This window comes from Microcoleus sp. B6-A1 (assembly GCF_036705085.1).
Classification (GTDB): Bacteria; Cyanobacteriota; Cyanobacteriia; order Cyanobacteriales; family Microcoleaceae; genus Microcoleus.
The window spans coordinates 1-52,436 of record NZ_JAUBTU010000047.1 but is presented as its reverse complement, the minus strand read 5'-3'; the positions used below and the strand labels follow the sequence as shown (position 1 = coordinate 52,436).

38 protein-coding genes are annotated in these 52,436 nt (G+C 46.9%); 19 read left to right on the top strand and 19 right to left on the bottom strand.

The window, feature by feature from the left end:
• Nucleotides 1-198 precede the first annotated feature (198 nt).
• The 4 genes from QUB11_RS18315 to QUB11_RS18300 form a co-directional block, all read right to left on the bottom strand.
• Entirely contained in the window at nucleotides 199-1,839 is a 1,641-nt protein-coding gene (locus tag QUB11_RS18315; protein ID WP_333203809.1) for a 2-isopropylmalate synthase, read from the bottom strand.
• Nucleotides 1,840-2,160: 321 nt separating this feature from the next.
• On the bottom strand, nucleotides 2,161-2,682 hold the full coding sequence (locus tag QUB11_RS18310) for a LabA-like NYN domain-containing protein (protein ID WP_006633075.1): 522 nt from the start codon (nucleotides 2,680-2,682) through the stop codon (nucleotides 2,161-2,163).
• A gap of 338 nt (nucleotides 2,683-3,020) precedes the next feature.
• Nucleotides 3,021-3,671, bottom strand: coding sequence for a response regulator transcription factor (locus QUB11_RS18305; RefSeq protein WP_333203807.1), 651 nt, complete (start codon nucleotides 3,669-3,671; stop codon nucleotides 3,021-3,023).
• Between the two features lie 649 nt (nucleotides 3,672-4,320).
• The gene (locus QUB11_RS18300) at nucleotides 4,321-4,746 is read right to left on the bottom strand and encodes a ferredoxin (protein ID WP_333068660.1); all 426 of its coding nucleotides are present in this window, start codon (nucleotides 4,744-4,746) and stop codon (nucleotides 4,321-4,323) included.
• Between the two features lie 413 nt (nucleotides 4,747-5,159).
• Between QUB11_RS18300 and groES the strand changes: the two genes are divergently transcribed.
• The 7 genes from groES to QUB11_RS18270 all read left to right on the top strand — a co-directional run bounded on the left by groES (nucleotide 5,160) and on the right by QUB11_RS18270 (nucleotide 9,401).
• Nucleotides 5,160-5,471: a co-chaperone GroES gene (gene groES / locus QUB11_RS18295; RefSeq protein WP_332945088.1), complete on the top strand. Its 312-nt coding sequence runs from the start codon at nucleotides 5,160-5,162 to the stop codon at nucleotides 5,469-5,471.
• Nucleotides 5,472-5,609: 138 nt separating this feature from the next.
• Complete coding sequence (gene groL, locus QUB11_RS18290) at nucleotides 5,610-7,250, top strand: chaperonin GroEL (protein ID WP_333203805.1); 1,641 nt, start codon at nucleotides 5,610-5,612, stop codon at nucleotides 7,248-7,250.
• 172 nt (nucleotides 7,251-7,422) lie between these two features.
• Complete coding sequence (locus QUB11_RS31320; protein WP_445251906.1) at nucleotides 7,423-7,626, top strand: DUF6888 family protein; 204 nt, start codon at nucleotides 7,423-7,425, stop codon at nucleotides 7,624-7,626.
• A gap of 113 nt (nucleotides 7,627-7,739) precedes the next feature.
• Nucleotides 7,740-8,099: a hypothetical protein gene (locus QUB11_RS18285; RefSeq protein ID WP_333203803.1), complete on the top strand. Its 360-nt coding sequence runs from the start codon at nucleotides 7,740-7,742 to the stop codon at nucleotides 8,097-8,099.
• Between the two features lie 27 nt (nucleotides 8,100-8,126).
• Entirely contained in the window at nucleotides 8,127-8,495 is a 369-nt protein-coding gene (locus tag QUB11_RS18280) for a hypothetical protein (RefSeq protein WP_333203801.1), read from the top strand.
• Nucleotides 8,496-8,556: 61 nt separating this feature from the next.
• On the top strand, nucleotides 8,557-9,219 hold the full coding sequence (locus QUB11_RS18275; RefSeq protein WP_333203799.1) for a glutathione S-transferase family protein: 663 nt from the start codon (nucleotides 8,557-8,559) through the stop codon (nucleotides 9,217-9,219).
• An 11-nt stretch (nucleotides 9,220-9,230) separates the two neighbouring features.
• The gene (locus tag QUB11_RS18270; protein ID WP_333257007.1) at nucleotides 9,231-9,401 is read left to right on the top strand and encodes a hypothetical protein; all 171 of its coding nucleotides are present in this window, start codon (nucleotides 9,231-9,233) and stop codon (nucleotides 9,399-9,401) included.
• A gap of 142 nt (nucleotides 9,402-9,543) precedes the next feature.
• On the opposite strand, the gene QUB11_RS18265 is transcribed toward QUB11_RS18270, so the two are convergent.
• Nucleotides 9,544-10,455, bottom strand: coding sequence for an SH3 domain-containing protein (locus QUB11_RS18265; protein ID WP_333203797.1), 912 nt, complete (start codon nucleotides 10,453-10,455; stop codon nucleotides 9,544-9,546).
• A 640-nt stretch (nucleotides 10,456-11,095) separates the two neighbouring features.
• The gene (locus tag QUB11_RS18260; RefSeq protein ID WP_333156640.1) at nucleotides 11,096-11,281 is read right to left on the bottom strand and encodes a hypothetical protein; all 186 of its coding nucleotides are present in this window, start codon (nucleotides 11,279-11,281) and stop codon (nucleotides 11,096-11,098) included.
• Between the two features lie 319 nt (nucleotides 11,282-11,600).
• Here QUB11_RS18260 and QUB11_RS18255 point away from each other — a divergent pair, with 319 nt between their 5' ends.
• Nucleotides 11,601-12,482: a lysophospholipid acyltransferase family protein gene (locus tag QUB11_RS18255; RefSeq protein WP_333203795.1), complete on the top strand. Its 882-nt coding sequence runs from the start codon at nucleotides 11,601-11,603 to the stop codon at nucleotides 12,480-12,482.
• A 493-nt stretch (nucleotides 12,483-12,975) separates the two neighbouring features.
• Here QUB11_RS18255 and QUB11_RS18250 read toward each other — a convergent pair whose 3' ends face one another.
• A complete protein-coding gene (locus QUB11_RS18250) occupies nucleotides 12,976-14,385 on the bottom strand; it encodes a 2-polyprenyl-6-methoxyphenol hydroxylase-like oxidoreductase (RefSeq protein ID WP_333203793.1) in 1,410 nt (469 codons plus the stop codon).
• A 317-nt stretch (nucleotides 14,386-14,702) separates the two neighbouring features.
• Between QUB11_RS18250 and QUB11_RS18245 the strand changes: the two genes are divergently transcribed.
• The 3 genes from QUB11_RS18245 (at nucleotide 14,703) to QUB11_RS18235 (ending at nucleotide 24,449) form a co-directional block, all read left to right on the top strand.
• Entirely contained in the window at nucleotides 14,703-17,801 is a 3,099-nt protein-coding gene (locus QUB11_RS18245; protein ID WP_333391324.1) for an MFS transporter, read from the top strand.
• 335 nt (nucleotides 17,802-18,136) lie between these two features.
• A complete protein-coding gene (locus QUB11_RS18240; RefSeq protein WP_333391322.1) occupies nucleotides 18,137-19,537 on the top strand; it encodes a transposase in 1,401 nt (466 codons plus the stop codon).
• Between the two features lie 373 nt (nucleotides 19,538-19,910).
• A complete protein-coding gene (locus tag QUB11_RS18235) occupies nucleotides 19,911-24,449 on the top strand; it encodes a response regulator (RefSeq protein ID WP_333203786.1) in 4,539 nt (1,512 codons plus the stop codon).
• Nucleotides 24,450-24,948: 499 nt separating this feature from the next.
• On the opposite strand, the gene QUB11_RS31315 is transcribed toward QUB11_RS18235, so the two are convergent.
• The 8 genes from QUB11_RS31315 to QUB11_RS18200 all read right to left on the bottom strand — a co-directional run bounded on the left by QUB11_RS31315 (nucleotide 24,949) and on the right by QUB11_RS18200 (nucleotide 33,668).
• A complete protein-coding gene (locus tag QUB11_RS31315) occupies nucleotides 24,949-25,095 on the bottom strand; it encodes a cation-transporting P-type ATPase (RefSeq protein ID WP_445299396.1) in 147 nt (48 codons plus the stop codon).
• A gap of 92 nt (nucleotides 25,096-25,187) precedes the next feature.
• A complete protein-coding gene (locus tag QUB11_RS18230; RefSeq protein ID WP_333203782.1) occupies nucleotides 25,188-25,718 on the bottom strand; it encodes a DUF3122 domain-containing protein in 531 nt (176 codons plus the stop codon).
• A gap of 92 nt (nucleotides 25,719-25,810) precedes the next feature.
• Complete coding sequence (locus QUB11_RS18225) at nucleotides 25,811-28,750, bottom strand: cation-transporting P-type ATPase (RefSeq protein WP_333203780.1); 2,940 nt, start codon at nucleotides 28,748-28,750, stop codon at nucleotides 25,811-25,813.
• 102 nt (nucleotides 28,751-28,852) lie between these two features.
• A complete protein-coding gene (locus QUB11_RS18220; protein WP_333203778.1) occupies nucleotides 28,853-29,851 on the bottom strand; it encodes a permease in 999 nt (332 codons plus the stop codon).
• Nucleotides 29,852-29,863: 12 nt separating this feature from the next.
• Nucleotides 29,864-30,106, bottom strand: a complete 243-nt coding sequence (locus QUB11_RS18215) for a thioredoxin family protein (RefSeq protein WP_333203776.1) — start codon at nucleotides 30,104-30,106, stop codon at nucleotides 29,864-29,866.
• A gap of 61 nt (nucleotides 30,107-30,167) precedes the next feature.
• Nucleotides 30,168-30,830 carry a GIN domain-containing protein gene (locus QUB11_RS18210; RefSeq protein ID WP_333203774.1) on the bottom strand — a complete coding sequence of 221 codons (663 nt, stop codon included), beginning with the start codon at nucleotides 30,828-30,830 and terminating at the stop codon, nucleotides 30,168-30,170.
• A 422-nt stretch (nucleotides 30,831-31,252) separates the two neighbouring features.
• Entirely contained in the window at nucleotides 31,253-31,834 is a 582-nt protein-coding gene (locus QUB11_RS18205; protein WP_333203772.1) for a DsbA family protein, read from the bottom strand.
• Between the two features lie 172 nt (nucleotides 31,835-32,006).
• The gene (locus tag QUB11_RS18200; RefSeq protein WP_333203770.1) at nucleotides 32,007-33,668 is read right to left on the bottom strand and encodes a glycosyltransferase family 39 protein; all 1,662 of its coding nucleotides are present in this window, start codon (nucleotides 33,666-33,668) and stop codon (nucleotides 32,007-32,009) included.
• Between the two features lie 74 nt (nucleotides 33,669-33,742).
• Between QUB11_RS18200 and QUB11_RS18195 the strand changes: the two genes are divergently transcribed.
• The 5 genes from QUB11_RS18195 (at nucleotide 33,743) to QUB11_RS18175 (ending at nucleotide 44,237) form a co-directional block, all read left to right on the top strand.
• Entirely contained in the window at nucleotides 33,743-35,233 is a 1,491-nt protein-coding gene (locus tag QUB11_RS18195; RefSeq protein ID WP_333203769.1) for a hypothetical protein, read from the top strand.
• A gap of 68 nt (nucleotides 35,234-35,301) precedes the next feature.
• On the top strand, nucleotides 35,302-35,475 hold the full coding sequence (locus QUB11_RS18190) for a hypothetical protein (protein WP_333203767.1): 174 nt from the start codon (nucleotides 35,302-35,304) through the stop codon (nucleotides 35,473-35,475).
• A gap of 118 nt (nucleotides 35,476-35,593) precedes the next feature.
• The gene (locus QUB11_RS18185) at nucleotides 35,594-35,998 is read left to right on the top strand and encodes a DUF4347 domain-containing protein (RefSeq protein WP_333203765.1); all 405 of its coding nucleotides are present in this window, start codon (nucleotides 35,594-35,596) and stop codon (nucleotides 35,996-35,998) included.
• A gap of 772 nt (nucleotides 35,999-36,770) precedes the next feature.
• Entirely contained in the window at nucleotides 36,771-40,190 is a 3,420-nt protein-coding gene (locus tag QUB11_RS18180) for a DUF4347 domain-containing protein (RefSeq protein ID WP_333203763.1), read from the top strand.
• Nucleotides 40,191-40,973: 783 nt separating this feature from the next.
• The gene (locus tag QUB11_RS18175) at nucleotides 40,974-44,237 is read left to right on the top strand and encodes a DUF4347 domain-containing protein (RefSeq protein WP_333203761.1); all 3,264 of its coding nucleotides are present in this window, start codon (nucleotides 40,974-40,976) and stop codon (nucleotides 44,235-44,237) included.
• 125 nt (nucleotides 44,238-44,362) lie between these two features.
• Here QUB11_RS18175 and QUB11_RS18170 read toward each other — a convergent pair whose 3' ends face one another.
• Nucleotides 44,363-48,100, bottom strand: coding sequence for a WD40 domain-containing protein (locus QUB11_RS18170; RefSeq protein WP_333203759.1), 3,738 nt, complete (start codon nucleotides 48,098-48,100; stop codon nucleotides 44,363-44,365).
• Between the two features lie 210 nt (nucleotides 48,101-48,310).
• On the opposite strand from QUB11_RS18170, the gene QUB11_RS18165 reads away from it, so the two are divergent.
• Entirely contained in the window at nucleotides 48,311-48,937 is a 627-nt protein-coding gene (locus tag QUB11_RS18165; RefSeq protein WP_333391320.1) for a HEAT repeat domain-containing protein, read from the top strand.
• Here QUB11_RS18165 and QUB11_RS18160 read toward each other — a convergent pair.
• Nucleotides 48,926-49,219 (bottom strand): DUF2103 domain-containing protein, encoded by a 294-nt coding sequence (locus QUB11_RS18160; protein ID WP_333055302.1) that lies wholly within the window; start codon nucleotides 49,217-49,219, stop codon nucleotides 48,926-48,928. The two genes, QUB11_RS18165 and QUB11_RS18160, sit on opposite strands and share 12 nt — an antisense overlap.
• Before the next feature lie 100 nt (nucleotides 49,220-49,319).
• A complete protein-coding gene (locus QUB11_RS18155) occupies nucleotides 49,320-49,787 on the bottom strand; it encodes a response regulator (protein WP_333391318.1) in 468 nt (155 codons plus the stop codon).
• Nucleotides 49,788-49,957: 170 nt separating this feature from the next.
• On the opposite strand from QUB11_RS18155, the gene QUB11_RS18150 reads away from it, so the two are divergent.
• Nucleotides 49,958-50,965 carry an Rpn family recombination-promoting nuclease/putative transposase gene (locus QUB11_RS18150; RefSeq protein ID WP_333391316.1) on the top strand — a complete coding sequence of 336 codons (1,008 nt, stop codon included), beginning with the start codon at nucleotides 49,958-49,960 and terminating at the stop codon, nucleotides 50,963-50,965.
• A gap of 123 nt (nucleotides 50,966-51,088) precedes the next feature.
• Nucleotides 51,089-51,415, top strand: coding sequence for an antibiotic biosynthesis monooxygenase (locus tag QUB11_RS18145; RefSeq protein WP_333153332.1), 327 nt, complete (start codon nucleotides 51,089-51,091; stop codon nucleotides 51,413-51,415).
• On the opposite strand, the gene cas6 is transcribed toward QUB11_RS18145, so the two are convergent.
• Nucleotides 51,416-52,297 carry a CRISPR-associated endoribonuclease Cas6 gene (cas6, locus tag QUB11_RS18140; protein WP_333207471.1) on the bottom strand — a complete coding sequence of 294 codons (882 nt, stop codon included), beginning with the start codon at nucleotides 52,295-52,297 and terminating at the stop codon, nucleotides 51,416-51,418. It lies immediately after the preceding gene.
• Nucleotides 52,298-52,436: the final 139 nt, after the last annotated feature.

Genomic DNA, 52,436 nt, shown 5'->3' with positions numbered 1-52,436 from the left:
CCGTCCTTTTTGGACGGGCGAGACGCCCATCCCACAATAACAATTAAAATTGTAAGTTATTTAATTCGCGATCCTAAAAAAGATTTTAATTTTTAACCGCAGATGAACGCGGATTAACGCAGATTTATTTAGATATATCTGCTGTTATGTGCGTTCGTCTGCGGTTGGTTTCAAGAAAAAGGGCTGACAAGAAATTTATCAGCGCTGTGCTTCTGCAACAACTTCATTTCTGATCGGAGTTGGCTGTTCGGAGGATTTTTCAGCACTATGCTGCAATGCCTGATACAGGCGATTTAAAGCGCTGATGTATGCTTCTGCGGACGCTACGATAATGTCGGTATTTGCCGAGTGACCGGAAAATACTTTGCCTTCGTGGCGCAAGCGAATTGTTACTTCCCCGATCGCATCTATGCCCGCTGTTACCGATTGTACAGAAAACTCGATCAACTCGTTCGGTACGTTTACCACCCGGTTAATTGCCCTGTAAATCGCATCCACAGGCCCAGTGCCGATCGCAGCATCGGTCAATTCTTCACCCGCCGGATTCCGCACAGTGACAGTTGCTGTCGGGCGAGATTTGTCGCCGCAAGAAACTTGCACCAATTCTAAGCGGAAAAGTTCCGGTGCTTGGTGCACTTCGTTATTGGCGATCGCCTCTAAATCCCAATCCGTAATCTCTTTTTTCTTGTCTGCCAAATCTTTAAACTTGACAAAAGCCTTATTTAGCTCATCGTCGGCCATTTCAAAACCCAACTCTTTCAAGCGAGTGTGGAAAGCGTGGCGCCCCGACAATTTACCCAGCACGATTTGATTTTCAGTCAAGCCGATCGACTCAGCGTCCATAATCTCGTATGTCCGCTTATTTTTCAGCACCCCGTCTTGGTGAATTCCCGACTCGTGAGCGAAAGCATTTGCCCCGACAATCGCCTTATTTGGCTGCACCAACATCCCCGTCAAATTGGAAACCAAGCGGGAAGTTTTATAAATTTGGCGCGAGTCAATATTTGTCAGCGGTTCCTCAGAATCGGCAGGCCGGCCCAAGAACGGATTATAATATTGACGCCGCACGTAAAGCGCCATTACCAACTCTTCCAGAGCCGCATTTCCCGCCCGTTCGCCAATCCCGTTAATCGTGCATTCTAACTGTCTGGCGCCATTTTTCACAGCTTCCAAAAAGTTAGCAACTGCCAATCCTAAGTCATTGTGACCGTGAACAGAAATAATTGCGCGATCGATATTCGGCACATTTTCCTTAATTCCGCGAATCAAAGCCCCAAATTCGCTCGGAGTCGTGTAGCCGACAGTATCGGGAATATTAACAGTAGTCGCACCCGCTGCGATCGCCCGTTCTAGAACCTGATACAAAAACTCCGGTTCCGATCGACAAGCATCTTCCGGCGAAAACTCCACATCATCCACAAAAGACTTAGCGTAAGCCACCATTTCCGGCACAATTTCCAGAACCTCAGCCCGCGTCTTTTTCAGCTTATACTCCAAGTGAATATCGGACGTAGCCAGAAACGTATGAATTCGCGAATTTACGGCGGGTTTGAGAGCCTCGGCTGCTGTTTTAATATCCGGCTTTCTCGCCCGTGCTAAACCGCAAATTGTCGGCCCATCTTCCGTGCCAACCGATCGGGCTATTTTTTGGACTGCCTCGAAATCTCCCGTGCTGGTGAAAGGGAAACCCGCTTCAATCACATCCACGCCCAATCTCGCTAACTGGCGGGCAATAGTCAGCTTTTCATCCACATTCAGAGAAGCACCCGGAGATTGTTCTCCGTCCCGCAAAGTCGTATCGAAAATAATAATCCGGTCTTGACTTGGTTGAGTTTTCATAGCTCTAAAAAGTGTTTTCCTGATTTTTACTTGTCCGTTTTTCTGGATTTTTAGCCTCCAGCCAGTCGATTTTAGATTTTAGATTTTAGATTTTAGATTTACTCCACAGATGAATCTGGGAACTTGAACCTTAGTCTAAAATTTTGGGCTACTGGCGGCTCCTATCGGAAAGCAAGTATGCGTTTTTGGGCGGGGGCACCAGTCCCGTGTTTCGCGCCAATAACGAATAATTAATAACCCATAACCCATAACCCATAACTGCTGACTAATAACTACTAACTAATGACTAATGACTAATGACTAATAACTACTGACTAATGACTAATAATCCATCTTCTCGATATGTTCCCTAATTTCATTTAGGTCTATATACCTATCTGTAGCATTTCGTAACTCTCTAGCAATCATTCCTTCGGTTGATACCACAGTAATATGAGTATTTTTCGAGCGGAGCAGTTCGATCGCCCGCTCAAAATCCCCATCCCCGCTAAACAGCACAACTTGGTCGTATTGATCCACGGTATTAAACATATCAACCACAATCTCTATGTCTAAATTAGCCTTTTGAGAATATCTGCCCGAAGCATCGTCGTAATATTCCTTAAGAATTTTAGTGCGAACCGTGTAACCCAGACTGATCAAAGCATCTCGAAATCCCCTTTGATCTTGGGGGTCTTTCAGACCCGTATACCAGAAAGCATTGATCAAGATGACATTCGGCTGCGAAGTTTTGAAATATTCGAGCACCCTGCGAGGATCAAAAAACCAACCGTTCTTTTGTTGAGCGTAGAACATATTGTTCCCGTCCACAAAAATAGAAAGGCGGTTCATTAAGTTTGTCATAGAAACTTAGACCTAATAATTGTAGAAAGAAGTTAATCTAAATATCACATTTTAGCAACATGGAGCTAACTGAGGCAATAGATTAGACTTCAGAAAACTCCATCTCCCCAGTATTTCATATTTTCGGCTCTACCGCCAGAGGGTTCTTTTAACCCTGCTTGCATTTGAGCGAGGGGCCCTCACAAACTATACGCCTAGTAACTCAATACCGGCTGCCGTGTCAAGGTTAATGGCGCCTTCAAACTACCGCGCCCACCGCCCTACCGCCAAGCAGGCATACGCCCAGCGCATAGCAGTAGATTTTGCTCCCCTGATTTCATAGCGCAGACTACCTCCGCTCAAGCCTTTTTGCTTTCAAGAGCCCAGCGAGCTAACTCTGTCCGGTTGTGCAGACCTGTTTTGCCCAGCATATTGCTGACGTGGCTTTCGATAGTCCGCTGGCTGACATTCATCACGTCTGCGATCTGGCGGTTTGCCATACCCTGCGCTAGCAACTGTACCACCTTTAACTCAGTGGGAGTCAATTCGACATTGCGGCGCGCCTTAATTTTTGTGCCACTCTCTATACCTGGATTTGAGTGGCCAATCAAGCGGGAGGCTGCTTTCAGAGAAGATTCTACTTGGGCTACCAGTTCTTCTGGTTCAAAAGGCTTGACTATATAAACGTCCGCCCCAGTGCTCAAGCCTTTTACTCGGTCTGAACTTTGACCTTTTGCGGACAAGAAAAGAACCGGAATCCAGTTAGTGCGAGGGTCTTCTCTGATGTGTTTGACTAAAGTGTAGCCGTCCATTTCCGGCATCATCACATCGCAGATAATCAAGTCGGGAACTTCTTGTTCTAGTTTTTCCAGAGCGTCTCTGCCGTTTTCTGCTGTAATGACGTTGTAACCCCGAAACTCCAAGTAGTCCTTGACCAGCAAGATCAAGTTGGGGTCGTCGTCAACCAGCATCAGCCGTTTTTGCTCTCCTGAATTATTGTCCTTTGTCATGTTTATTCCCGCTAAAGTATCCCGCACGCTTCCTTGTTTTCACTTCTGTTTTTTCCGTCAGTCCCCCGCCACCCGGCTGGGGGTGGAGGACGGCGATCGACTGAAGGGATGGCGGTGAGGGAAAGCGGGGCGGGTATTACCGCTTCCCAACCTGTAATCGACGGCTGTTTGTGAGTGTCTTACGACCTGGAACGCAGCCAAAACCAGTAATGGACGATCGCCCTGTCAAGATCGGCCTTGATTGATTGGAGATTCCGTAACAGAGCCCAAGTTAAATATTTAATCTCGATCGGTTCAATTTCAGGTTAATGCCCCGGTTTTAAATGATACTTCTGATATAGAGAAATTTAAGCAGACTCCCTACTTACGTATTTAACTGTTTCTAGTGTAGTTTGGCAACCTGCTTAGTGTCGGCCACTGAGAAATTTTTGCACAAAATTTCACAGTTACTCCGATCGATTTTTTTTACTGTACCTTTTGAGAAACACAAGGAACACGGGAAGGCGCACAAGGAAGACAAGAACCTAACTACAGTTTTATTGAGCTGTAGCAGGTGCGATCGCCCGGACGCCCAACCGTCTAAATTTCTCACCCTTAACCTTAAATTTAACACTTTACCTATAACCCTGTACTTTAAACAGCGCTACACTTAAATGTTTGGCTGGGCCTCAGAAGGCACAGGCAAAGGATGAGTCAAGAAAGCGTATTCTTGAACGACCTTTGAGTTTAGGAGATGTTCCTGAATAATTCTCTCAATGACGGGTGGAGTAACGTCGCGATACCACACTCCGTCTGGATAGACTACCATAATCGGGCCAGACGCGCACACTCGCAGGCAATTAGCTTTCGTGCGAAAAACGCAGGTTGGTCGAGTGGCACTTGGCTTGTCGAGCCCCAATTCTTGCAAGCGTTTTTTTAAGTAATTCCACGCCTCCAGACTGGTTTGCCGATCGCAGCACTTGGGCACGGTTTGGTCGGCACAGATAAAAATATGCCGCTCGATTTGAGCGATTCCCAGGCTTTGGACGCAAGCGCTCAAGCCTTGGCTGCAAGATTCCTCGTTATTTTCTGTCATTGTCTTCATCAATCAAAAGTAATTGGTTAGCGATCGAAAGTCATCATCACAGCCCCCACTCCCTCCCGTCTCAAGGGTAGGTTTTTTACTATTCAGAAATTGAGGGCAAGCAAGAGGCAAGTTTTAAAGGCATAACCAGTCGAAATCCGGGCTTTTTCGCTTCTAGCTCTCTCCCCCTCTCCCTCTCTCCCTCTCCCTCTCTCCCCCTCTCCCCCTCTCCCTCTCTTTGCCTCCTACTCATTCTCGGTTCGGGAACCCGTACTGACAAGTAAGTTGCGATCGCCCCTGACTAAAGCTAAATTAGCACTCAGGAGCCGAGAGTGCTAATATGTCAGTTGTAAGTAGTCCGCTGTTGCTTTCATCGTGACCCCTGACGACTGACTCACGACAATCTGTAATCTGGAGATTTATTTATGGCAGCAGTATCACTGAGTGTTTCTACCGTTAAACCGTTAGGCGAGCGCGTGTTCGTGAAAGTAAGCGCTAGCGAAGAAAAAACCGCCGGCGGCATCCTTCTGCCCGACACAGCTAAGGAAAAGCCCCAAGTAGGCGAAGTCGCGGCCGTGGGCCCCGGCAAGCGCAATGACGACGGCACCCGCATTGAAATGGAAGTCAAAGTCGGCGACAAAGTTCTCTACTCGAAGTACGCCGGCACCGACATCAAACTCGGCACAGACGAATACGTCTTGCTTGCAGAAAAAGACATTCTGGCGATCGTTAACTAATTAATCATTAGTCATCAGTCCTTAGTCATCAGTCATTAGTTTAAAGCGAACGCCGCCAAACAACTAATGACACGGGGCAAATGACTAAAATCCATCATCCCCAATCCAAAATCTCAAACCCTCTCATCCCCAAAAACTATGGCTAAGCGTATCATCTACAACGAAAATGCACGTCGCGCCCTCGAACGCGGTATGGACATTTTGGCCGAAGCAGTGGCCGTAACCCTCGGCCCCAAAGGCCGTAACGTGGTTCTCGAAAAGAAATTCGGAGCTCCTCAGATCGTCAATGACGGTGTTACCATCGCCAAAGAAATCGAACTAGAAGACCACGTAGAAAATACAGGCGTTGCCTTGATCCGTCAAGCAGCTTCCAAAACCAACGACGCAGCAGGCGACGGTACAACAACTGCTACCGTTTTGGCTCACGCAATGGTCAAAGAAGGTCTGCGTAACGTAGCAGCCGGCGCAAATGCGATCGCCCTCAAGCGCGGTGTTGACAAAGCAACCACGTTTTTGGTAGAAAAAATTGCCGAACACGCCAAACAAGTAGAAGATTCCAAAGCCATCGCTCAAGTCGGCTCCATCTCTGCTGGTAACGACGATGAAGTCGGCCAAATGATTGCTAACGCAATGGACAAGGTGGGCAAAGAAGGCGTGATTTCCCTGGAAGAAGGGAAGTCTATGACCACCGAATTGGAAATCACCGAAGGGATGCGCTTCGACAAAGGCTACATTTCTCCCTACTTTGTCACCGACACCGAACGGATGGAAGCGATTCTCGAAGAACCCTTCATCTTGCTGACAGACAAGAAAATCGGCTTGGTACAAGACTTAGTACCAGTGCTCGAACAAGTAGCCCGTTCTGGCCGCCCGCTGTTGATCATTGCAGAAGACATTGAGAAAGAAGCTTTAGCTACCCTCGTTGTCAACAAACTGCGCGGTGTGTTGAACGTGACTGCTGTTAAAGCACCTGGTTTTGGCGATCGACGCAAAGCCATGTTAGAAGATATCGCCGTATTGACCGGCGGTCAACTGATCACCGAAGATGCCGGTTTGAAACTGGAAAACACCAAGCTGGAAGTAATCGGCAAAGCTCGCCGCGTCACCATCACCAAAGACAGCACCACAATTGTTGCCGAAGGTAACGAAGTCGCAGTCAAATCTCGCTGCGAACAAATTCGCCGTCAAATGGACGAAACCGAGTCTTCCTACGACAAAGAAAAGCTGCAAGAACGTTTGGCCAAATTGGCTGGTGGCGTCGCAGTCATCAAAGTCGGCGCGGCTACCGAAACAGAAATGAAGGATCGCAAACTGCGTCTTGAAGATGCGATCAACGCAACCAAAGCTGCTGTAGAAGAAGGCATTGTCCCCGGTGGCGGTACAACTTTGGCTCACCTGACTCCTCAATTGGAAGAGTGGGCTAATAGCAATCTCAAGGGCGAAGAATTGACCGGTGCATTGATTGTGGCACGGGCTCTGGCTGCTCCTCTGAAGCGGATTGCTGAAAATGCTGGTTTGAATGGCGCTGTCATTGCTGAGCGCGTCAAAGAAAAGCCGTTCAACGTTGGTTTCAACGCAGCGACAAATGAGTTTGTCGATATGTTTGAAGCTGGTATCGTTGACCCTGCGAAGGTGACTCGTTCTGCTCTGCAAAATGCAGCATCTATTGCTGGCATGGTGCTGACAACCGAGTGCATCGTCGTTGACAAGCCTGAACCGAAGGATGGCGCTGCTGCAGGCGCTGGCGGCGGCATGGGCGGCGGCGACTTCGATTACTAAGTCGATAGTTTGATGGGGCGGGCTTTAGGGCCCGCCCTGTTATATTGGTAACGGTTTTTAGCATAGGCATAACAACTCTAAAGCGACATTAACTAAACGCACAATCTCTAAGGCCCCGTGCCTCTGTACTCAGCTAGGTTATACCCAAAAACCTAACCCCGCGTAACCGTTAATGAAAACTTTTGGAGTTAAAATGAACCTGCCAACTGCTGAACAAAGCATCAAGTGTGTCATACTATGTCAATCCTTAACCAATAAATTCACCATCCCTGTTTTCATCTGCCTAGACGAGCGAACAGGTAATCTATTTATACTGGCAGGAGATAATATAGAGATAGAAATCGATCGCGATGGTTCTTTGTTAGACAAAAATTAGAGCAACTGAAGACGAGTTAGCTCTAAAAAAGCGATCGCCCCTTGCCTGAAATGGTGAGGGATTTTTTTTTCTGCGATACAATCAAGACAGCACTTAAAAAGCGTGATTTAAACATGGTAACAAGCTTAAATGTATTGCAATCCCAACCATCTAGCCAATGGAAAGTGACACTCCTGTTAGAAACTCTCTCATCAGGACAGGTTTCTGCTTCTGTTTTCGAGTTTCCGCACTGTCGAGTTGAAGCAGCAACTCGGGAAGAAGCCATTACCCAACTTCAAACCACTTTGTTAGAAAGACTTAAGCATATTGAAGCTATTTCCTGGGAAGTACCGATTCAGGCTTCAGAACCCACCTGGATGCAATTTTCGGGTGTGTTTAAAGACGATCCAGATTTTCAGGAAATTATGGACGAGATTCGTGCCGAACGTACCTCTGACGATGACTCTGAAATCGAGCCCTCATACTACCTGTAGAGGTGATTTATAGGATAGTAAGCTAACATGAATCTATCATTTAAAGATTTAAGGTTTATTATAGAAGCCATTGAACATCAAATCAATGCCTATCAAGAACGTTTGCAAGTAATTGAAGATGTAGATGAGGATGAGGCTGCCGATCTAGGGAACGATATTAAATTTTTAGAGCTTCTCCACGCAGACATGACGACAACTTTAGATCAGAATACCAAACCTTTAAGTTCTGATGATAGTTTTTCGCCCTATCGAAATGATAATTATTCGGAAAACTCACAAGATTTATCTTTTCAAGAATTAGTAAAATTAACGCTTAACTTGTCAGTTAGCGAGCGGTTATTTCTAGTAGAGGCTATTACCTCGTCTGTGCGTCAGGAAGTCACTATCAGCCAATAATCAGCCAATTATAGCATCTTTAGAAGTTTGTTATGATGATATTTTGATTATAGCAACCGCCATGAAACTTTACCACACTCCCATTTCCGCCAACTCCCGCCGCGTGTGGATCGCCCTCCTAGAAAAAAACCTCGACTTTGAATTAGTAGAAATCCACTTGGACGGCGATAACTTACAGCCAGACTTTATCGCAATGAATCCTTTTCGCCGCATCCCTGTTGTAGTCGATGATGACTTCACCGTCGTCGAGTCTCTGGCAATTCTTGACTATCTAGAAACGAAGTATCCAGAACCGGCAATGTTGCCAAAAGAACCGAAAGATTTGGCAGTTGTGAGGATGGTAGAATTGGTCACGGTTAACGAACTTGCGCCGGCACTTTACCCCCTCAGCAGTGAAAAAATGGGATGGGGAACTCCCCAAGCGCAGGAAATCGCAAAGGCTAAGGAAAAAGTCGATACTGTGTTGAAATTCTTTGAAGGTTTGTTGGACGATCGCCCTTTTTTCGCTAGCAACAGTGTCACGTTTGCCGAGTGCGTTGCCGGCACCGTCGTGCCCTTGCTATCTTGGGTTGATGTGTCCCTAGACGGCTATCCTAAAATTCAAGCTTGGTGCGATCGACTGCTGGCCCGCCCCTCATGGCAGCAAACTCAATTCACCGAGGCAGATTTGGCAGCTTTCGCATCTCGGAGACAAAAGTTTCTCGCACAATCTCAAGCCTCCTGAACAAATCAATTGTGAAGCGATCGCTCTTTTTCCTTGCTGTTTTCGCCTGGATCCAAATTCCCATCGCAGCAATGGGGCAGCCCACAGCCCGATCGAACTACGAATCAATTAGCGTCAAACAGTTCCTGGGCGATCGCAAAATTACCGTCTCCAACCCCAAAGATATCGCAGCAAAACTCTGACTCGCGACAGAAATAAGTTATTCCTGGGTAAGTCATCGAAGCAATCTGGGTTCCGCGTTGTTCGCTTGCTGCGCGACAATCTTAAAACTATTTTCGGTGTCGATCGCTCTTTTAGTCAAAAAGAGCGATCGAACTCAGAAGTTTACTTGCACATGATCAAATTTCCAGCGGAGATGAATCCGGCCACAGGGGCTGAAATCTCAACCCAATTGCGGTTTTCTCCATTCTTATCTTTCACTAACTGGAAATTCGGTACAAGCGTTACTTGACCGTTAGCCGGTACACCGCCTTTAACCGCAGCAGTCCTTGAAGGCTCAGTGCGGATAGCTAGACCCCTCGGCGCTACGCGAGGTTCTACTTGTCGGCACAGGCTTACTGGGCCCGTTGCAGGTGCTGGTGCGGGCGCTGGTGCGGGCGCTGGTGCGGGCGCTGGTGCAGGCGCTGGTGCTGGCGCTGGCGCTGGTGCTGGTGCTGGTGCTGGTGCTGGTGCTGGTGCTGGCGCTGGTGCTGGTGCTGGTGCTGGTGCTGGTGCTGGTGCTGGTGCTGGTGCTGGTGCTGGCGTCGCTGCGGGTGCCGGTGCCGGTGCTGGTGCTGGTGCCGGTGCTGGACTAGGGGAAGGAGTTTGACTAATTGTGCTGGCTGTCGTGCACGAACCTAAATTAGCCTCGTTGTTGGGATATCCGCTAGCCACATACCCTGTGACGGGAGCGGTAATTTGAATCCAGAGGCGACCGTCGGAGGCTTTAACAGAAGTAGCGCCTTGGGACAGCATTACCTGAGTATTAAGTGGTACCCCGCCAACTCTAGGGGATTTGGGGTCTGGGTTCTGGCGAACGGTCAAACCTTCTTTGGGAGTGACTTTGCGGCAAAGGTTGCCAGCCTGGGCTATTTGAAACGTGGCGCTATCTTCAAAGGAAATATTTTCCGCATCTTGACTGACAGTGGATGTTGATGGGGCGGCAACACCGATGGCATTCGCCTGCAAACTTCCGGCTACGATCGCGATCGCGCCCAGCACTGCAGCGGGCTTATTCCAGCAATTCAAGTTTTTCATCCGTTCAAATCCTCACTTAACCACAATCATTATCTTAATTGCAGGTCAATATAGCAAAAAAATCGATTTGTCTTCCACAAAAAAGCTTTATATAACTTTTTTATGACCGCAAGTCAAGTTTAATTTATATATTTTAATGTTTGGTGAGTTGAGCGAAGACAAATAAAGCTGCTACGCCGATAAATGACTCATTATGGCAGAGCGGGGGAGGGAGAAGGCGAGAGTGTCCGAGTCGGGGAATGGTAGACGGGAAAAGTAAACAGTTAAGTGTTTAAATGCGGGACAGTTTACTAGGACTGCAAGTCATTTGTTGTGTTCGTTAAACCATTTAGCTGTCAGTTGTTGCAGTTGAGTAATATGGGGCTACATTTCATGTGAATTATTGGCAGATTCGAGAGCGAGATTGTGCTGGAGATAGTCCCAGATTCTGAGTGACAGGCGATGGGCGCGATCGACCCCATCGTCGTAGTGGGCTGGCACAAGCCGGATACAGTTCTTCGATCGCGCTCACATAACTCCACTGTCGATCGTACCTTACTTAAACAGGACTTACGCACTCAAGGGCGTTAAATCAAGGGTTTGAGATTGCTTCACTACTTTATCTTCCGACACAAAATCGTAGTACGTGCGTCCACAACTATTAAAATTGTGGCAAACAGCGCCAATCGCTAGCATTGACGCGATGGCTGGGGTCAATTTGATAAAATCTTCCAAAACGGAAACTTATCGGCTTGAGGCACAGTTGTGTTTTTGTGGCTAAAGCCACCCCGCCATCGGCGACAGTTGCTGTAGCTGTTTGCAAACGGTTTTGTTCCTGTGGAGACAACCAGCACAAAACCTCCGAACAAAAGCAGCCCGCTCAAATCAGAAACCAAATAGTTGCGCTAATTCTGATTTAATTATATTGCTATAGCAACCGCACTCGATGTTTATGAGGTTTTCAATTGCTGAAACTAATGCGGCATATTCCTTTGGAATGGGAGCCTATTAATGATAGGAAAAAAATTTTTTTCGCAGGGCGATCGGGATGATGTTACGCACAATGATAGTCAAAGCCCAATTAATCTCCTCCCTTGTTCCTGCTTTCCCAAATAACTAAACCCTTCTCTCTTCCAGAGTTAAAGCTTTCTTCCTTCTGCTCTATAATGACCAAAGCGTTAAATATTTTTCCAGTGACAAAAACTACTAACAAAAAAAACGGCAAATCCTCTAAATATCCCTTTGACGGTCTATCTTTAGACGATCGCAATCCCGACTTCATTCAGTTTTGGCTGCCATTCTGGGAATGGCTGTACCGCTACTATTTTCGCGTAGAAAGCGACGGCTGGCACCACGTCCCCGCGAGCGGAAAAATGCTCGTTGTCGGTTCTCACAACGGGGGACTTGCCGCTCCTGATATGTTTATGTTCCTATACGAATGGTTCCGCAGGTACGGCACGGAACGCTTGGCCTATGGATTGATGCACCCCACGGTTTGGGAAGTTTCTCCTGATGTTGCTAGCATGGCGGTTCAGTGTGGTGCTCTCAAGGCGCATCCGAAAATGGCGATCGCAGCTTTGCGAAAAAATGCCCCAGTTCTCGTCTATCCGGGCGGCGCCCAAGATGTTTTTCGCCCCCACCACTTGCGCGATCGAATCTACTTTGCTGGACGCAAGGGATTTATCAAATTAGCATTGCGAGAAGAAGTGCCAATTGTACCGATTGTATCGCACGGTGCCCACGATACTTTGATAGTTTTGGCAGATTTGTACGAACAAGTTAAGCAATTGCATGAATGGGGGATGCCGTGGTTGTTGGGCATCGATCCGGTGGTATTTCCGGTATATTTGGGATTGCCTTGGGGATTGAGTATTGGGCCTTTGCCGAACTTGCCTTTACCCGTGCAAATTCGGACTCGCGTCTGCGAACCTATTGTATTTGAGAGGTACGGTTCGGAGGCGGCGCGCGATCGCGATTATGTTGATGCTTGTTTCGATCGAGTTACCGCCCAAATGCAAGAACAATTAGATTGTTTGGCTGGCAAGTGACAATTGCACAAGTCTATATTATTCTAGGCTGCAGAAATCGATTTTTTTTTACGACAATATAGCGTGAAGCGCGAGGGATATGAGTAAAAAAACAGGTTTCTTGAGTCCTGTGGGTAAGTCGTGACTACAAACATTTTTTGAAATCAATCCATTAGGTTTATTTCAAAAACCTAAAATTGCGGTACTAAGGAATGAGAATTAAATAACTTCCACTCTTGAAAGTGGGATGGGCGTCCCGCCCGTCCAAAAAGGACGTGCGGGACGCCCATCCCACAATAACAATTAAAATTGTAAGTTATTTAATTCGCGATCCTAAATCGGATTTCACCCATCTTAATTACGTGAAATACCCGAAAACCGCAGTCGCCAAAGTGATCCTTTTTATCATGCAGGTTGTAGCGGACATCATATCAGGTTAAATCAACGCAGATGAATAGGATTTCATCTGGCTTTATCTTCCTTCCTCGGCGAAAAAAAAATAGAATTGGCAAAACTAACCTGATTCTGTATAAACTCTCGATCTTAATTCTGCCTTCTGCCGAACAGTGAGTAATTGCCCGATCGCCTTCAGCGCAATACTGGGAGAAAAAAGTACAGCCGGCGACTCAATCATGTGCAGAACTTCCAAAAATGCTTGACAAACTTTAGCATCTCCGACCAGCACTTTTAACACCAAATCCATGTAATCAATTGTCAGCCGCGTAGCAAGGTTTAGTTTTGCACCTTCACTTCCCGGATAGCGAGAATCCTGACTGATGGCAAATGTCCAAGGAATTGTATGTAATTTTGCTAGTTTTTGTTGAAATTGTCGCGCAAAGCCTGTTAAATCTCCTTCTGGATACCGCTCTCTTTGCTTTTGCAAACATTCATCTAGCATCTGAGCATCCAGTGCAGCAACGGTCATTCCCTGGCCATAAACTGGGTTGAAAGCGCAAACTGCATGACCGATAACTGCCAAATTTTCAGGATAGCGGGAGAGGCGATCGTAGTGGCGCAAACGGTTTTCTGTACCTCGATAACTATAAATAGGTGTGATGGCTTCTGCATCTTTAATTCCATGATAAATTGTCGGGGTTGGCAGACTGCGGGCAAATTCTAGAAAACCTGCTTCGTCTGTGGGGGGATAATCGCGATCGCCCCCAGCGAAACCCACCAGCCAGCGATTGGCTTCGATCGGGAAAAGTGCACCGCCACGGGTGCGGAACGGCGGCCCTGGTGATACAAATACTGGCGCTGTTTCTGACAATTTACCGCTGCATTTATAGATGCGGGTGGCATAGCCGACAAAAGCATTGATAACGGTTTCTTGCGGAGGTTCATAACCCAAACTTTTCAACCATTGAGGTGTTTTGGAAACTTTGCCACTAGCATCGACTACTAAATCTGCATACAAATTCTCTGTATGGATGTTACCAGGGTTGTGGCGATCGCGAAAACGCACCGATACCCCAGCAATCTCCGTGCGCGAGGCATTCGCCAGAAACCCCCTTACTGTGCCTCCTTCGAGGAAATGTACGTTCGTATTTTCAGCCAAGCGGCGGCGAATTTGCCAATCAAGTAAATCCCGACTGAACATAATTACATCATTTAGATCCGGGCTAAATTGCGGGGCCCAACCCGCCGGACTAAACCACCCGATCGACTTCGGATCTAAACTAGGAGCACCAGCAGCTACCAGTTCGTTTTCTAAGCCGGGAAAAAACTCTTCGAGGATGATTTTCCCCCGATTTAAAAGGATGTGAAGATGACGAGATTGAGGAATCCCAGGGCGAGGTGCGGGTTTTTCTGGAAAAAAATCTCGTTCAACAATACTTACTCGGTCGAAGTGTTTTGCTAATACTCTAGAGGCCAACAGTCCTGCTAAACTCCCGCCCATAATAATTGCATGACTTTCTCGCTGCACTATCGAATTCCTTGAAAGCTAATTTGCTATGGCATTGGTTGATGAATTTTGAACAATTTGTCTGGGCTTGTGTGCCGACTCTTAATATCGATCGACCACAGATTCTCCTCTGCGATTATTTTAATCAGACTTACATACCACAAATATTCCTAAAGTGACAGCCCGCCACAGACATATTTCTACACTTCCAACTGTAGGGGGATGCTTTAGCTCGTCAATAAGGCGATGCTTGCCATTGGGGGCATGAGTCTAAAACTATACATTGGTTAACTTGCGCCAATGAGCGCGCGCACCCACTCCTTAACGAGGAATATACTATGTATCAAAATTTGCCAATAAATCCACAACTGTATAACATCGGGTTCTGGCTGGCTCAAGTGCCAGTAGAGCAGACTACTACAAACACAGCAGAAGACGCAGCACTCCTGTATTCCGGGCCTCAATTTTTTATCGCCTTGATAGCTGGAGTGGTACTCGCCTGCGCTTTCCAACTCTTGCTAACAAATTTATCAGTAGCAGCCGGCCTTTCGTACATGGGACAATCCCACGACGACGGCCACCAGTCGGATAGCGGCAGTTCCCCAGTCCGCCACATCGGCAGAAAAGTAGGCACTTGGACGCTGATTACCGTCACCATCGCCCTATTCTTTGCTTGCTTGCTAGCAGTTAAGCTTAGCTTGATTAGCAGTCCCGGTTTAGGTGCGATCGTCGGTTTAGTCGTGTGGGCTACCTATTTCTCAATGCTTGTTTGGGTGAGTTCCACCACCGTCGGTTCCTTGATCGGTTCCGTCGTCAACAGCGCCACAGCAGGCTTTCAAGCCATTGTCGGCACCGCAGCCTCGGCTATCGGTGCCAAAGCAGCTAGCAACCAAGTAGTCGCCACAGCCAAAGCAGCAGCAGCAGCAGTGGGCCACGAACTCGGTAGCGCGATCGACCCCACAAGCTTGCGCGAAAACGTCGAAGACTACATCCAAAGCCTCAAACCGCCGGAATTAGACATCAAAGGGATGCGTAGCGAGTTTGAAAAATTGCTCAACGATCCGCAACTAAAAACCATTGCAGCCGAAAATTTGCCGAATCTCGATCGGCAAACTCTCGTAGATTTAGTAAGTTCGCGATCGGACTTATCAAAACGCGACGTAAACCGGATTGTAGACCAACTTCAAGATGCTTGGAAACAAGTAGGAAAACAAGGGCAGCCATCAGACGGCATCGCCCAATTAGTAGACTATCTCAAATCTGCCAAATCTGGAGATCTGGTCTCAGATAAATTGGCAAGTCGGGTAGAAAAAGCCCTCAGCAATCTGGGCGGTCAAAATTCTGGACAAAGCCCGACCATGATGTCCCAAGCAACGACAATGGCAGTCAATGCTTTAATGGGAATAGTATTGGGTCGCACAGATATTTCTGACTTGGATCTTGAAAAAGTAGTCGGTCAGCTCAAAGAAGCTAAAGACAAAGTTACCCAGCAAACTGATAAAATTACCGCTCAAGTCAAAGGCGAACCCGTAACTTACAGCCCAATTCGTGCCGACGTAGAAAACTACCTACTCAACACTTATTCGTGGCAGATGAACCCCCAAGCCATCGAGCGCGAATTTCGGGACGTTCTCTACGATCCTACAGCCGATCCGGGAACTGTGCGCCGCGAATTAGAAAAACTCAAACAGTCTAATTTTGCCGAAATCCTGGCTAGTAGAGGTGTTTTTACCCAAGACAAAATTAAAGAAATTTCCCAGGAATTAGAAGGAATTAGACAGCGAGTTTTACAAACCGTGATCTTTGCCGAGGAGCAAGAAAAATCTCGCGATTTGCAGTGGCGGGTAGAAACTTATTTGAAGCTGACGCCGAAAGAAGAATTGACAGCAGCAGGTATCGGGAGCGATTTCAAAAAAATCTTAGAGGATTCCGATGCTAGTTACGAACAGTTGCGCGCGAGGCTTTCTCCTTACACCCGCGACAGTTTTGTGCAAATTCTCCGAGGTCGCGAAAACTTCGGATTCCAGGAAGTAGAACAGATTGTTCAAGAGTTGGAAAGGACGCGAGATGTAGTTTTAGCAGATGCTAAAGGTCTGCAAGAAGCAGCGCAAGCCCGACTAGACAATCAGTGGCAAAGAGTGCAAGAATACTTGAAGTCTACGGGTAAGGAAGAACTCAATCCCGAAGGCATCAAGCGCGATTTGAAAACGCTGCTGGACAACCCGGAAGCCGGAATGTGGGCGCTGAGAGCTAGAGCTTCTAAGTTCGATCGCGAAACTTTGGTAAAATTGCTATCTCAGCGGAAAGACCTCAGCGAAGACCAAGTAAATCACCTTCTCGACAGCGCCGAAGAAAATTGGCACAGCGCGGTGCATACGCCGCAAAAGTTGGCCGAAAAAGCTAAGGATCAGTACGACAATACCACCACCGCCCTTGCAGATTACCTCCGCAATACGGGCAAATCAGAACTCAATCCTGAAGGGATTCAGCGGGATTTGACAAAACTGCTACAAAATCCCAAAGAAGGAGCTTTAGCGCTGCGTGGCCGTCTGTCTCAAGTCGATCGCGATACTTTGGTAAAACTGCTTTCTCAGAGACAAGATTTGAGCGAGGAACAAGTCAATCAAATTATCGACCAAGTGCAGGAAACTCTTGGGTCGATTGTGAAAGCGCCGCGCCGTTTGGCAAAACGGGTGCAAAGCCAAGTGCAGGATTTTCAGAGTGTTTTAGAAGATTATTTGCGTAATACGGGCAAGGATGAGTTAAATCCCGAAGCCATCAAGCGCGACTTGCAACTGCTGCTGCATGACCCGAAAGTCGGCGCTTACAGTTTGGGCGAGCGCTTGTCGCACATCGATAGAGCTACAGTTGTTTCTCTGCTGTCTCAGCGGCCGGATATTTCTGAAGCAGAAGCCAATCGCATTGTCGATGGAATTTTGTCGGTGCGCGACGAGTTCGCAATGCAAATTCAGAAAATACAGGAGGGTATTCAGTCGGTAATTGACGGGATTCTCGGAAAAATTCGGGATTACCTCAATTCGCTCGATCGCCCTGAACTCAACTACGAAGGCATTACGCGGGACGTGCGGAAGTTATTTGACGATCCGCAAGCCGGATTTGACGCTTTGCGCGATCGGCTGGGTCATTTCAACCGCGATACTTTAGTAGCACTAATGAGTTCTCGCGAGGACATTTCCGAAGCAGATGCCAACCGCTTGATCGACCAAATTGAAAGAAGCCGCAACACCGTCTTGCAAAGAGCAGAACGCTTGCAGCAAGAGGCGCAGCTTCGCCTCGAAAGCATCAAACTGCAAGCCGAAAAACAAGCCGAAGAAACCCGGAAAGCCGCAGAAGTTGCCTCTTGGTGGCTGTTTTTCACCGCTCTTTCTTCGGCCGCTGCTGCTGCTGGCGCCGGTGCTTTAGCCGTTATCCGATAAAAAAGACTGAAGTTGCGATCGGATTGCAGATAGTGCCTGATATGAGTTTATACTGATATCAGGCACTAATGTTAGCTAGTCAGACGGGAATCCCCACACTATATCGCTTCGATTAGTGTGGGATACCTCGTCGCGTGAATCGAGGATTCCACATTTTCATGCCCTCACAAGCATAGCGGGCGAGCAATGAAGATGTGGATGACGACATCAAAGTACAATAAGTTTTTTATTTACTAGACCAACATTGTTGTGCGGTATAATTATTAATTTGCTTGACATGGTATAGTATTTTCGGGTATTTTTATTCTCAACAAATGCGTAAAGGTCGTAGCGCAATGAAGATAACATACCAGTATCAGTTATATCCCGACACCAGTCAAAAGTCAACCCTCAACCAATGGTTAAGAATTTGTCGCTATTGGTACAACAGACAACTAGGTGATCGATTTGATTGGTGGGAGAGGAACCGCACTACTGTGAATGCTTGTCCATTGCTCGCTAGTATCTCTGCGCCTCGTGAAAAGCCCAACTATTATTCGCAAAAACAACAATTGCCAGCCATCAAAAAAGACTTGGTAAAAGTCTTCCACAGTGGCGAGCTATTAGACTTTAAACAGGTAGATTCAACTATCCTACAAGATGTTTCTAAGCGAGTAGACAAAGCCTTTGAGCGATTTGTTGTAGGGGATAGCAAAGGCGGGCGATCGGGTAAACCTCGATTCAAGACAGAAGCGGATTACCGGACGATGACTTTTTCTACGGCTAACAGCAACTGGATTAAGTTGGTTCGCAAGAATTGGTTTTATATCCGATTGCCAAAGTTGGGTGTCATAAAAGTTCGGATGCACCGCCCAATCCCCGATGGGTTTACCGTCAAGCAAATTAGTGTTACCAGAAAGGCTGACGGTTGGTTTATCCAGGTAATGCTTGAAGACTCTTGTGTGCCCCAGTTCACGCTCGACAAAGTTACCCCAAACTGGGACAACTCAATTGGGTTAGATGCGGTGCTGCATGAAGATGTCTATTTAGCAACGTCGTCAGGCGAGAAGTTACCTTCGTTGAAACCGCTCCGCAAAAACCAAGCTAAATTAGACCGCATTTCAAGAAAGCGGAACAAACGGAAGCGCGGTTCTAAGGCTCGACGGAAATTAGCCAAAAAAGAAGCGAGACAGCACCAAAAAATAGCGCGTTCTCGCCAAGATTTCCACTACAAAACAGCTCACAGACTTGTCAGGTCTGGAGCTAAATTCTTTTTTCATGAGGACTTAAACTTAAAAGGCTTAACGAAACGGAATAAAGTTAAGCAAGATAATGAGGGTACTTACCTCCCAAACGGTCAATCAGCTAAATCAGGACTAAACAAGTCTTGGTTGGATGCTGCGTTTGGTCAATTTTTCAAGACGCTGGAATACATAGCCGAAAAAGCTGGATCAGCCGTCGTTCCGCAAAAACCTGCTTATACCTCAATGGTTCTGTGCTATCGGAATGAAATTGTTTTTGCCGATTGCGGTATGCGAAACTATTGGGATGAGCAACATTCTTTAATGGTCGATCGTGATATCAATGCTGCGATTAATTTAAAGAAACTGGGATTGGACATTTTTCCCAGTATAAAACGCCGTGGCGGGAATCTTTCTGTAGTAGGAACTATAGATAATAGTACCGCGAAGGAAATTTTGCACACCCTTCATCGGGCTGCAAAGAAGCCTACGCCATACTCTACTCAGTTGGCGTAGGAGGATGTCACGTACAATAATAGTTAGGGTTCTCAACCCAGCACGCCTTTTCTCCCAACCGCCCGCCTCCCTGGCTGCGTCAGTATCAAACGCGAACTGTTTTGAGTTCGATCGGCGGTTTATGTTGAAGATGCCGATGTCAGGTTATAACTTGTAGGTCATAGGTTGTGCATAATAGGGAACTAAAGCTGTGAAAATACTACACTGACTGTGGGGGGCAACATACCGGATACCTTGGAACTACCAAGGGCTTTGCTTTCGTCAGCCCAGAACAGTCCCAACACGCAGGCCCTGCGATCGCCAATGCTAAACAACCTACGTCTCAAACCTCTCCTGGCTAGTTGCCTAGTAGCACCGTGAGGAGGGCGACGCCATGCAACTCCGAAAAAAAACACTATTAATCATCGGTGCAGCGCTGATCAGCCTGATTGTGGTTCTGTATGCCACTGCATCAACTATTTTGCTGCATGATTTTCACAACCTGGAGGCACAGTACGTCCGCCAGGATGTGGCACGGGCTTTGGACGCATTAGATGATGACTTGTCGAATTTAGACACCAGCGCCCAAGATTACGCCGAGTGGGACGATACTTACTCTTTTGTCGAAACACGGAACGAAAATTTTGTCAAGTCAAATTTCGTCGATTCGACATTTATTTACTTGAGACTAAACTTATTGGTACTGCTGGACTCCAACGGTAAGACGATCTTCAGCAAAGGTTTCGACCTGAAATCGCAAACCGAAATCCCGATTCCCGAAAGCTTAAAACAGCACTTGACCGAGGCACTAATAGACTCATCGACAGTCGAGGGCGATCGCCGGGCCGCCAAAACAGGCGTCCTCACCCTGCCAGAAGCCAGACTGCTGATTGCCTCCAAGCCCATCTTGAACAGCAACGCCCAAGGCCCGCCGCGGGGGACGCTGATCTTGGGACGCTACCTAGACAGCAGCGAAATCGGTTTGCTTTCAGAACTGACTCACCTGTCAGTGGATTTTAGATTGCCGAGTTTAGATTTTAAAGTGGGAGCCGCGAACTACTCCGGGCACAGCGCCAAGGCGATGGCTCGCTCTAGACAGGAGTTGGAAAATGTCAAACTCAAAATTTCCAACCTCAAATCAGTAGAAATTTTAGTCGAGCCACTCAGCGACACCTTAGTCGCAGGATACGCCCTGATTCGCGACATCCACGGCAACCTAGCGCTGCTGCTGCGAGTAGAGACAGATCGCATCATCTACGGCCAAGGTCAGGCTACCTTGGAGCTGTTTACCTTATCAATACTGGCAGTAGGTTTAATATTTAGCGCCATCACCCTGCTGTTGCTAGAAAAATTAGTCTTAGCGAGATTGGCTGCCTTGAGCACCAGCGTCAGCAACATCGCAGCCAACGGCGACCCAAGCTTGAGAGTTCCTATGGCCGGAGCAGATGAACTCGCAAGCTTGGCCGACGCCATCAACCGAATGCTAGAAGCATTGGGCAATTCTCAAGTCGAACGTAATGAAAGCGAAGACCGCTATCGGTTGATGGCCGAAAATTCAACCGACATGATCACCAGACACGACCCCACAGGCGTGTTTGTTTACGTCTCGCCCGCCAGCCGGGCTTTGCTGGGATACGAACCTTCGGAACTCATCGGCCGCGTCCCCAAGGATTATTTTCACCCCGACGATTTAGAAACCATTGCCAAAGCTCACTGGAAAGTCCTGGCACTCCCAGTTACTTACACCGTCAGCTACCGCATCCGCCGCAAAGACGGCAAATACATTTGGTTTGAAACCACCGGCCGCACGATCAGCGATCCCCAAACAGGCGAAGTCCAAGAAATTATCGGCATTTCCCGCGACATCAGCGTGCGGAAGCAAACAGAACAAGAACTTCGAGAAAGCGAAGCAGCAATCAAAGCTTTGTACCAAGTGACTTCGGCTCCCCGTACAGACCCGCTCAACCACCTCTCTACCTTTGATTTGCGCCTCCAAGAACTGCTGGCAATGGGATGTCGGCATTTAGGCCTGTCGGTGGGAATTTTGTCCTGCATTCAAGGCGACAACTATCAAATAATGGCTGTTGAGTGTCCCGACGGGTCGATCGTCAAAGACCAAATCTACGATCTGGAAAAAACTTTCTGCGTCGCTACGTCAATGGCAAAAGAACCGATTTACTTTGAGTCGGTGCGATTTTCGGGTTTTTCCTTCAACACGCACGATCGAGCCTTCCCCATTGAAGCTTACATGGGCATTCCCGTCACGGTGGGAGGCAAAGTTTACGGCACTCTGTGCTTCTTTTCTCCGACTCCTGTGACAGAACCGTTTCGAGCTGTAGACAGAGAGTTGATGAAACTGATGGCTCAGTGGGTGGGAAGCGAACTCGAACGCCAGCAAACCGACGTAGATTTGGCAAAAGCTCGCGATCAAGCACTGGCGGCTACTAGAGCCAAAAGCGAATTTTTAGCCACCATGAGCCACGAAATTCGCACTCCGATGAATGGAGTCATCGGCATGACTGGTTTGCTGCTGGATACCCCCTTAACTCGCGAACAGCGCGATTTTGTAGAAACTATCCGCAGCAGCGGCGATGCCTTGCTGACGCTGATCAACGATATTCTAGATTTCTCGAAAATTGAGTCGGGCAAATTGGACTTGGAGGAACATCCGTTTGACCTCCGCACTTGCATTGAGGAATCTCTAGACTTGGTAGCTGCTAAGGCGGCAGAAAAAAAACTGGAAGTGGGTTACTTGATCGATCGTACAGTACCGGTAACGGCGATCGGCGACAGCACCCGCTTGAGGCAAATTTTAATCAACTTGCTCAGTAATGCGGTTAAATTTACCGACGCTGGAGAAGTGGTGCTTTCGGTGACTGCCAAAAAGATTTCAGTGCCGGCGGCTAAGGCTAAAGAACCGCCATTAATGGCTGGCGAACCGGTAGTAATTAACCCAGCATACGAAATACATTTTGCGGTCAAAGATACCGGTATCGGCATTCCGAGCGATCGCATGGATCGGCTATTTAAATCTTTCAGCCAGGTTGATTCTTCAACGAGCCGGCAGTACGGCGGTACCGGATTGGGTTTGGCAATTAGCAAGCGTTTGGCCGAAATGATGGGCGGCAGGATGTGGGTGGAAAGTATGGGTAGTGTGGCGGGCAATCCTCCGGCCCATTTTAGATCGTCGGCAGTTATTGATTTGGGATGGGCAGAATCTTGCGAAATTGCCGAAAAATATGGCTATGCCAAATCTGTACTCAGCAACCAGCCGATCGCCCAAAATACGAAATCCGTTGGCTCTACTTTTTATTTTAGTACGATCGTTTCTGGCTGCAAGAATTCCTTACCACTTAACTTGAGCAATTCTCAACCTGAATTAGCTGGCAAGCGAGTCTTAATTGTCGATGACAATGCTACCAACCGCAGAATTTTGACTCTCCAAGCTCAGTCTTGGGGAATGGTGGCTAGGGCTTCAGCTTCGGCTCGTTTGGCTTTAGATTGGCTGGCTGCTAAAGAGATGTTTGACTTGGCAGTTTTGGATATGCAAATGCCGGAAATGGACGGGTTAGCTTTAGCGGCGCAAATTCGCCGATATCCTGATTGCGAAAAGTTGCCGTTAGTGATGCTAACTTCGATCGGCAGGCCAGAAATTAACCCCCCTTCTATGGAGATGGATTTTGCTGCTTTTTTGAACAAACCCATCAAACAATCTCAGCTTTACAATGTTTTAATCAATATTTTTGGAGAACAGACAACTGAATTTAAAGGGCAGCGCACTACCGGGTCTTTCTTGCAAACCATACCCGTGCTGGCAGAGGACTTACCCCTGCGGATTCTGTTGGCTGACGATCATTTGGTGAATCAGAAGGTGGCTTTGCAAATTTTACAGCGGATGGGGTATCGCGCGGATGTGGCGGGAAACGGTATCGAAGTGCTCGAAGCTTTGCGCCGCCAGCCTTACGATGTGGTGCTGATGGATGTGCAAATGCCGGAAATGGACGGACTGGAAACTACCCGCCACATCCGCGAGCAATTTTCAGCAGATTTAACTTTAGAAAATGACACGGGAGAATCAGAACTTTCCGCAACTGATGAGCAATCTAATAATCGAAAATCCCGAATCGAAAATCAAAAATCGACTGAGGAATCTAACAATCGAAAATCGAAAATCGAAAATCAAAAATCGACTGAGGAATCTAACAATCGAAAATCGAAAATCGAAAATCGAAAATCGACAAGGCCTTGGATTGTGGCGATGACGGCAAATGCGATGCAGGGCGATCGCGAAGAGTGTATGGCTGCGGGGATGGACGACTATTTGAGCAAGCCGATCGCAATTGATCAGTTGGTGCGAGCTTTGCTCGCTTGTAAATCTCGATCGAACTCTGCATTCGATCGTCTACAGCCGATCGTTTGTTTGGATGCCCCGGCGGAACATATAGAAGGAACGAGTGAATTAGAAGTGCGATCGAATGTGGCTGTTGCGGGAAATCCACAACTGACAATTTCCAATTCGCACGCAGTCGTCGATGGTGGTGCATCAAATCTCGATCGGGCTTTGTCAGAGAGCCACGAGTCCCTGAGTGCCAAGATTATAGAGGGACTGCGAGAGGTGGAAGCTTTGGACGAGGCGATCGAGATTTACCTCGAAACAGCTCCCGAACTGCTGCGAGGCATCTCTATGGCTCTGTGCAACGCCGATCCGCTGGCTTTGCGGCGATCGGCTCACTCTTTAAAGTCGATCAGCGGTACTCTCGGTGCTTTTCGCTTGTTTGAGCTGTGCGAGGAACTCGAAATCATGGGCCGCATCGGCACAAATGCTAACCAGTCTTTACCCGATCCGGCCTGCGCGCTTTTAGAAGAGGTTGAGGCGGAGTATCAAAGAGTGGAAACGGCGTTAAAAATAGAAATGCAGTCTGTTGATTGTTAGCTGTTATATGCTGTCCGATTGATTTCTCATAAATTCAAGTCCGCTCCGGGTAAGGCTGTCCATCTGAAGCAACACTAGACAATCGAAAGTTATCTCACTCACCCCAAGGAGGGGACTGTTAACTATTAAGGGACATCCAAGAAATAAACTCTTCCAGTCCCCGGAGAGGTAAACATCCGATAGTCAAACTCGTGAGCTTGACTTACAGCATATTCCATTTATATGTGGTACACATAATCTGATGGCCGGTGTAAGGTGCGTCGCCACCCGTCAATCTGTAAGTTATATCCAATATCTCGTAGCGACGCACCCGGAGGATTAACAGCACACAATTAAGGTTTCTACTGTACTTCATAAACCACCGAATATGCTGTATCAAACTGGGGTTAAGCTCACAACTCTGGAAATGGCTGAAGTTGAAACTAACTCAGATTCAGCGTCTTTCCCAACCGGTTGGGGATAGCCTCCCCAATCTCGGTAAGTGGTTTATCGATATTGCTTACAGTACCGCTTGATTTTGGACGAGTTTTTTATTTGGTAGTCCATTAATCAACAGCATTAATGCGCTCGATTTGTGTGTTTGTTTGAGGCTATTCGCGCCGTACTCGATCAAGCGTTGTTTCGCATCTTGACGGGTTAAATCCACAGATCGAGTGCGTCGGTTGAAGCATTCGATCTGTGGGTAAGCTCCAAAATGTGGAGAGTTGGGGATTCATCGGTTTGATTTTTTGGAGTTAGTCAATGAGCAGAAATTGTTTGCCACTCTTGAATCGCCGTCGATGGGATTTGTAACTCGATCGCTGAACCAGTTACCACTGGTAAAGTTAGGTGAAGGGGAATTTCAGCCTGCAACTGCGGTAGGATAGACTTAATGTCATATTCTGCGACATTAGCTGGGGTTGGTGTGTCCTTAGAAATTTCGCTAGAAATATCCTTGGCGGTTATAGTTTCGCCCATAGATGTTGTCAGAATCAGCGGTTGAGTGCGATCGAATTCCACCGCACCAGGAAAGCCCACGACGCGCAGAGAGACAGTATAACTACCTTCAGGATGGATGCGTTTGAAGGATCTCGCCTGCCAAGAATTTCCGTTCTGATCTTGCAGTTTTTGCCGGGATTGATACAGCATCTGCCCTGGATATTCTTCGATTTCCGTCACAGCAGAAAAAGCAGGTAAGGGAATACAGACAAGCAGTAAAACGCAGATACAAGCAGCCAGCAGCCAGCGCATCGGGCGAATCTTAGAGCAGTTAAAGTACATAAATTTCATCACAAAAGTCCTCAAAAATTTAAAATGTATTGCAATTAGTGAGTCAAAATTTTGGGATTTTTATCCTAATTGTTTTGGTATTAGCTCTGGTTCTAAACAGCTCTTTGAACCTTGCTTAGTCGCCGCTTACGAAGTAATAGCTTGCGAAGTTCTTCTGCACCAATCAAAATGGGCGGACAGGCTAACAAAATCAACCAATGCCAATTGGCTAGTGAAGCCGTTCCAAATACTTGTCTGAAGGGTGGAAAGTCGATGAATGCGAAGAGGGCAACACATTCAACAGTTATTCCTAACCAGAGCAAACTATTATTTGATAACGACTGACGGAATACCGAACCCCAATCAGAGCGACAGGCGAATAAGTTACCTATTTGACAAGCTACGATCGCAGCTAAAGTCATCGTTGTCGCTTGGCGATAGATTGCCGTCACCGTAGGATCGGCAGTATGGGAGAGGATTGCAGGAGTGACTTGTTGCAAGTCTGCCAACGAATAGCCATAGCTCCACCAAACCATCAAAAAGCCCAACATTGAGAGCATCGCTTCGATCGCACCAAGAAAGAGATAGGCGCGTAATATTAAAGGAACGTTGAGTAAAAACTCCTCCTTTGGACGGGGTGGACGATCCATAATCCCAGCTTCGGGAATTTCTGCACCCAAAGCTAGGGCTGGAACCATATCCGTGCCTAAATCTACGGCAAGAATCTGCAAAATCGTCAGCGCGGGTGGAATTTTGAAGGCAACCATGCCTAAAAATGGCACGACTTCTGGCACATTCGAGGCGAGGATATAGGTCATGAACTTGCGGATATTTTGATAAATCGCCCTTCCTTGCTCGATCGCTACCACAATCGTTGCAAAGTTATCATCAGTAAGTACAATATCTGCCGCTTCTCGCGCCACATCCGTACCATTTTGTCCCATCGCAATGCCGATATTGGCGGCGCGTAAGGCGGGGGCATCATTCACCCCATCACCTGTAACTGCCACAATTTCGCCGATGTCTTTGTAAGCTTGCACTAATCGCAATTTGTGTTCAGGTGACATCCGGGCAAACACTAAACCAAAGCGATATTTCACCACTTGCTTGAGTTGCGCGTCAGAGAGATGTCCCATGCCTTCACCCGTGACTACACGCACTTTGTCGCTAACTAAACCAATTTGACGCGCGATCGCTTCAGCCGTCAATCCATAATCACCCGTTACCATTATTACTTTGATTCCCGCTTGATGACATTGGACGATCGCCTTTGGTACTTCCTCACGCGGCGGATCGAACATCGCAACTAGCCCGATAAAAATCAAATCTTGCTCTAAATCCTGAGCTTTTAGAGCGATCAATTCCTCTCCACCTTGACGCGCCGCCAGACCTAACACTCGAAATCCTTGTCTGGCTAAATCATCATTGGCTTTGACAACTTCATCCCAATAATCGTGGGTTAATTCCTGCGATTTACCATCGCGCAAAATCCAATGGCAATGTTTCAGAACTTCTAATGGTGCGCCTTTGGTAAAAGCCAGATGGGGAAATTCACTTGACCATATTTCTGAGGCTTGCCAATTCAAAACCACTGTCATCATCAAGCGGCGAGAATCAAAGGGAATTTCTCTTAAGCGTGGGAACTGCTTTTGGAGATTTTCTAAATTCAATTCTGCTTTTGCCGCCGCTACTAACAAAGCCGCCTCTGTCGGATCGCCAATTTCTTGCCAACGACTAGGCGCATTGAGATGTACCAATCGAGCATTAGAACAAAGTGCCGAACCAATCAGTAAAACCTTAGCTTTCCAAGCAATTTCGGAATCAGAGGGAATATTAACTTTGCCATTAGTGGGATCGTAACCAGCCCCAGTAATTTCAATTAGCCTGTTAGTTAAGACATCATTAGGAGTATCGCGATTGGGTTCAGATTGCTTTGGTTCTGTCGGTAGCCAGAGATAGCGCACCGTCATTTCATTTTTGGTCAAAGTACCCGTCTTGTCTGTGCAAATCACTGTAGTCGCGCTGAGGGTTTCCACTGCCGAAAGCCGCCTTACAAGAGCGTTGCGCCGCGCCATCCGTTTCACACCAAGGGCAAGAGCTAATGTTACTGTTGGCAATAAACCTTCAGGGACATTTGCCACGATAATCCCGATCGCAAAAATAAAGCTCTCGGTAATATTCATGCCAATCAACAAGTAGCTAAGCGCGAATACAGTCGCACCCATACCCAGCGCGATCGCTGTAATAATCCGTACAATCCGAGCAACTTGAATTTCTAAGGTACTGGGTTCGCGTTTTACTACTGTAGTTAAATGCGCCACCTGTCCAAATTCAGTCTGTGCGCCCGTCGCATAAACCACCGCCACTGCTCGACCTGCTGCTACCGTCGAACCTGCTAATACAAGGTTAGCAATTTCTGATGGATTTACCTTTTCTTGCAAGGGCTGTTCCCCTTGACGCAGCATGGTTTTTCCAGCACGCACCGGAACGGCCTCCCGCAGACGTACAGGGTAAGGACTTCGCGCCACAGGTAAAGATTCCCCTGTCATTACTGATACATCGAGATATAAACTTTCGGCTGAAATTAATCTGGCATCTGCGGAAATGCGATCGCCTTCTTCCAATTGCATCACATCGCCGCGTACCAATTCTCTAGCTGGAATTTGCTTTAATTCTCCATCTCGATACACTTTTACTTGCATCGGTAAGACTTTTTTTAAAGCAGATAAAGCTTTCTCAGCTTGAAACTCTTGCCAAAAGCTAAAAATGGCATTAATCCAAATTACTGCCCAGACTGCCCAGCCCAGTTCAGGTGTGCGGGAAATAAATGCCAAAATCCCTGCAACCCACAGCAACAAAGCCATAAAATGGGTTAATTGATCGGCAAATCTGAGCCACAATGGACGATGGACGGGTTCTGGTAATTCATTTGCGCCAAATTTCTCTAATCGCTCTTGCGCTTCATTGTCCGATAATCCATTGGCAGTAGTGCCTAGAGATTCATAGACTTCTTCAACTGATAATGTCCATAATGGTTGGTGTAATGATGCCATGCCCGATCTACTCCTGTTTGATAACTGAAGCTGGTTAGCTATTCGGCACGCAAAGTGCGTTTATTAAACTCAGGACTTATTATGGCCTATAAACCGTTTTTTTTACAAAAATAGAGCATTGAATATATAGCCAATGCTGATAATACCAACGGTCATTAGCCCAATAAACACGGCTAAAAGTTGAGGTTTCAAAACTTTTTTGAGAATCACCATTTCAGGCAGAGATAGTGCTGTTACTGCCATTGTGAAGGCTAAAACTGTACCCATTGGCATTCCTTTATTGACTAAAGCTTCGGTAATCGGCATCACACCCGCAATGTTCGCATAGAGTGGCACGCCCAACATTACCGCGATCGGCACTGCAAAAGGATTATTTGCGCCTGCATATTGGGTGATAAAATCAGTCGGCACATAACCATGAATCCCCGCCCCGATCGCAATACCACCCACGACATAGAGCCACACCGATCGCACAATGGAGCTCGACTGGAACCATCCTTGCTCAAATCTTTGCCCCCAAGTTAGCATCACTGCTTCTGGATTGTCCTCATCACCTAGAGGTATTTCTTGATGAGATTTTTGCAGTTGCCAAACAAAGGGTTCCACCCATTTTTCTAATTTTAGTAATCCGATGATATATCCAGAGGCGATCGCCAAACCGACACCAAAACCGATATAGATCAGCGTCACCTTTAGTCCAAACAATCCCCACAGCAGGATAACAGCAACTTCATTTACCATTGGCGCTGCCATCAGATAAGAAAAGGTCACACCTAAAGGCACACCTGCTTCTAAGAATCCGATGAACAAAGGAACCGCAGAGCAAGAACAGAATGGTGTGACGATTCCTACCATTGCCGCCAAGATATTTCCCGCAAAAGTGCGCTTTCCTTCTAGCAAAGAGCGAACACGCTCTGGTTCTAAAAAGCTCTGAAATGTCCCAACAATAAAGCTAATTACAATTAGTAATGTTAAGACTTTTGGCACATCGTAAAGAAAGAAATGCAGACTCGATCCTAAATGCGATGACATCGACAAGCCGAAGAGTTGGGTGACAATCTGGGTTGCCAACCAATCAAAAGGATAAAATGGATCGAACATAACTTTGCCTCTTTAACGCTGCAATAAGGGCTGAATTTGTTCTGGACTGAGCACTTGACCTTTGCTGACGACTTTGCCATTGATTGTCATGGCGGGAGTAGACATCACACCTCGTTTAGCGATTTCGATGGGGTCGGTAATGTGCAGAATTTCAGCATTTAAATTGAGATTAGTTACAGCTTGTTTGGCATTTGCCTCTAGCTGTTGGCATTTTTTGCAGCCTGAACCCAAAATTTCAATCTCGATCGCATTCATGGCATAACTCCTTTTTTGTATTCTCTAATTCAATTCTCTCTCTACTGAATCCAAGCGATCGCTACCTTTTCTTAACTGACCCCACGCCCCGCCCAGATTCCCGAACTTGAGGAGAGCCAATATACTCTATTGAACCCACGCCGGATACAGTTGCATCTAACTGCTGACTGACATTAACCACAGCACTGCCCACGCCGCTATTGCGAACCGTAGCCTGCTTAGTCTTGAAATTCTCACCTTGGAAACTTCCAACCCCGGAAAAATTGAGTTCCAGCACATCGACACTTCCGGCGATTGTCATGCTACCCACCCCATCAAGGGAAATCGACAACTGTTTACCTTGGATATCCTTTACCTCAACACTACCGACACCATCTATATTCAAGCTCTCTAGGCTCTTTACCTCCACAACGAATTCAATGGGCTTGGTGGGATTCATATTGGTATCTTTCGTGATAGTGAGATACAGAACATTGTCAGTTACACGACTTTCTAGCAACGGCAGAATGTTGTCGTCAGCGGTGATCGTTAGGGACTCTTTTCCTGTCTGCTGTATCGTAACTTTACCTACGGATTTACTAGAAATGGATGAGAATCGACCTACTTCTCTAGATTCGGTCTTAACTATTCCAGAGCCTCTAAGCCCACCCAAATTGAGAGAGCAGCCTGTGAATAGGCTCAAAGCTGTTAAACACACAACCAAACCGTATAGCTTCGATCTCATTGTTTTGCCTGCTATATAAATCCTTAGTCGTTCACTTTTCATGGGTGCATTTTGATTGCGATCGCATCTTTCCATTAATGCAAGATTCCTAACACCATGATTGTTCTCCCGGAGGATTGTGCAGTAACTCCCGAATATTGGCTTCGATCACCCGATAGCCTACATTGCCGTTGAGTCTCTGCCGTCCTTCATTAAAAATCAGGGTGGGGCCATTGGTAACAAGTTAAGCTAAGAAAGCATTGTCAATCAGCAATTATGCTCAACATTTACTCGGATTTTGGGCATAAAACTGAGATTTGGGCGATCGAGGAATCATGCCTCCCATGATATTTATACCTACTCCCTCTCAAATCGTAAATTTTCCACTCCTAAAAAAGCAGTCTTTTTGAGTAATATTACTGATTGACAAATGCAATTAAGTCTTAACTTGTCACCAATGGGGTGGGGCTGACTGTAACCGTATGCTCTTTGACTAATTCAAAATCCTGGGATAGCTTGGCATAAGCCTCACCACTATCGATCTGAGCTTCGATAGCAGTGATCGGCAGTCTTAACTCCTCCGCAATTCCAAATTGTACCTTGCGGTCAGAAACATCTGCCAGTTTGGTAAAAAACGCCTCCCGAAATGCCCAGGTTGCTTTTTCAAATACCTGTTGATTTCGCTCTACTAAATCCTTCGTTTCTAGTAGTTGAATCGCATGGAGAAACAAATGACAGGAGGTCGATGAAAATGGTGTAACGTTAGTCCAAATATCAGGATGAACGCTGATGTGATCGAACTTTTTCGCAACCTCCTGGACATGATCGCTGTATCCTTGCAAACCACCGCGATCACGCCATCGGTTTTCCAGTTTTTCACGAGTAACACCAAAGACGGGGACAAAGTGCTTTGTGATCGCAATCTTGTCTTCAAAGGTTGTTTTCAACTCATCCAAACGAATCTGAGCAATATAAGCCCAAACGCAGAGAACATCGGAAAAATAAAAAATACGAATCGGTTCCATATCACTTCATCCTTAGACCCACCAGGGTTTCTTTCTAGTACGAGGATCAGTTTCCGTCCAAGCTGAGATCAAAATGCTGTTATCGATCACTGAAACCTGGACAATCTTGAGCGGTAGAGGAGCTGGGCTATGCACCACCGTCCCATACAGACGCTGATTGGATGTCCCTAACTTACTTTTTAGTTACCAAAACCCAATCCTCGGCTGTTTTGACAATCTCAGCATTCTGCAAACCTAAATGTTTTAAAACAGGTTTTTCTAACAGAAAATAAGGTTGAGGGAGAGTTTGCCATTTCTTTTTGAGCGTCGGCGCGTCGGCGACAATAACTTGGCGTTGACTGTAAAAATTCAGCGATGGACGGCCCAAGCGGTGAGAAGTAAACACCTGTTGACCGGCCGGAGTTCCTGTGCGGACAATTTCGGCGATCGGCTTAACAGGATAATCCTCCGCCAGTTCCCAAACCCAGTTATCAGAAGCCACCAATACCAACAGCGTCAGGTAAGTTCCCCAAATTAAAACTAATATAAACTGTCGGTCTTTGCGGTGCAGCAACACGGCCGCCATTGTCATTGTCAAAGCTACAAACATCAGCATTAACTGCAAATCTCGCTCTGGAGGCGCAATTTGTCCCCCGATCCGTACCCAGCCACTGAAGTACACGCAACCGACGACAGCAACTACACCCAGCATTGCCAAAATCGCGGGATGAGGCAACAAAGAAATAGCATCAAAACGTTCTTCTGCTTCCTCTTTGACGGGCTCTGGCGGCAGCCACAGTTGCTCCCAAACTTCAGCCAGATAACTGCCAACAGCAAGAGCAAAAGCTGGATAAATTGGCAAAACATACCACGGCAATTTAGTAGTCATCACAGAAATAGCCAGCAGATATACTCCAGTCCAAACCAATACTAATTTTGGCCCGGCAAAACTGCGATTTTCCCAACTCAAACGCAGCCCTTGTAGCCAAAATAACTGCCACGGCCAAGCTAATTTTAAAATTTCTAAAAGATAATACCAAGGCGGGCCTTTGTGACTGCTTACAGGTTCCGAAATGCGCCGGAAAGATTCGTTAATTAAATTAGTGTGGATGAAATATTGGCCGTAGTGCAGCCATTGGGCAAAATACCAAGCAGCTACTGGTAAAGTTCCGATCGCCAATCCGCCCCAAAGATACCCAGAAGTGAGGAGTCGCGGGGTATCCCAAACCAAAAAAATACAGCCAACAGCAGCCAACAGCAGCCCCAACATCACGCCCTTAGTCAGGCAAATGAGTCCGAACCCAATCCCCGCGCCCAAAGCGTAGCGCAAATCCCGGCGCGATCGTAGCAAACACCACATCGCCGCCAGCAAAAAACACAAAACCGCCCCATCCAACATCGCCAAACGTCCATGCCGCACCACCGGTAACAGCGTCAGATAGACGAGGGCAGAAAAAATGGATCTCGAACGCGGAGGAAACAACTCCCTGCCAATGGCGTAAAGCAAGGGCACAGAAGTGGCTGTCAGCATCGCCGGTACCAACCTCGCCGTCAATTCGCTGACACCGCCGACGGCAAAACACAGCCCTATTAGCCAGTGTACCAGCGGCGGTTTGTTCAAATAAGGCATAGAGTCGATCGTCGGATACAGCCAATTTAAGTTGCCGCGCCAAATTTCGCGACTTACCTGCGCTGCAATGCCTTCATCCCAATCCCGCAAAGCCACGCCGCCCAGATTCAGCCCGAAAATCAGCACTGCCGCCAACAGAAAAGCCAGCATCCACACTTTGTCTGTAAAGCTGTCATTCCAGCGATTTTTCGGTTTGCGGCTTAGGAATGGAAAGATTTCTGACATAAGTTAAGAGAGTTTTGAGCGTCCCAAACTGAGGGTAAACTTAGACAGCAGTTATTTGCGACTAGGAAAATACCATGAACTTGCCTGTAATTATAGATATTATCATTGGCTTAGTATTTATCTACCTGACTTTAAGCTTGCTAGCTTCGGAAATTCAGGAACTGATTGCTACTGTTTGGCAGTGGCGGGCGGAACATTTAAAGAAGTCGATAGAAGTGCTGATTTCTGGAGGCAGCGAAGGTGCGAAAGATCCCCTGCAATTTAAGCGAGTCGGACAGTTAGCCCATTCGATTTACGCCAATCCGATTATCAAGGATTTGAATCAGGGAGCGAAAGGGCTGTTATCAGAGGGATTCCGCTCTGTTACGCACCGCATGGGGGATTTGTACCACGGAGTTACGGGTACTAAAAATGTTTTCGGCAATAAATCCAGTGGGCCTTCTTATATTCCAGCCGAGTGTTTTTCGGCTAGCCTTTTGGAGACTTTAAAGGTTTCTAGTTTGCTCAGCTCTATCTCTAAAACCCGATTGGAAAGATTTAAAGACTTACAATTAGCACAAATTCAACAGATTGGACAAAATCTGAGTTTGCCGGATGCTACTAAACCGATTATTGAGCAAGAATTTAGGTGGCTGACTGCGGAGTTCAATCGAGTGGTTGAAGATTATCAAAACAATTTAGCAAGTTTGAGCAACAGCTTAAATCGGATGTCTGAAAAGCTAGGATTTTATATTAAGGATTCTCAGGTTTATCTACCAGAAACCGAGCTGGGAGGGAGAGAATTTCAGAGGCAGATGGCATTTGTGAAGGCTCGTTTTGACAGCAGAAATGAGCGGGTGGCGCTGCTAGGGCAACTACAACCTAGTTTCAGCAATCTGTTAAATACTGTTAAAAAAAGTCAAGAGTCGGCAGCCGAAATTATGGAACTCAAAGAGGAGAGTCCGATTTATCAACAAATTCAAGAAACCTTGGACAGTATGCCAGAATCTTTGAAACGCAGCCTTTATATTTTAGCGCAGCGCGCTGAAAAAGGCGGCGGAGATACTCAAGAGCAGTTGCAGCGGTTTCAGAAAGAAATTGAAATTTGGTTTGACCAATCGATGGAGCGTGCTTCTGGTGTTTACAAGCGTAATGCTAGAGGGGTTGCGATTTTGCTCGGAACTGCGATCGCTGTCGCTGCTAATGCTGATACCATTCATATTATTAATCGGTTGTCGAAGGATTCGATGTTGCGATCGACTGTTAATTTGTACGCTGAGCAGTTGGTGGTAAATAATGCTAAGACTAAATCAAATAATTTAACCAGTCTGACAAAAGTTCAACAGGATGTCGATCGAGCTTTGGATAATAATGTACCTCTGCCTTTGGGATGGAGCGAACAGAATAGGTTAAAACGAGATAAACAGGGGAATTTATTGTGGCCGGCTTTGATGGAAAAATTGTTTGGTTGGATATTGAGCGGTGTAGCTATTTCTATGGGGGCTGGTTTTTGGTTTGAGGCGCTCAACAAGATTATTAATATTCGCAATGCAGGGAAAAAACCGCCATCTTCTACAGAATCTTGAGCGGTGCAGTTGCGAGGCCAATCTACTAAGTGTCATACCCTTTTAGATTTTAGATTTTAGGTGGGGGAATGACTGAAGACTATCGAGGTTTGAAGCACGGGCTTACGGTGGGATTCTTTTGTAAAAGTGGGATCACGGACAGGATACCGGATCGATCGGTAATTGCGAGTTGGCCGGAAGTAAGGGAAAACACGCAGAATATAAATTCCGTGCGATCGCGGATGGCAGTGCTGCAGAAATAGGGCAAACTGATAGATAGGTGAAATAAGAATGAGCGAAATAAACAAGGTCGCTGGCAGTTTCAGAAGCTCTGACTCCAAGGCTGTATCTACCGCTAAACACACTTTTGGAGGACGGAATATGTTGACTTCTTTAAGGGAAACGACTCCCGCCTTGGAATACGCAAATTCCCCATCCAAAAGCTTTGTATTCAAGGACTCCAGCATCAGTCAAGGTGGATATTTTGTTTCCAGAATTTTGACTGGGGCATCTGACTGCATCGAGAAAATTACCTCGGCACTTCAAAAATCGACCTCTATCCTTAGAGAGATTGACAAAGTTGGCTCGACTTCTGACGGCCACTCAAACCAACTGCAATTAGGCTTTGTTATCCTCAGTTCAGATTACCTGGAACCATACAAAAGTCAATTGCCAAAATCGCACAGTTCCCTGACTCAAAACAGCGGACTTGGTGGGTGTTATGCCGATCGAGATAGTGATACACTCAGCAACGGCGGTGGGCGCGATCGACTGTTTGCTAATTAAGGAGAGTGATTTAATGCAGAGTATGGAACGTACCGAGGGCGACTGAACCCGAATACAATTGTAATTAGGGAGGCAGGCGCGATCGCAATCAACGATTTCGATCTGACTAAATCAGCAATCATATCAACTCCCGCTGAATAATTTGAATCACGTTTGTAGTGAGGTGGGTAGTCCTCACAGTGTCGGTAGCCCCCCATAAGTCAATTGATTTCCCGCGATGGGTTCCACTTAATATCATACCGTTTTGACTGTTAGTAAATGCGACCAAACATCCTGGTAATCAGTATTTGGGTGTACCGCAAACCTAGCAACTTCAAACCATATAGAATTCTTCAATATCTACATAATTCAGTTTTCCCTTGGATGAAATACAGCTAGGGAAACTCTAGTGCATTGTGCCTCTACGTAAAATCTCACACTCAAATAAAAACTACTAAATATAAGAGGAGTTATTCGGGGGTGAATTACCTCCACTATTTCCGCATCCCTCAACTCAGCCTACTATTAGCAAAATAAGGTCAAAAAAAATTGGATAATAGAACCTAGTTTATTTCAAGATTCCCGATTAATATTGCAATCTATTCCCATAGATAGAGGCTCAAATTTCCATTTGACTCAAGAGGCGAAAGGCAAATGCCGAGCAAAATAAATCACTAAAAAAGTTTTTAAAATGACCCCATTTCCCAATTGGGTGTTAAGATATAATGGAATAAGCCTGATGAGATAACTCCGGGGTGTATCTACTAATAATGCCCTTAATGGAGTCTCCAATATGAGTTCTACATTCGCTCAACTTAACTCACAATCTGCTTTTGAAAAAATGCCACCTCGCTGCTTAGTCTTCATTGACTCCGGCGTTAAAGATTACGAGTCAATTGCAGCGGGAGTGCTGCCGGGACAGCAGGTAGTAATACTCGATAGCACCAAAAACGGCATCGCACAAATCACGTCCGAGATGGAAAAATACGCCTCTACTAATGGGGCGATAGACTCGGTTCACATTATTTCTCACGGCAGTTCAGGCAGCTTACAATTAGGCAATACCTCTCTGGGTTCAGATAACATAGAGCAATACAAAAGCCAGTTGGAAAAGTGGCAAACTTCACTAGCCCCACAAGCAGACTTCATGGTGTACGGCTGCGATGTAGCAGGCGGTACAGGTGCTAATTTCCTCGATCGATTCAGTCAATTAACCGGGGCTGACGTTGCGGCATCCACCAACATAACCGGCCGTAGCGGCGACTGGAATTTAGAATTTGCTAAGGGTCAAATTGAATCTCCCTTAGCCTTGCAGCCAGAGGCTATGGCAAGTTACCAAGGTGATTTAGCTACGATCGTAGTAGCCAACAATAGCGATAGCGGGCCGGGTTCATTAAGGGCTGCGATCGCCAGCGCTGTTGCCGGCGATATCATTAACTTCGCTCCAGGTTTAGCCAGCCAAACCATTACCCTCACCAGCGGTCAACTCGATATTCCCGTTGGCAAAAACATCACGATTGACGGCGCCGCCGCACCCGGTTTAACCATCAGTGGCAACAACGCATCCCGCGCCTTTTTTGTCAACGCCAACGTTGCGACTGCTACCAATTTTGTGGTCAAAAACCTCATTATTACTAACGGCAAAACTACCGATCGAGGTGGCGCGATCGGCACAACCGACGAAGTAAACCTCACAGTAGAAAACGTTCAGTTCAACAACAACGTCGCCGATAAAGGCGGTGGCGCAATTTTTGGTAATTTCAACAATACCCTGACTGTTACCAACAGTAAATTCACTGGCAACGTAGCCACCTCCGCTAACGATGAACGCGGTGCAGGTGCGATCGGCTTTTTGAGTTCCAAAACTTTTACAGTCACCAACAGCGACTTCACCAACAACAAAGGAATTAACGGCGGGGCGATTAACAGCCTTCAAGGTAAGTTAACCATTGACAACTCGCGATTCATCGGCAACGACACCACCTCCGCCTCTTACGCCACAGGCAAAGTTAATCCTGGTTTAAGGGGTAACGGTGGCGCTATTTACACAGACAGAGCCAGCAATCCGAGCGAAGCTTCCGGCACAATCAAGATCACCAAAAGTGTATTTCAAGACAACAAAGGGCGAGGCGAAGGCGGAGCAGCTTATCTGTTCACCGGTAGCCAGGACAATGTAATTTTGGAAAACACCACCTTCCAAAATAACGAAGTTATGGCGCTCACAGGCAGCCCCAATGGTGGAAATCCTGGAAATGGTGGTGCGGTAACGATTTTGAGCGACAGCACCAACAAGGGATTGACCATTGCCAACACCACCTTTGCTGGCAACAAAGCCAATAATCAAGGTGGCGGCCTGTGGATGCGAAATGCCCCTACTACGATTACTAACAGTACGTTTTCTGGCAACTCCACGGCGTTTGCTGCTGGTAATTTCAACAAACTCGGCGGTGCAATGACTCTTGGTGCACCCACAACCATTCTCAACACGACGATCGCCGATAATTCTGCCGGCTGGGTTGGTGGAGGTATCTTCGCCGCTGCCAATAATGTCACCCTCAAAAACACGATTCTTTCCAACAATACAGCGGCTAACGGAGGAAACCCTTGGGGCATTCAGCAACACGTCACCGCCCAATATAGCGATCAAGGAGGGAATTTTCAGTGGCCGGTGATTAGCACCGATACCAAGGTAACGACAAGTGTGACGATCGCAGACCCCTTACTCGGCCCTTTGCAAAACATCAACGGCGCTTTAGTCAGGCCCCTGCTGACAGGAAGTCCGGCAATTGATAAAGGGATTGCCACCGGCGCACCCGCTACGGATCAGCGCGGCGTGGCTCGCCCTCAAGATGGCGACAGCATTCCAGGTGCGATCGTAGACAGCGGCTCTTTTGAATTGGGAGGTAGTGTCGTCCCGGTGCCAACTCCGACGCCCGCGCCGACTCCTACTCCCACACCGACTCCGGCGCCAACTCCGACGCCCGCGCCAACTCCTACTCCCACACCGACTCCGGCGCCAACTCCGACGCCCGCGCCGATTCCAACTGAGACTCCGACACCCACACCCGAACCCACTCCTACTCCCACACCGACTCCGGCGCCAACTCCCACACCCGAACCCACTCCTACTCCCACACCGACTCCGGCGCCGACTCCGACGCCCGCGCCAACTCCTACTCCCACACCGACTCCGCCGCCGACTCCGACTCCGGCGCCAACTCCAACTCCGGCTTCGGATGGTTCCCCGCTCGATGACCTCAACCCCCCCCAACTAGATCCTGCCACCATCACCCCCAACCCCGTCCAACAAACTATCAACGGCGGCGAAGGTATCGATTTCATGATGGGCGGTGTCATCAACGACTCAATTAACGGACTTACCGGCAACGATACACTCTACGGCATGGGCGGCAATGACAACATTGACGGCGGCGCAGATAACGACTCAATCTTCGGCAATGGAGGCAGCGATTTCATCTCTGGCGGCGCTGGCAACGATACCATCTACGCTGGCAAAGATCCTGACACTGTGGTTGGTGGTGAGGGCGACGACTTTTTGAGGGGAGATATCGGCAATGATACTGTTGCCGGCGGCCTTGGCAACGACAGCATTTTCGGCGGTAAAGATGACGATATCTTGCTGGGTGAAGATGGGGACGACTACATTTTAGGCAACTTAGGAAATGACACAATTAATGCTGGAAATGGCAACGATATTGCCTTTGGCAATGAAGGTGCAGACCTGATTTTTGGCGACATCGGTAACGATACCCTGTACGGAGGCAAAGAAAACGACAGTCTCGATGGCGGTGAGGGCAACGACTTACTCTTCGGTGGCAATGACAACGATGTGCTCTGTGGCGACATCGGTAACGATACCCTGTACGGCGGCAAAGGTAATGATATTCTCAGCGGTGGTGCTGGGGACGATTTCCTTTCCGGGGATGTTGGGGACGATACATTGACGGGAGGTTCGGGAAATGATGTGTTTTTCCTCAATCAAAGTGTGGGTAGCGACATCATTAATGATTTCCGCAAGGGAGAGGATTTAATTGGGTTGAATTCTGGTTTGAGTTTTAATCAACTCAGTATTACTTCCAGCAACAATCAGACTTTGATTACTGTGACGGATACCAATCAATTGTTGGCGAAGCTTAACAATATTACCCCCGGTATTCTCACTGCTAGCGATTTCACTCAGGTAACAATCTAACTGCCGGGGGTAGGGTGCGCCATAAGCAGCCAGCCCGCTTAGAAGTGCTGAAGAAAGCTCTAAAGCTCTCAAACTCCTGAAAGTTGGGGATGACGTTAGCGTCGCCCGTCCCTACGGGGCCTACGCCAACGAAGAGGAGCGATCGATCTGATTCTTTTCAACAGCGATCGGTAATAAATCTTGTTTATTGCCGATCGCCCACACCTAGAATGAGGCACATCCGTCTATTGCACTCCTGAGCTGGCTAGCCATAAGTAGCGCCCGAATAAAGCAAGCTTTCTCAACAACAAAATTTCCGATTTTTGGGAACTTTTTTCCTGCAGGTAAAAAAGTTAAAACAATCAAATTGTTAGGCAATTTTCCTGGTTTTCGCTAAGGTGAACGTATCAGGTAATAGCTAGAGAAATTGTCGGAAATTTGGCAAGTATAAAATCTTTTTGTAGTTTTACGTATCCCATGCTTATCAATGGTTTGAGGTACTACTTGTCGGGCTAAAGATGTGCAGGGTAAATCTACAGAGAGAGGTTCCCCGTGGCAGACTATTTACATTACATCTTCTGCAATTAATTGCTAAAGAAATCGCAATTTCTACACAGCTTAAGCTGATTAGGGAGACAAGTCTCGGATTTCACTTAGGCATAAAATTCAAGTTTTTTCTTAAATTTGAATTTCCCCGATGGATCACCGAGGTTTTAATCCTGCCTACTGCCTTCTGCATCTCTAGCCTTCTGCTTTCAAGGTGAATCTACCAGCAAATAGTAAACATTCTCATGGGTATGCGAAATGAGTTCAACTTTTGCCACCAACATGGATTCACAATCTGTTCTCCGCAATGTTGGTTCTAAATCTATTGTCTTCATTGATTCCGACTTAGATGACTATCAAACTCTTGCGGGTGGCGTGCTTCCCGGTGCAGAGATCATCATTTTAGATAAAAATGGTAACGGAGTAGAGCAAATTACTGCGAAACTGCAAACAATTTCTGCTGCGGGGGAAACTGTAGAGCAAGTTCACATTTTTTCTCACGGCAATTCTGGCAGCTTGCAGCTAGGTTCTGCCACGCTGAATTCGGATAATTTGCCGCAATATGAAAGCCAGTTGCAAGGGTGGCGAAATGCGCTAAGCGACAAAGCAGATATTGTGCTTTACGGTTGTGATCTTGCTGCGGGTTCGGGAAGCAATTTTGTCGATCGCCTGGGCGAGTTAACCGGGGCTGATATTGCGGCATCTAGCGATCGCACTGGCCGCGGCGGTAACTGGAATTTGGAGTTTGCCAAGGGTGATATTGAAGCACCGCTAGCCTTGACTCCAGAGGCAATGGCGGATTATCAAGGGACTTTAGCGACTATTACCGTTACCAACAATAATGATAGCGGGCCGGGTTCATTGAGAGATGCGATCGCCTCCGCAGCAGCCGGCGATACCATTCAATTTGCCTCGACTCTTGCGGGCCAAACAATTACTCTCTCGAACGGTCAACTTGTCATCAACAAAAACTTGACAATTGATGCAGTTGGTGCAGCAAATTTAACCATCAGTGGCAACAATGCTTCGCGGGTAATCCGCACAGAAGGTGCAACAAATGTTACTCTAAAAAACCTGATTGTTGCCAACGGCAAAGTTTCTGGAACCGATCCCAATAGTGAGGCAACTAGCGCCGGTGGTGGCATTCAAACAGGAAGTAGCAGCACTTTAACTTTAGAAAATTGCCAAGTCAATAATAATGTTGCCGGTTTTGGTGGCGGCATTTACACGGGTTTCCGCAGCACGACGACTGTAATTAACAGCAAGTTTAGCGGCAATGACGGTTCGCGAGCGGACAATACCGAACGCGGTGGCGGCGCGATCGCCACTAAAAGCGGCGGTGTTCTGACTATCAGAGATAGCGAATTTACCAACAACAAAGGCAGCTACGGCGGAGCTGTTAATAACCTGTTGGGCAGCATGACGATCGAAAACTCTAAATTCATCGGCAACGTGACAGATAAAGGCGTTGGCGGGGCAGTTTACGTCGATGGCGCTAATGCTTCCGGCCCGAATGCAACCCCCGGCCCGGTGGCCGGAAATATTGCCATCCGCAACAGCATTTTTGATGGCAATATCGGAGCGAGAGAAGGAGGAGCAGGGTTTTTATTTGGCTATCTTCAAGATAAGATAGTTTTGGAAAATAGCACTTTTATTAACAATAAAGCTGTTAAGGATCTAGCAGGAGTTGGAGGTTCGGGAGGCGCAATTCGTCACGGAAATGTGGATCTTACGGTAACAAACTCCACTTTTGCTAATAACCAAGCTGAAGATAATGGGGGCGGTTTGTGGTCAGGAGGGAATGGAAATATCAGCATTGTCAACAGTACATTTTCCGGCAACAGCGCTGCTAAGCAGGGCGGAGGAATGCTTGTCGCTAACAGAGATTCCTTTTCGACTAACATCGTCAATTCGACTTTTGCTAAGAATACCGCTGAATTTTCGGGAGGTATTGCTACTTTTAACGATCCTGTGAAATCGCCAATTACTGTCAAGAATTCGATTTTTGATAGGAATACGGCAAGTAACTCTTTTAAAACTAGGCAGCACACGGGACGGGAGCTCATCGATGGGGGAAACAATATTCAATTTCCCGCTAAACTGACGACCGGAGATCCTAATGATAGTAATGTTACGGCAAATGTGACGATCGCAGACCCCTTACTCGGCCCTTTGGAAAATATTAACGGGGCTTTCGTGCTGCCGCTGCTAACAGGAAGTCCGGCAATTGATACTGGTACTGGTGCGGGCGCGCCGGCGGCTGATCAGCGCGGTGTCAGTCGCCCTCAAGATGGTGATAATAACGGAAGTGCGATCGTTGATATTGGCGCTTATGAACTTAACCCTACAGTCACGCCGACTCCAACTCCGACACCGACTCCAACTCCGACGCCCACTCCGACTCCGACTCCCACACCCGAACCAACTCCCACGCCCACACCCGAACCAACTCCCACGCCCACACCCGAACCAACTCCCACGCCCACACCCGAACCCACACCCACGCCCACACCCGAACCCACACCCACGCCCACGCCCACTCCGGCCTTAGATGATTGCCTACTCGATAGCCTCAACGCCCCCCAACTAGATCCGGCCACCATCACCCCCAACCCCGTCCAACAAACTATCAACGGCGGCGACACTACCGATTTCATCATGGGTGGCGGCATCAACGACTCAATTAACGGACAAGCCGGCAACGATACTCTCTACGGCATGGCCGGCAATGACAACATTGACGGCGCTGCAGATAACGACTCAATCTTCGGTAATGAAGGCAGCGATTTCATCTCTGGCGACGCTGGCAACGATACCATCTACGCTGGCAAAGATCCTGACACTGTGGTTGGTGGTGAGGGCGACGACTTTTTGAGGGGAGATATCGGCAATGATACTGTTGCCGGCGGCCTTGGCAACGACAGCATTTTCGGCGGTAAAGATGACGATATCTTGCTGGGTGAAGATGGGGACGACTACATTTTAGGCAACTTAGGAAATGACACAATTAATGCTGGAAATGGCACCGATATTGCCTTTGGCAATGAAGGTGCAGACCTGATTTTTGGCGACATCGGTAACGATACCCTGTACGGAGGCAAAGAAAACGACAGTCTCGATGGCGGTGAGGGCAACGACTTACTCTTCGGTGGCAATGACAACGATGTGCTCTGTGGCGACATCGGTAACGATACCCTGTACGGCGGCAAAGGTAATGATATTCTCAGCGGTGGTGCTGGGGACGATTTCCTTTCCGGGGATGTTGGGGACGATACATTGACGGGAGGTTCGGGAAATGATGTGTTTTTCCTCAATCAAAGTGTGGGTAGCGACATCATTAATGATTTCCGCAGGGGAGAGGATTTAATTGGGTTGAATTCTGATTTGAGTTTTAATCAACTCAGTATTAGTTCCAGCAACAATCAGACTTTGATTACTGTGACGGATACCAATCAATTGTTGGCGAAGCTTAACAATATTACCCCCGGTATTCTCACTGCTAACGATTTCATTACTCTGTAATTATTATAGCAATCCTCGCATCATTTGTGAATTTCTTACTCCCTCCCCTTGGTCAGGGGAGGGTTGGGGTGGGGTAAAAAAATTACGACTCCTGCAAGGATTGCTATAATAAAGCGGACTTGATACTATTCCCTTCCAATACGATCGCACAAATGTCTATCTTCCTCCTTCACCTCAGCATTTGTCCGCAAATAATCGCGCACGCGATCGCAACCATCAGCCAACAAATCCACTTTCAAAACTCGATCCACATCCCACAAAATCAGCGTATTATCCTCACTCACAGAAGCCACAAATGACCCATCCCCACTATACGCTACCCCCCGAATCGCCGCAGAGTTACCTCTGATGGTCGTTAATTGGGTACCGTCAAGCTTCCAAAACTTCAGCGTATTGTCTACACTACCAGAAGCAATAATATTACCATCCGGGCTAAACGCCACCCCCCATACCGCGGCAAGATGACCTTCCAGAGTTCTCAGTAACTTACCATCCACAGTCCAAAGCTTAATCGTATTGTCCCCGCTGCCAGAAGCCAGAAATTTACCGTCAGGGCTAAATGCCACCCTCCACACAGCAGCAGTATGACCTTGAAAAGTTCTCACTAAAGTACCATCAAGCTTCCACAACTTAACAGTACCATCCCCTCCTGCCGAAGCAATTAGCTGACCGTCAGGGCTAAATACCACCTGCCAAATAGGAGCATGATGTCCTGTCATAGTATGCAATAAAGTACCATCTGGCCGCCAAAGCTTGATAGTATTATCTTGACTTCCAGAAGCAAGAATTTGACCGTCAGGACTGAAAGCCAACCCCATAACTGTAGCGTTATGACCTACCAAAGTTGCGATCGCTTTTCCGTTTCGAGTCCAGATATTCACCTTATTATCATTTCGGCCAGAAGCAATTAACTTGCCATCGCCACTCATGGCAACAGCATAAATCGCAGCGTTTTCTACAGTGAAAGTCCTCAACAATTTGCCTTGCCGACTCCAAAGCTTAGTCGTGCCATCCTCGCTGCCTGTAGCAATTGTAGAACTATCCGAACTCAGTGCGATCGCCCAAATCCCCGCTTTATGTGCAGTAATCATCGTTCGCAATGGGTTTTGACTCTGCCACAGCCTCACCGTATTTTCTGCACCCGCCGAAGCAATAAAACTGCCATCCGGGCTCCAAGCTATCCCCCAAATCGCAGCAGTGTGACCTCTCAATGTCGTCCGTTCTGTTCCGTCAAGATTCCAGAGTTTTACAGTTTGATCCCGACTTGCAGAAGCAAGAGTCTGACCATCGGGACTGAAAACAACTCCCGATACTACAGCAGAATGACCTTCAAGCGTTCGTAGGGGCAGCGCCCCCGTGCCTGGCCCATTAACTGTCCAGAGTTTCACCGTTTTGTCTCCACTTCCTGAAGCCACAATCTGACCGTCTGGACTAAACGCCGCTGCAGATAACACAGAAGTATGACCCCGGAAAGTTCGTAGGGGCAGTGCCCCCGTGCCGGCCCCGTCTTTGTTCCAGAGTTTCACCGTTTTGTCTCCACTTGCCGTAACAATAGTCTGACCGTCTGGACTGAAAGCCACTGAGGGTACCCCAGCAGTATGACCCTGGAGAGTTCGTAGGGGCAGTGCCCCCGTGCCGGCCCCGTCTTTGTTCCAGAGTTTCACCGTTTTGTCCATGCTGGCAGAAGCAATTGTTTGACCGTCGGGACTAAACGCCACTGTCCAGATACCAGCAGTATGACCCTGAAAAGTTCGTAGGGGCAGTGCCCCCGTGCCTGCCCTATCCAGTTTCCAAAGTTTTACAGTTCCATCATCACTTCCAGAAGCAATAAACTGACCGTCCGGGCTAAATTTGACAGACCGAACGATCGCCTGATGACCTTTGAGTGTTGCTATTTCCGTTCCGTCCCGCCGCCACAGTTTAATAGTTTTATCCACACTTGTTGAGGCAATAAACTTACTGTCCCGACTAATATCAATTCCAATAGCAGCCGCTTTATGTCCCGATAAACGGTTGTATTCATCCCCTTCATAAACCGCTTGACGCAATACATTGATCACTCGCTCTTCAATATTTTTATCTGTCTTGCCTAAGTTTTGTAGTCGCCGCTTAGCTTTAATTGCTGCTATTAGTGCATCCAATCGGCGATTAGAGGCAAACAGCCCCTCCGAGGAAGAAACCAGCGCTTCAATTTCACTCATCCGAGCTTCGCGCTCACTAATAACTGCTCGGCGATACTGAAAATAACTTGTTACTCCTAAAGCACAGGCAAGCAGCAGTGCCATACTCACAGAAAATAGTAAGGCCCTCTGTCGTTTAACTGCTTTTTTTTCTTGAATTAATCGCATTTGTTCCTCGGCCAGTCGCGCTTCCACTTCTTTGGTGCGTTCTGCTTCTAAAGCTTGTTGAACTTCTCGCCTATCTAGTTCGGCACTAGCAGCTAAGAACTGATAGTCTAGGTTACTCAAGCTTTTTTCCTGCGCCCAGATTTGACCATCTTTTAAAGCTTGTCCCCGCAAAAGTCGGGAAAAATCTGTTTGTTGTGAAGCAACCCAAGCATCGAAGGTTTGCGAGTAGGGGCGCAGTTGCCCTAATTGCTTCTCTACCCATTCCAGATTAAAAACTTCAGCATAAACCCTGTTTCTCACCTGTAAATAACCATTAGTTTTGACAACTAATCCCGATAATAATAGTTCAATTTGTTCTGGTGAGTCATCAGTTGATACCCTTCCCGCTCTTTTGCTCAAAGGTAAAAATCTTTCATTTCCTAGTAGGGGCAATTCCCCTGTAGTTGCCCTATAAAGATTTGGGTCAGGCACGGGGGTAATGCCCCTATCATCCTCTTCAAAGTCCCACAATGAAAGAGAACCGCTGGTTAAGGGGGGGTTAGATTGTAAAATTTGCTGGTAGATGCCGAGTAATCGGCCCGCGCGTTGTTCGTTGCGAATAATCCGCTCCTTTATGGTTTTTAAATGTTCCGGCTCATCCTGAGATTCCCATTTATTGATGATATTTTCTCGCACTAAACGAGCTACCCAAAACTCTTCTGTTCCGGCGGGAATTGTTACTACTTTTTGCGGTGTAGTTTGAGTTGCTATGTAGGCTAAATAGCACAGTTTTTGCGTAAGAAATGGCTGCCCAGAAGTCCAAGCCAATATCTGTGTGAGAATAGCTTGAGAATTATTGACTACACTTGCCAATCCCGCCGCTAATGGCTGGGCTTCTTCGAGTTCAAAACCTCGTAAATTTATGGCGCGACCAATATTAAAAGGCGTTCGTTTTTTATCAACAATTAAATCGCTAGGGGTTGCTACTCCAAATATTGCAAAAGTAATACGATTATATGCTGGATTAATTGAGCGTTGATTATAGCAAAAGCGAATTAGGGCAAAAAAATCATCGACAGGAAACTCTAGACTGAGAACACTGTCAATTTCATCAATAAATATAAAATTTTTTTCTTCAGGAAACTTGGCTAACAAAATATCTTCAATAAAATGACTCAATCTTTGCAGAAATGATACATCTTCTTCATCACGCCACCAGGTTTTTAGGTTAACTTGCCCTAAAAGATTGAAGCCGCGCCACAGTTCCCCAATCATGCCTTTATACCACTGTAAAGGAGTGATATTTTCGCTACCGATGCGAGTCATGTCGATCGTGCTGCACTGAAAACCTTCTGCTTGCAGTCGGTGCAGGGTACGGACTAAAAGAGAAGATTTGCCCATTTGCCGGGAGTTAAGAACGTAACAAAATTCGCCAGCTTTTAAGGCTTCATAAAGTTCGGAATCTGCTTGCCGAACTACGTATGTAGGCGCATCACTGGCGAGACTTCCACCAATTTGGTATGTTACCTGGGTCATGGGGTTTATGGGTGGGTTTAAAGCTGAGTATGTAGGGAATTTATTTAGAGGTAAGGATGTGGTGCTGGAGCTTCATTATAATATAATAGCCATCCTAAATCATTTGTAAATTTCTTACTCCCTCCCCTTGATAAGGGGAGGGTTGGGGTGGGGTCAAAAATTTACGACCCAACCTACAATTACAATAGTCACGGTAAAGCTTACAAATAAATGGCATTAGAACTAATTCAGGCTGTCGAAAAAGCAGATTCTTCCGAGGGCTTGTTAAAGGCGGTCAAAGCACTGGCCGCGGCTCCCTCAAAACAAGCAATTCCTACCTTAATTACAGTGCTCGGTTACAACAACCCAGGCGCTGCTGTTGCAGCCGTTGATGGGCTGATTAAACTCGGAGAAGCTGCGGTGCTGCCGCTTCTAGAACAGCTTGACGGCTACAATTACGGGGCGAGAGCTTGGGCTGTTCGGGCTTTGGCGGGAATTGGCGACCCCAGGGGTTTGGAGATTTTGCTGGATGCGGCGGCGAATGACTTTGCTTTGAGCGTGCGGCGGGCAGCCGCTAGGGGTTTGGGGACGATTTGCTGGGAACTGATGCCGGCAGAACAAATTGCAGATGCTCAACTTCGCGCTGTGAAAACGCTACTGCAAGCGTCCCGAGATCCAGAATGGGTGGTGCGCTACGCAGCAGCGGGGGGTTTGCAAGCTTTGGCGGGTGCTGCGACTGTTAAACCGGATTGGTTAGCGGAAGTTTCGGCCCGACTTGAGGAAATCACCCAAAGCGATGAAACTACTTCTGTTAGGGCTCGGGCTTTGCTTGCTAAGGAAAAATTGTCACTTGGGTAGGGTTTGGGCGATCGTCTCTTCCAAGTCCCCTTGAGTGAGAGTGGTTAATATAAAGACTTCTTGTACGGTTTTGCCCTGTCTGGCGATGATTTTAAATCCCCCGCGGATGGGTACTGACACTCTTAATGTCATGCGGGGGATGTGTCCTTTAACTTTGTTGATGACGCCGGGAGTGACTGTTTGAATGCCCATTTTTAGGGTGAGGCGCTCTAAAATTGGTATCAAACCGGGAAGGTGGGTAGAGTGGTTCCAAACAAGGCGGCCTTTGGGTTGTGCGTTCATAAATATTTAACCAAATTCAACATACCCAGTCTAAGCCACCCCTGGGGGGAACCAGTTTGAAATTCCCTCAACTTATGTATCCATAACGTTACTGTGCGTGTTATTGCGAGCAAACCGAGGCAATCTCAAACCGAGATTTTTGATGGCTGGCGCGCAAGCTGAGATTTGATGGTGCAGAATTGTCCTGTACTTTTTGATGTTGTGGGTTGCTAACTGTCGGTTTTTCTAGTTGAGTGGCGATCGCCCCGAGGATTTCTGTGACACTGCAAGGTTTCTGGAGATAGCCGTCTGCTTTGAGTTCCAGGGCTTTTTCCATTTCGGAGGCTGTCATAAAAATAAACGGAATGCTGGCGGTTGCAGGGTGCGATCGCACGGCTGCGAATACTTCAAAACCGTTTAGCTCTGGCATCATGACATCTGACAAAATTAAATCGGGAATTTCGGCTGCTAACTCGATACCGACTTTTCCATTTTCAGCACCCACAGCTTCAAAACCGCGCGATTGCAGAAGTTCTAATACGGTTTCTCGAATTAAGTTATTGTCTTCAATTACTAATATTTTGGTCATTTTTGTTACTTTTATGTTGGTTTTATTTTTACTTGTATGTTAAATTTATATCACCCGTATTTTCCTAAATTCAAGTGGGCTATTGCAGCTACCCAGTTTTCGCAGCCCCGAAGCGATCGCGCTTCATCAAAATCTTTCATAAATCAATAAAACCGATTAAGAAAAATATCATGAAATTTATCAGCCCTAAAACAGACTTTGCCTTCAAAAAAATCTTTGGTTCCACCGACAGCCAAGACATCCTCATCAGCTTCTTAAATGCTCTAATTTACGCCGGTGAGCCAATCATCCAAGACTTGCAAATTATTGACCCTTACTCGGCTGCTACCGTTAGCGGACTCAAAGATAGTTATTTGGATGTCAAAGCTCGAATTACCGGCAACAAGACGGTAATTATTGAAATGCAAGTTTTGAATGTAGCCGCTTTTGAAAAACGAGTCATCTACAACCTAGCCAAAACCTATGCCAACCAACTCAAAATTAGAGAAGGTTATCCTAGATTGCAACCAGTAATTGCTTTGACGATTACTGATTTTGAAATGTTTAAAGAACAACCTGATGTTATTTCTCATTTTGTGTTCAAGGAAAAAGATAAACTATTTGATTATCCCCATCTCCAAGTTGAAATGTTTTTTGTGGAATTGCCGAAATTTAAAAAACAGTTAGATGAACTCACAACTTTGACAGATAAATGGATTTATTTTCTGAAAAATACTCCCGATCTAGAAACAATACCAGCCACAATGGAAACAGTTCCAGAACTAGAAAAAGCTTTTCAAATTGCCAATGAGGCTAACTTAAGCTTGAAAGAGTTCGAGGATATGGAAGCCCAGGAAATGGCGATCGAAGAACAGCGGGGAATAATTACTAGGGGCGTAGAAGAAGGTCTGGAGCGAGCTTTGGAGCAAGCTTTGGAGCCAGCTTTGGAGCGAGCTTTGGAGCCAGCTAGGATTCAAGCGATGCAAGAAGGGATTCAAGCAGGCCGTCAAGAAGGGATTCAAGCAGGTCAAAGAGTATTAATTCTGCGTCTGCTGGAACGACGTGTAGGAGCCGTAAATCCCGATGTAGTTTCGCGGATTGGGGAATTATCGGTTGAGCAATTAGAGAGTTTGGTGGAGGAGGTAGTCGGATTTTCTAGTTTATCCGATTTAATGGTTTGGTTGGATAGAGCAGAATAATCGAAAGATCGATCGCTGTGAGGTTTTTTTAGGTCGATCTACTTATAAACAGCGATATTCACAAATTTCGGGCGATCGGGTAAAATATAACTTAGTGTATCGCTATTAAGTGAGGAAAAAGATATGTCAGAATTTCTCGACTTTCTCCGACATCAGTTTGCCTACGTTGCCATTGGCGAATTTAAACCAGGAAAATTTGAAGCTGCAGAACAACTTTTTGAAAAAGCCGTGGCAACTTATGCCACAGGTTTTAAGGGAGCATACCTGCTGCAATTGCCCAATACAGACAAAGGTATTGCCATCATTTTTTGGGAAAGCGTAGAAGATATGGCAGCCAATCAAAGCGAAGCTTATCAGGAAATATTGAAGCAGATGGCGCCTTTGTTTGCGAAAATACCAGACACAAATATTTATGAAATAGTCAGTGAAATTCAGCCCAAAGGTGAATAATTAAAAAACCTGCAACCGGCGCGTCATTCCCATTCCCATCGGCGTTTTTCGCCCGACTCCGCTATAAAGCGCAAAATCTGCTAAAGTGTTAATTTGCTTGATAGTAGCAGGAGCTATATCTCCCATAATTCGGTAACTAATATCCCCGACGCAGCCAATAAATTTACTGCGAGAATCTGTACTAACTTCTGTTCGGATATCGAAAAAACTGGGGAAAATAGCTTCTGTGAAAGTAGGTTCGATCGCCATCCGGCTGTACTTGTTCCAGCGATTAGCTAAACTGCCAAAAATACTCTCACGAGTGGGCATAGCACTATCGTATACACCTTGCCTAAAATTAGTAGGAGTGCAAAAACTAAAAGCAATTTGGCGCTCAGTTTCCGACGCTCTATCGAACAATTCGGCGTAAGTACAAAAGTTTACCCACGGCTGGTTGGATTGCGGTTCGCTCAAAATATTAGTAATGTATATATTTGTCGGGCCCAGATGCCAAGGGCGAGCGAAATTAAGTTGCTGCCAAAGTTGAGTTAGGCGATCGAACAAACCGTCATCCAGCAGAGAAATTCGCCACCAAATCGGCGTATTTTCCTGAATTGGTTGCTTGTGTTCCCACTGTACAGCCGGAGATATTGTGTGGGAATCCGAAGCCAAAACTCTCTTTTGTGGCTGGGGCTTGCTGCTTTTGTAAGCCTCTTTTCTGCTTACTTGAAAAGGGCTTAAAGTGAAAGCTTTTTCATGAGATTGGTCGTGCAGGTACGCGCTCAAATCGCTGTCTACAGCACTCACAAGGTTGAGAAATAAAGCGTGGAGATGCCGTCCCGTTAAAAACTGGGATGGAATTGGTGCAACTGGCAGCAGGTTTAAAACAAGGCTGTGGGGCATTTTTAAATTCTATACTGTGTCTCTATATATTTTCAGCTCGTATTAATATTACAGCTAAGTTGGCACTTAGGAATGAGAATTAAATAACTTCCACAAGTTTGTGGGATGGGCGTCCCGCCCGTCCAAAAAGGACGGGCGG

Excerpts from the sequence above, each read along its gene's own strand:
- QUB11_RS18185 (WP_333203765.1), top strand. The coding sequence starts at position 35,594 with ATGTTGACTTCTTTAAGGGAAACGACTCCCGCCTTGGAATACGCAAAT.
- QUB11_RS18265 (WP_333203797.1), bottom strand. The coding sequence starts at position 10,455 with ATGAAAAACTTGAATTGCTGGAATAAGCCCGCTGCAGTGCTGGGCGCG.
- QUB11_RS18315 (WP_333203809.1), bottom strand. The coding sequence starts at position 1,839 with ATGAAAACTCAACCAAGTCAAGACCGGATTATTATTTTCGATACGACT.
- QUB11_RS18215 (WP_333203776.1), bottom strand. The coding sequence starts at position 30,106 with ATGAATGCGATCGAGATTGAAATTTTGGGTTCAGGCTGCAAAAAATGC.
- QUB11_RS18300 (WP_333068660.1), bottom strand. The coding sequence starts at position 4,746 with ATGACAGAAAATAACGAGGAATCTTGCAGCCAAGGCTTGAGCGCTTGC.
- QUB11_RS18210 (WP_333203774.1), bottom strand. The coding sequence starts at position 30,830 with ATGAGATCGAAGCTATACGGTTTGGTTGTGTGTTTAACAGCTTTGAGC.
- QUB11_RS18230 (WP_333203782.1), bottom strand. The coding sequence starts at position 25,718 with ATGAAATTTATGTACTTTAACTGCTCTAAGATTCGCCCGATGCGCTGG.
- QUB11_RS18220 (WP_333203778.1), bottom strand. The coding sequence starts at position 29,851 with ATGTTCGATCCATTTTATCCTTTTGATTGGTTGGCAACCCAGATTGTC.
- QUB11_RS18275 (WP_333203799.1), top strand. The coding sequence starts at position 8,557 with ATGAAACTTTACCACACTCCCATTTCCGCCAACTCCCGCCGCGTGTGG.
- QUB11_RS18170 (WP_333203759.1), bottom strand. The coding sequence starts at position 48,100 with ATGACCCAGGTAACATACCAAATTGGTGGAAGTCTCGCCAGTGATGCG.
- cas6 (WP_333207471.1), bottom strand. The coding sequence starts at position 52,297 with ATGCCCCACAGCCTTGTTTTAAACCTGCTGCCAGTTGCACCAATTCCA.
- QUB11_RS18145 (WP_333153332.1), top strand. The coding sequence starts at position 51,089 with ATGTCAGAATTTCTCGACTTTCTCCGACATCAGTTTGCCTACGTTGCC.
- QUB11_RS18280 (WP_333203801.1), top strand. The coding sequence starts at position 8,127 with ATGAATCTATCATTTAAAGATTTAAGGTTTATTATAGAAGCCATTGAA.
- QUB11_RS18160 (WP_333055302.1), bottom strand. The coding sequence starts at position 49,219 with ATGAACGCACAACCCAAAGGCCGCCTTGTTTGGAACCACTCTACCCAC.
- groES (WP_332945088.1), top strand. The coding sequence starts at position 5,160 with ATGGCAGCAGTATCACTGAGTGTTTCTACCGTTAAACCGTTAGGCGAG.
- QUB11_RS18205 (WP_333203772.1), bottom strand. The coding sequence starts at position 31,834 with ATGGAACCGATTCGTATTTTTTATTTTTCCGATGTTCTCTGCGTTTGG.
- QUB11_RS18235 (WP_333203786.1), top strand. The coding sequence starts at position 19,911 with ATGCAACTCCGAAAAAAAACACTATTAATCATCGGTGCAGCGCTGATC.
- QUB11_RS18200 (WP_333203770.1), bottom strand. The coding sequence starts at position 33,668 with ATGTCAGAAATCTTTCCATTCCTAAGCCGCAAACCGAAAAATCGCTGG.
- QUB11_RS18180 (WP_333203763.1), top strand. The coding sequence starts at position 36,771 with ATGAGTTCTACATTCGCTCAACTTAACTCACAATCTGCTTTTGAAAAA.
- QUB11_RS18155 (WP_333391318.1), bottom strand. The coding sequence starts at position 49,787 with ATGACCAAAATATTAGTAATTGAAGACAATAACTTAATTCGAGAAACC.
- QUB11_RS18305 (WP_333203807.1), bottom strand. The coding sequence starts at position 3,671 with ATGACAAAGGACAATAATTCAGGAGAGCAAAAACGGCTGATGCTGGTT.
- QUB11_RS18245 (WP_333391324.1), top strand. The coding sequence starts at position 14,703 with ATGTATCAAAATTTGCCAATAAATCCACAACTGTATAACATCGGGTTC.
- QUB11_RS18240 (WP_333391322.1), top strand. The coding sequence starts at position 18,137 with ATGAAGATAACATACCAGTATCAGTTATATCCCGACACCAGTCAAAAG.
- QUB11_RS18255 (WP_333203795.1), top strand. The coding sequence starts at position 11,601 with ATGACCAAAGCGTTAAATATTTTTCCAGTGACAAAAACTACTAACAAA.
- QUB11_RS18195 (WP_333203769.1), top strand. The coding sequence starts at position 33,743 with ATGAACTTGCCTGTAATTATAGATATTATCATTGGCTTAGTATTTATC.
- QUB11_RS18150 (WP_333391316.1), top strand. The coding sequence starts at position 49,958 with ATGAAATTTATCAGCCCTAAAACAGACTTTGCCTTCAAAAAAATCTTT.
- groL (WP_333203805.1), top strand. The coding sequence starts at position 5,610 with ATGGCTAAGCGTATCATCTACAACGAAAATGCACGTCGCGCCCTCGAA.
- QUB11_RS18165 (WP_333391320.1), top strand. The coding sequence starts at position 48,311 with ATGGCATTAGAACTAATTCAGGCTGTCGAAAAAGCAGATTCTTCCGAG.
- QUB11_RS18175 (WP_333203761.1), top strand. The coding sequence starts at position 40,974 with ATGAGTTCAACTTTTGCCACCAACATGGATTCACAATCTGTTCTCCGC.
- QUB11_RS18285 (WP_333203803.1), top strand. The coding sequence starts at position 7,740 with ATGGTAACAAGCTTAAATGTATTGCAATCCCAACCATCTAGCCAATGG.
- QUB11_RS31320 (WP_445251906.1), top strand. The coding sequence starts at position 7,423 with ATGAAAACTTTTGGAGTTAAAATGAACCTGCCAACTGCTGAACAAAGC.
- QUB11_RS18310 (WP_006633075.1), bottom strand. The coding sequence starts at position 2,682 with ATGACAAACTTAATGAACCGCCTTTCTATTTTTGTGGACGGGAACAAT.
- QUB11_RS18190 (WP_333203767.1), top strand. The coding sequence starts at position 35,302 with ATGACTGAAGACTATCGAGGTTTGAAGCACGGGCTTACGGTGGGATTC.
- QUB11_RS18225 (WP_333203780.1), bottom strand. The coding sequence starts at position 28,750 with ATGGCATCATTACACCAACCATTATGGACATTATCAGTTGAAGAAGTC.